This window comes from Parendozoicomonas sp. Alg238-R29, from assembly GCF_947331445.1.
Classification (GTDB): domain Bacteria; phylum Pseudomonadota; class Gammaproteobacteria; order Pseudomonadales; family Endozoicomonadaceae; genus Sansalvadorimonas.
On the sequence record NZ_CAMZOG010000008.1, the window covers coordinates 1 to 57671 of the forward strand.

Below are 57671 nucleotides of genomic sequence, written 5' to 3' on the forward strand. Positions count from 1 at the left end.
ACTATGCCACGTCACTGTTTGGTTCAATTTGACATTCCAAAACAGCTGTCCAGCTTTGATATTTTTGCCGCACTGGCCAAGGACGGGAATATTGTCACGAATACGCAATCTGCACAGAATGCCCTGTTCCTCCAGCCACTTGAACCAGTCGTGCCCAATAAATTCCCGGTCAGCCAGAAGCGCATTGATCTTACCTGCTGGAATCAGTTTCAGAACGCTTTCCATAATAGCTATGCGTTCGTCAGCATTAGAATTGCCACCACTCTTGTCCAAACAAGTCCAGGCAATAGGGATAGACGCTCCCTGCCAAGCAATAGCTACGACCAAATAGTTGATGTGCTTGCTGCCGAACTGCCAGTTTGTCCTATCCATACAGAGGGTATAACTGTCCAGTCTCAGCCAGTGAAGAATGAGCTTGCCAAGTTGTTCGTAGCAGTAGGTATACCCTGCAAAGAAACGCTTGATACGGCGATAACTGGAGTCGGCCTGTGCTTTGCACTGAAAGGCTTCTGCAACCCGGCAGAGGTTTGTAGAACGCCCTCTGATAAGGGCGAGAATAAACTGTGCGAGAAATACGATACGGGCTTGATGCCAAGGGAGATGAGCCTTAAGCTCTTTGGCCAGTGAGCTGACGTCTTCCATGTACGACTACGGTAACTGTACGGAGGTTAGAGACCATACAGATTACCCGACATGGGCGTCAGCTCCTACCCTTCAGCCCTTGGCATTTCTGGCCTCTGGTGGTTTTGTCCCGTACATAGGTCAAAACTGCATTGAGCCAGGATGCTTGAAATAAAAACGAACTTCATAAATTGATTTTTCAATTTATGAGGCTTCATCCGAAGGTAACCATTAAACTTCTCATTACAGACAAACACGAAAACATTGTTGAACAGCATATTGATGTAGCATTTCGCGCAGGAGATTCATTAGCAGACTCCAACTTGATAGCCCGCTCCTACGAAGAACTGCATATTGGTTATTATGCATCGCCCAAATATCTTGAAAAATACGGTACGCCAGAAAAGCCTGAGGACCTAAATCACCACATAATGGCCGGTTTTCGAACGCCTGATGGAGATGTAGAGCATGTGATTCCGATCGGCTCAAACGATTCATTTTTACAGACACCACCCAGAATCACTGTGAATAATATTACTATCATGCATTCCATTGCCCACAACGGCGAAGCCATAGCCGTGCTGGTCGATGAAACAGTAGAGCAGGAGGTTGCAGATGGAAGCCTGGTTCGCTTGTTTAAAAACACGCCTCCTCACAAAGCTTATATTTGGGTTGTCTATTCATCACGTCATCGCCTGAATGCAGTTACCCGGACATTTCTAGATTTTCTGTTTGAGAAACGCGAAGAAGGTGTATCACTGAAGGATTAAGAAGCTGGAGGACTGGAGCGCCGTTTATGGCGAACAATGTCGTAGATCCAATTAAAAACTACAGCATAAACCAGGAAAAACAGAACCACGCCAAGATCCATAATCAACACTGTCCAGAAGTCGAGTTGCAGAGCCCACATAATGACCGGGAATGAAAAGACGATCATACCGATTTCAAAAACAACACCGTGCCCAATTCGCAAAGCCAGAGTTCTCTCAATACGATTTGTGCCAAAGATACGGTCAAACACAATGTTATAAATATAATTCCATACCATGGCGATGAGGGAGAGTGTGAGAGCTAGCCCGGTCATCGACAATGCGTCGCCACCGGTAAAAATCATCGCCAGTACTGCCAGTAAAATAAGTGCTACGGCTTCAAACAGCACCATATGAAAAATGCGTTCTTTTGTTGTTTGCATGATGTTTTCTTCTTTTCTAATGAAAATATCATATCGAACTTTGTGCGAAGGCAAAGTTGTTTCTGATTGCCACCTAATCTCAGCCACGATTTGCAGGCCAAACTAACGACACTGGCTTTCTGCACAAGTGAGAGTGACGTCATGCCTGAGAATAAAGTCCAGTTCCGGAAAGGCTGCTTAAGCTAGCTGACTTACAGGGTAATCAGGAAGCTTTAATTGGCGAAATTATCGACCAGCTGATATGGATGTCAGGAAAAATACTCTTTAACTATTGTAATCAAACGTTCACTGGCGGGGCTTCTGGAACGCCCTGCCAACTCGGTAATACAAACCTCGTGTTTGATATCTAGTCCATTAATATCCAGGTAGTGAAAATCACCAGTTTCTCGAAGCATCTCCAGTTCTGGTTCCGGCGCTGCCAGCCAAGCATCACTCTTTGAGATTATTCTGAGTAAAGTCCGGTAATCACTGCACATAACCTGAGGTTTAATATCAACCTCTTCTTTGGTCAGCTGCCTGACATGCTGGGTGAATGGGTGAGTTGTAGAGAGGTAGGTTGCAGCGATAGCGGGATATTCCAACAGGCGAGACAGATTTACATTTTCTGCCGCTGTCAGCGGGTGCCCCTTGCGTATCGCAATCCGAACAGGAATATGTTTTAGCGGGGTGACAAGAAACTCCGGATCATCCTCATAGTTGCCACTTCCAGAAATCAGCAGATCTGCACGACAACTGCCAATCAGTTCTATGGCTTCAACAGGTGTTACTTCATCAACAATAACCCTGACACCGGGATACTGGGAAAAGAACTCAGCCAGTGGTTCCTGCAACGCATACGTTTTAATGCCACGGCCAACCAGAATATAGAGCTCTCCCTCGTCTAGATTCTGGTAAATATGCGCTTCACGTTCCAGCTCCTGAACATCCTGCAGAATCTTTTCACTGGTAGAGAGAATGCTCTCGCAGAATTCCGTGGCAATCATTCCGGATTTCGTGCGATCAAATAACCTTACACCCAACCCATCCTCGAGATTCCGCAAGCTACGGGTTAACGCCGAATGGGTAAGATGCAAAGCATCAGAAGCACTGTGCAGCGAACCATAACGTACAATAGCCTGCATATGCTGGAGCTGTTTCAGTGTGATCATAGTATGCGAAATCAAACGGGTAAGGTTATTTTTCAGACCGTACCAGCTTGTTTGTATTCTCGCCAGATTCTATTAACGGAAGCTATATAGATCATGTGTTCACAGGTTCAGTGCTTCTAGAACGTTAGCCTGCCATTAACCCCCTGTACGAACCAGTTCATGCCTCATCAATGTTTGTCGGTGTGTGAATACCTATTTGTTTTTTGGTCAATTCGGATGGGTTGAGTTGATCGCAACAGACAGCCAACATGAATAGGGTAAGCACACATTTTAACCCTGAACTTTATGCAGAGATGCTTTGATCAAAAAGAGCACACGTATATAAGAAAGTTGATAGGCATAGTCGGTTCGTTAGATCAGTCACCTATCAAAGAGCCTGTTATTAAAAGTGACTTATAAAACAAGACAATTAATTCATATTGTGCCCCCTCCTGCACTCAACATATTTAAGAGCAGGAGGAATTTCTATCCTAAACAGAACGAGCGCACCACACTATTCTCCCAACAACAGGATTATCATCCCGCTCATGAGCAGCAAGTGTCCAGCTTGGATACTCCGGATTATCACTGGTGATCTGCAGCTCATTGTTACGCAGTGACTTCAGGCGTTTTGCCATCAGGCCATCATCCGTTCGCAGAAGATAAAGCCCTTCGCCCTGAATCGTTTTCCGGGAAATATCCACCAATACACGATCACCATCGTGCAATGTTGGATACATACTGTTTCCGCGAATATTAACAAACGCAAGGTTGTCTCCAGACACTCCCAGCTGGCTGGAAAGGAATGATTTGGTAAAAGCCACATAATCACTGATATCTTCTGCCTGAACCTCGGCTCCGACTCCTGCACTGGCCTGAACATCAAACATTGGCGCATAAACCAGATCTTTGCTGGGAGCTGAACCCGCAGGCTGGGCTCCGTCGTTTTGTTCACCAGTGAGAAGCCAGGTGAGATCAACCCGAAACTCTTCATAAAGAGATTCCAGGTAAGCCATGGAGGGGCGGCTGACTCCACGGCAGATTTTATAAATGTGGGACGCGGACTTGCCAGTCAACTGGGCGAACTGCTTTTTATTGCCCTGGGCAAGCTGATCGACGACTAGCTGAAAACGGTGGGCAAAAGCACTGGCCATAAAACGCTCTTAGTTACTTCAAAAGCAGAATTATATCCCGCTTTTGAAGTCGCTGTTTTAAGAAAAGTGCACATTAGCTATTAGTTTCTGCATAACGATTGCGAATCGCTACCTTGTCGATCTTCCCAACCGCTGTAACCGGAATTTCACTTACAAACTTCATACTGCGGGCAATCTTGTAACCACCAAGATATTTACGACAATGGCTGGTTAACTCACTTTCGTTAATTTCGATTCCAGGCTTTAAAACAATTTCCGCATGAACCACTTCGCCCCATTTCTTATCGGGCAAACCAACGACAGCGCATTGGGCAACGGCCGTATGCAGACAAATCACATTTTCCACTTCCAGTGAGTAAATGTTTTCCCCTCCGGAAATGATCATGTCTTTAACCCGGTCAACAATATGAAGGTAACCATCTTCAGAGAGATAACCTGCATCACCGGTTAACAGCCACTCTCCCTTCATAGCTTCAGAGGTTTGTTCAGGATTATTCCAATATTTCACCATGCGGTGCTCACTGCGAAGTGCTATCTCACCAATCTCTCCAGCTGGCAGAGGCTCTCCATCCTGATTGCGAATTTCAATATCAACACCAAGACATGCACGCCCAGCTGAACGTGTTCGTCCTAAAGAGCGCCCTTTTTCTGTGTGATCGCAATTGTGAAGGAACGCTGCGGGTACACATTCTGTTTGCCCATAAATCTGCATAAAGCTGGCCCAAGGCATTTTTTCTTGCAGGTTCTGTAGCAAGGTTTCATCAATGGGTGATGCACCATAGGCAATATGTCGAAGGCAGGTCATATCCTGATCATGAAATGTTGGCTGTTCAATCAACATTTTAAGCATAGTGGGCACCATAAACATGTGTTCAACATAGTGCCGGGTAATAAGCTGGAGTATCACATCTGGCTCAAAGCGAGCAGAAACGACAATGGTATTACCAGCCAGCAGGTTTGCGCTGCAAACACTGATTCCGCCAATATGAAATAAAGGCACTGCCAGACAAGTCGTTCCCCGCAGAAATAACCTTTCAGCCATAACAACGGTCATACCCGAGATATGAGCTCTGTGGGAATGAGCAACACCTTTGCCTTTTCCGGTTGTACCACCGGTATAGTTGAGAAAGGCAATGTCAGAGCCACCACCGGATTGATCTTCAATCGCTTCCGCTTTTTCAATCAGCTCATTGAAAGACAGAACGTCTGCATCAATGTCATTACTCTCTCCCACATAAATCAGAGCCTTGATGGATGGACACAGTTTTTTCAGCGCAATCCCCATTGGCAGAAAAATGTCATCCACAACCAGCACCGAAGCACTGCAATCTTCTATAGAAGCCGCCAACTCATGGGCAGACCAACGCATATTCAGATAATTGGGAATAAAGCCGCCCCAGGAAGCCCCATAAAAACAGCTAATGGCCCGATCGCAGTTAAGAGTAAGAATGCCGATGCGGCTCTCACGCTCTAACCCGAGGTTAGTCAGCGCTCCGGCAAATTTTGAAACTATGTGGTGGAGTTCTGTATAGGTTGTTGTGCGATCTTCAAAAACAAGTGCTTTTTTTTCACCGTACATGGACACGCCACGGTGCAAGCATTCCGTGAGAGACATAGGTTTTCCTTTTTCTTATTTTTATTTTTGCGGCTGTCCCGGAAGCATATTCCCAAAACACCGATCCTTTCATACAAAAATATAAAGGGATGATTAAGAAAGGTAATAACCAAAACACACAAAAAGCTTATCCAATTGTATTCAGCCTTTATGACTTGGCTCCATGTTCACTCAGCTCTATGCTGTTAAAGTTGTAGCTTTACGACTGTCAGACAAAGGATGATGTATGAACACCGCTGTGAGCACCCGACCCTTTCGAAGCATGAAAGTTCTTTTGGGTTTCAGCCTGCTTTCGGCATTACTGACAGGCTGTTCACTGCTGCCGGAAAGAGAATCTCATCTCAATGTTTATGCTAACGGACGGCCTTCCGGCCATGTATGGGCAACAGCTCTCTATCCGGATTCTGATCAAAAGGTTGTTGGCGGCGAGGTGGTGATGAAAGATGATATGGGCACCATTCGAGAGCGAGCCGTACTGGACAGTAGAGGAACGGTTATATTTCGTTTCCCCAGCAATGCCGGCCATGTGGATATTATTGTTACCGCTCCCGACGGTATGACCGGTGATGATAGAGTTAACCGCCACGAGGTTTATCGTGAGAGTAACTGCAAGCTTATTCCCGGCTGCTGAATCCTTACATCGGCTGTGGGTTAATCAGTGCTGTTAGTACATGATCTTCCCACTCACCGGCAATTTTCAGGTAATCCCGGGCATAGCCTTCCTTTTCAAACCCCAACCTTTCTAACAGTACTCCGCTGCGCTCATTCGCTGGCATATAATTGGCCATCACCCGGTGCATACCCATATCGTTAAACATGAACTCAATACCGGCTTTGGCAGCTTCGTACATATAGCCCTGCCCCTGATACCTCCCGGCAATGGCATAACCCAAGTGGCAGGCTTGAAAAACACCCCGGGTAATATTATTGAAATTACAGGTACCGACCACTTTTGTGCGTTCTTTATTAAACACTACAAACTTCACGGCACTGCCTTCTAATAAAAGCAGTCGGTTTTCCTGCAGTGTCTTCTGCCAGTGTTCAATGGTATAGAACTCAGCGCTACGCTCTGGCTCCCATCGAGATAAATGATCGAGGTTGTCCACATAAAATTTGAGAACAAGTTCAGCATCGTTCTCTGTGCAAACCTCCAGAATCAATCGTTCCGTGAAAATTACCGGACGTTTTGCGATGCGTGTGGATTGCGTTTTTCTATCTGCAGAAACCGTAGACACCTGAGAGTTCCATATGCTTTATAACCAGCGTGGAACCTGCTTACGATAGGTTTCAAAGTCAATACCGAAAAGCTCAGCCATAACTCTCTCTTCTGGAATAATCTGAAAACGAGTCATATACAGAACAAACCCAAGCACTATGGCCAGAGAATAAACATTGGCCAGAAACAGCCCCCAGCCAATAAGCGCAAGCGCCATTCCGACATACATCGGATTACGGGTACGCTGAAAAATACCTGAAGACACCAGCGAAGAACTGGATTCTGGTTTCATGGGGTTAACTGTGGTCTGTGCACTCTTGAAAGATTTCACACCGGCCACCGCAATGCTTATCCCTGCTAACAGGAAAAGCCCCAAAAGAAACATACGAACAGGTTCGGAGAGAAGAAAGCCATTAGAAGCCAATGAAACTCCCCACATAGCTATACCAGAAACAATAACCAGTGCGACTGGGGGAATTTTCAGTTCAAGTGAATTCATTATTTTTCTTTTTATTTAAATACAAATCAAAGCCTGATAACTATCTTACTTGCCTCTTGCTCAAAACAAAAACAGAAGCCCTTTCTGCTCTAACAACGGCGACACTCTTCACCAGAGATAACAAGCTTAAAGATAGATATTTAGTCCACCGGGGCTGCCTGTGGCTTATGCCCTGCTGTATCGCATTCGGTTTGATGACAAAGAGATATCTGCTTAATTCAGCTCTTTACTGAAAACAGCATGACAATAACGGTCACGATAATGACAGATGTTTTATAAGGGAGTTGTGCCATCACAGAAAATGCAACAGATGACGCAATCATCTGCACAGCGGTCAAACCAATCATTGGTGGCAGCAAGCATATAAAGAGTCCGTGTAAACCTATAAAATTTGTGGCTGATCACTTCCTGCATCTTTCCGGTGTAATGGCCATGCTGACCGCAGGCATTATCGGGACTTCTATGCGACTGAAAAGTTCAAGACTCCAGCTGTCGATATCCTTTTGAAAGACAGGGTCATCACTACGCATATCATCCCCTACAAGAGGAATCACGTCACAAGGAAAATAGATAAAGAGATCTATACAGGAGCACAAATATTTCGCCATCTGAAAGATATAATCCTGAGCTTCCATTTCACGATTCTGTTCCCGAGACAATCGCTCTACCCAGTAATAGTAATAAGCAACAAGTGGGATAGGGCTACCATCAATAATCCGAAAGTGCTCATGACACCCTGCGCTGCTTTTAATACAGAATTGCGAACCAAGAGCAGAGCCGACCATAGCTGTTACAGCCCCCAAATAGTCTGTTGTTCCCTCAATAACCTGCCGGGGGTTTTTATAGCCAAGAACAGGAAGAACCCAACGGTAAGGCTCTTCAACATGCTCTGCATTTCCTGATATATGGCGAAATAGTCCCTGAGATAGCGTTGTTTTGCCACTACCAAAAGAACCCGCTATCGCAATATTCATAGAACGCCCAAAAATTAAAATGCAGGAGTATAGCCAATCTCTTTCAGTAACAACGCAAGATAAAGTCCGTAACAAAAATCCACACAATACTTCAGGAAATACAAGACAGTAGTCTGATGATCTTCTATTTTTACTATCTCACTTTTTTCGCCAAACCCTGAAATGAACAAGTCATTACTGGTCAGCGCCGCTCTTATTCCAGCTTTCTGCCAAACTGCATGGTCTGCCTCAAACAACCCTGTAGACAAGTTAATTGATTGCACCATTGAGATTGTTCAAAACCGTCGGGGGTCTGAGAGGGATCTTCAGTCTTTGGCTTCCATGGTACAAACAGCAGTTCAGGATGAAGACGAGGGCGTAGAAATACAGGCAAAAAACTTTCACACCCAGTGCCTTGTAATGAAAGAATCTCTGGAAGGGGCATTACAGATTAAGAAAAACTTGTATTTGTCATGGATAGAAAATCTACAAGCCACGAAGGGAACAAAGAAGCTTTTAGCCGGCTTTGTGAAACCCACTTACTCTTGCTATAGCCTTGGCTTTCATAACGGCTTTGGATTTGTACCACACGGTATCGTAGGTACAAACTTGGGAATAGATTTCTTGGATTGTTACAGTAGTCTTGGCCATGCCTGGCTGGAAACTCGCCCCTATGGAGAGCTGACAACAGGTCTTGGTGGAGCTTACAGAGCAGGGTTCCATGGAGGATGGAGTGAACAGGAGTTCTCCCTTAAAAGACTGAATCCAATACAGCCTCACAGCAGGCTCTCTAGCGATCTACTGCCCTTTGTGGGATTACACCTGACTCCTTATGCCATTGGCGGAACATTTTCGACATCTGCCGCCATATCTATTGGATTTGGTCTGGATGTAGGTATTATTCTTAATGTGAACTCAAACAGCTATTCTCATTTGAAAGAAATGCTGTCTATTTAACAAATATAAGCTCTCTATCCGTATTAGATCTTATAGATCTAGTTCTTCGAACGTATATCCAAATATAAAAAAACGTGGCTATAAATTATTCGAAAGTGATGAGATTCAAATTGAAAAATCTTGACGAAAAATAACAAAATCAAACCAAGCAGGCTTACTTGATATACTTATCCGCTTCACGGAAGAACGAAGACATATCATCCCACTTGTTGACACCCTGAACGTTGGCATAATTTAGGATGCGTCGGCTTTGCATGATAGTTTCGAAATGGCGGGTATTCTTCTTCAGTTCAACCCAGCGGGCTACTGCTGCATTTTTCATGGTTTTAATCCTGCGGAAGAACCGGGAATACGGTTCTTTTATCAACAGAGTTATTCTATAAATCTCACCTCCCCTTTAGAAATCGATAAAATTTCTGCCCCTTATCAACTTGCCTTATACCCCTGTAATTACCGACATTCTTTCACCTGCTTGCATAACGAAACCAATAATCGCTGTTACAATCACCTAAACCATACAAGGCAGTAATCGTATGCATATAACCCTGCGCCAGTTTGAAATATTCCGAGCTGTTGCTCGTACAGGAAAGGTGACAGCGGCCGCAAAAACCCTTCATATATCCCAACCTGCAGCCAGCATGGCGCTGTCAGAACTGGAAAAACAGCTTGGGCAACTCTTTGATCGCCACCATCGACTGGGGCTGACACTGAACGACGCAGGACGCGCATTGCTTCCCAAAGCCAGCGAGATTATTGACCGAGCCCGTGAAATAGAGCTTCAGTTCAGCGAAGGTGGTCATCAAGCTCAGGGGGAGTTAAAAATCAGTGCCAGCTCCACTGTAGGAAACAACCTTTTGCCAGGATTGGTTTCTTCTTTCAAAGAGGAGCACTCTGGCATCCAGGTATCACTGACCATCAGCAATAGTCGAGATATAGAAAAACAACTGCTGAATTTCGAAACCGATCTCGCCGTAGTTGAAGGTGCATGCCTCAACCCGGATATCCGGGTTGAGGCATGGCGGGAAGATGAATTGGTGATTATCTGCCACCCTGGTCACCCTTTTGCAGGGAAACCCAATGTCACTTTAAACCTTCTATCCGATGAACCCTGGGTCATCCGAGAGTCTGGCTCAAGCACACGCGAGCTTTTTGATGAAATGATTGCCACCCGCTTAAAAACACCGGCAATTAGTATGGTTTTGAACCGTGCCGAAGCTATTAAACATGCGGTTGCCAGCGAGCTTGGTATTGCGTGTATGTCGTCTATAGCGGCAAGTAAAAGTCTGGCCAGCGGCAGTATTAAAACAATAGAGGTTGAAGACTTACTTCTTAAGCGACATTTCTATGTGCTCACCCACCATCAGAAATATCACACAGATGCCCTGCAAGCCTTCCATGACTTTTTGATGTCATCTACAGAGCATGTATAAGTTAAATGACCTCCGGCTCCGCCGGAGGCTTATTTGGGGACCCTCAAAGGGCTTCAGTTTAAAAACAAAGGCCCGCAACCAAACATGCAGGCTTTTTCGTTAAACGAGGAGCAATTATTTAACAATCATTTCCTGGCCACTTTTTACAACAGCTGCTGCATCTGGTCGCACAGGAATCTTGATACCTTTTGCACAGGCAGGCCGTTCATAAATTTGATCGATCCAACGCTTCAGGTTACCCAAACCATCAATATTTAGGCCAGACCAGTTCCAGGTCCGTGCCCAGCACCAGTTAGCAATGTCAGCAATACTGAAATCACCAGCCAGAAATTCATTATCTTTCAGGTGTCCATCCAACACTTCCATCAACCGCCGACCTTCATTCTGGTAACGATCAATAGCGGGCTGGATTTTTTCAGGAAAATAGCGATAGAAGACATTGGCCTGCCCCATCATGGGCCCAACTCCACCCATCTGGAACATCAACCATTGCATCACCTGGCTGCGGCCTTTGACATCTTCTGGCATTAACAAACCGGTTTTCTCAGCCAGATAAACCATAATCGCGCCAGATTCGAAGACCAAAAAGTCATCAGCATCACGGTCAACGATAACAGGAATCCGTCCATTGGGGTTCATTGCCAGAAAGTCAGGTTTTTTCTGTTCACCAGACATAAGATTTACAGGCTTCACCTCATAGGAAATGCCCATCTCTTCCAGCGTTACAGAAACCTTATGACCATTTGGTGTGGGGGACGTATAAAGGCTGATCATGCCTGAGCACTCGCCCGGGCAGACACAAGCTCATGCCAGCGACGCAGGTTCGGATGCTCATCAGTGATTCTCAGTTGCACAACTCGGGCAAAATCAACAGCGCAAAGAAGGGTGACATCTGCGATAGAAAAACTCTCACCAGCAACATAAACATTGTCCGCCAGGTGAGCATCAATCCTGGACATAAACTTCGCTGCATTTTTGCCCGCTTCAACACCGTACTCTTTAACCGGAGTCATACGGTCTTTAAAATAGCCGGTCGTATGCTGGAAGCACATTCCCACCTGATTCATAAAATAGATTTCACACTGCCGCTGCCACATTTCAATCTGGGCCTTTTGCAGAGGCGTGTCTCCCATGAGCGCTGGCTCCGGGAACATCTCTTCAAAATAACGACAGATAGCTACCGTTTCAGAAATACAGGTGCCATCCTCCAATTCTAACCAGGGCACTTTGCCAAAAGGGTTGCGAGCCAGATACTCAGGTTTCAGGTTGTCACCACCTGCCAGATCCAGCTGAATAAATTCAATATCCGTTATACCCTTTTCGGCCAGAAACATGCGTACACGACGAGGGTTAGGGGCTGTACGGGACTCATAAATTTTCATATTTCTGGCTCATTATTTGAATTGTTAGACAACCAATACTATGTCCGCCTTAGCAGACATACAACCGGAGAAAATTGTTGCTTACATGGTTGTGCAGAACACATCAATCCCGGCTTCGCTCAACGCTTCATGGGCTGGAGAACTTAAACGGTCATCAGTAATAATCAGGTCAAACTTCTTAAGGTCACAGATTTTGTGGAAAGAGTAACGGCTGTACTTTTCGCTGTCTGCCACCAAAATGGAAGTATCAGAACGTTCAATCATCTTGTTCTTCATGGCACAACGGCGCTCTGTTGGCGTTGTCACACCACGACGAAGATCCCAAGAGGTGCAGCCGACAAAAGCGATATCCACATGAACGTTATCCAGAAATGCATCGGCCTTACTGCCCAGGCAGGACTGAGTGCAGTCATCAACCCGGCCACCAGGGATAAACACTTCAATATTCTGGTAGCGGCACAGGAACTGAGCCTGAGCCAGATCTGAAGTAATTACCCGGATATTTCTATCGGTAATCTCGCGCGCAATATCCATGCAGGTAGTACCCGCATCCAACAGAATGGAGTGACCATCGTGCACCATGGATGCTGCATACCGGGCAATAGAAGCCTTTTCTGCCGGGCTCTGGGTACGGCGCTCTTCGGTATGAGGCTGGGTATTAATGTACTGACCAATCGTGGCTCCACCGTGGGTACGGCGAACTAATCCCTGCTCTTCCAGCTTGTTAAGGTCTCGACGGATGGTCATGCTGGAAACTGTCAGATTATCAGCCAGTGTCTCAACATTGGCATATTCGTGCTGGCGCAGAAAACTGAGAATATGCTCACGACGCTCGATTGCTAACAAAGGGATTCCCTCCTGAATGCTGTATATAGCCCACTGTCTTTCGGCCCATAAATGAGCTCTGGAGTGGCAAATGAACAAAACAGCACAATTTTATAGGGAAATGAGAGTTTTCACCCCTTGGGATATTCCCATATAGGATAGTTTTTCCTCTGAGCAGCTCTCTATTACGAACTTTTCCCCAACAGCACAGTCAATATTGGTAACTGCCTGCTCTTATGGAAAAGAGCTGGTACGACTTAGGTCGAATTGTCAATCCAACTCAAGACATGGAGGTCTTTGATATGTCACCAACTCAACGTGCCAAGCTTGTCACAAATGCTGCTTTAAATGCAGTTTCTGGTCAGGCTATCTCCAAAGTACAATCTATTATTGACCTCGTGAAAGACGATGCTAGCACTACGTGGAACGGTATTAGGAGCGTTTGCACAACTCACGTCGCACCCTTTCTTTCCACAGCGTCTGCAGCTACAGCTAATGCCATTGTGGCAGGCCAAAATGCTACAACTGCCCTGCTTGGTGATTATATTCCTGCCGCAATGGGCTTTGTTCAACAAAAAATCACCAGCGTACCAGGCGTTGCCAATGTTGGTTCTGCTATTGGTTTGGGCGCAGTAGCGTCCACTCTTGTCAGCCCTCACCTTGCTTCAGGTTTGTGGATTTGTACCCGCACTCTGCGCTCTATTTTCCAGAAGCGTACTAATAACTCTGTTATGAAGAAATTTGCGGCTACAAATAACCTTGATGAAAAGAAGAGCATTCTCGAAGCTCGCGCCAAACAGCTGGAAGACAGAAGTATCGCTCAAAAGTCTCTGGCAGACAGAAGCATTGGTCTTTGGGGAGCTGCTAAGTACCTGATGACCTTTGCGACTCCTGCACTGGCTATGCCGCAAATTGGCGCATTGATTTCAGTGTTTTGCCCTGTGTCTGCTCCTGCAGTACTGCCTATTTGTTTGAGTATTGGTGCTGGCGCCTGTGCTCTTAAGTTCCTCACTACTCGCTTTGACTCTTGGAGAGAGCGTAAGGCAGCTGAAGAAACTATGAAGCAGGCTGCAATCTTCCGTGGAATTCTCGCCCATGTAGAAGATGGTATTGAACTCGTTGATGCCGAGAAAGACCTGCAAGCAGCCGCCAATAAGGAAAAGCAGCACGAGTTGCTTACAGAGACCCATCGGGCTGTTATAGAAGAGCTTCATCACGAGAAGGCTGCTCACAAGACAATTGTAGACATCATGACTTGTAAAAATGAATCCCTGACCAAAAAGATTGCTCAGGCAGACGAGAATACCAACGCTCTAACACTCGCGAATATTGAGCTTGCCTCCAGAGAAGAAGCCCTTGCCAAAGAAGTGAAAAAGCTGGAGGAAATGCTGGAGGAAATGCTACGTGCGAAGCCCGAAACTCGCCATCCGCGGCTTCAGCGCTCTCACTCTCAAGTGTTCTCTATAGAGGAAATAGGGGGTGTTGCCCCTGAAGGAATAATTCCGACCGATAGCCTTTACCTCTCCCTAGATGAAGATACTGTGAGTGGTGTTAACAACTCAGTAACCAGGCAGGTGTCCCAGGACTCTGGCAAAGGTGATGAAGATAATGATACTGAATACTTAACCAAGCAGAGAGCCTGGTGGAACCCCGGGCGAATGTTTTATGGCCCCACTTATCAGGTACCCGTAACAGTATCAAGTTAATTGACCCAGATGATTTGAGCTGGCTTGCCGGCTCTTTTTATCACGGCTGTATTTTTTGGCAAAAGAATACTCTACCTCTCTGATAGAGCGAACTTTTTACCAACCTGAAAGTCAATATTAGTAACCATCTGTTCTTAGGGAAAAGAACTGTGTTATTTGGGTCAAACCGAAAAATCTATTTAAAACATGGAGGTTCGATATGTCACTCATCGCCAGAAACAGAATTGCTGCAGATTTGCTTGCTGGAACTGCCGCTGCAGGCGCAATCTATGCTACAGAGCAATTGAGAGCAGGAGCCTCAATAGTATGGAACGGTATGAAAACTTTTGGCACAAATCACGGTTTGCCATTTCTGTCTGCTGCATCCGCTAAAACCTCTGATGCTATTATCGCTGGGCACAACGCCACCTCTACATACGTTGGTGAGAAAATCCCTGAGCTGCTGACGCTTGCACAGAAAAATATTGTTCCCGTACCTGGTGTTGCAAACCTTGGCTCAGCGGTTGGTCTGGGCTTTGTCGCTGCAACTATGGTCAGCCCTTATATTGGATCAGGCTTATGGGTATGTACCCGTACTCTGCACTCTATTTTCCAGAGACGTACTAACAACACAGTACTTAAGAAAGCAATGAAAACAGATGGCCTTCAAGAAAAGAAATCCATCCTTGAAGCACGTGCCAAAATATTAGAAGACAGAAGTGTTGCTCAGAAGTCCTTGACGAACTGCCGCATTGGCCTCTGGGGTGCTGTTAAATACTTGGCTACTTTTGCTGCTCCAGCGTTGGCTATGCCGCAAATCGGCGCACTGATTTCTGCGTTCTGCCCGATCTCCGCTCCTGCTGTACTGCCGATCTGTTTAGGTATTGGCGCTACTTCCTGTGTATTTAAGTTTGCCGCGACTCGCTTTGATTCCTGGAGAGAGCGTAAGGCAGCTGATGAAACTATGAAGCAGGCTGGTTTCTTCCGTAACATGGCTAGTCAAATAGGTGGAAGTGCTAAGCTGATCAAGGCTCGGGAAAATTTGAGAACGATTCCTGAGCGTGAAGAGATTCATACCAAACTTCAAAAGGACCATGAAGTTGCAGCTGAGCGCTTGAAAAAGGAAAAGCAAACACATACGAAAACCAGGGAAACACTTTTTCAAAGAAATACTGAACAATCTACGGAGCTGGCAGCAAAAGAGGCAAATATTGAGACTCTTGCGGGTCAGAAAGAGCAACTCACCTCAAACATTAAAAGTCTTACTGAAAAAGCAGAGCACCTTCAAAAACTGCTTGGTTTGAAGGAAGCATCAAACAGGCCAGTCCTGAGGCGTGTACACAGCTTGAGTTCACTACCTGTGGATACAACAGACATAATTGCTCCCACGATTAAACAGTTAAAAGCGAAAACACCTGCTATAAAAGCACTATCACGCCAAAGCTTCAGGGACTCTGGTATAGGTGAAGGAACTGCTTCAGAGGGAGATAATTCTTCAAGGTTTATAACCGCTCTCCACAATCTTAAAAGCTGGTTTCGTTACAGGACTGACCAAGTCCCAGCCCCAGCCCCAGCCCCAGCCCCAGCCCCAGCCCCAGTAACAGTAACAGTTTCTGATAGCTAAAAAATCCATGTTATTTGAGCCGGTTCGCCGGCTCTTTTTTATTCCCCTTCAAAAATCATGGAAAAGATGACACCTTTTCCATCCCTTCTATTCTCAGCCTTAACTGTTCCACTATGAGCATCCATCACCAGCCGAACAATATAAAGCCCCAAGCCAAGGTGCGGCTTTTCACCTCTGGTTGTACGAACAGATACCATGGAATCAAACAATCTTCCTTCCATAGTCCCCGGTAACAATGGCCCATCGTTTTCAACAGAAACAACAATATGGTGGTCACTCTTTGCCAGGTGCAAGGTCACAGAACCATCGACAGGACAGAAATCCACTGCATTAGAAACCAGTTTATCCATCGCCTGTACAACAAGCTCCGGTTGAATACTGGTTTCACAAGCTTCAGAACTGTTCACAAGGTTGAAATGAGTTTTGGGATAAACCCCGGAATAAGCCTGAAACAAATCCTCAAGCATCAACCGCAGATCAATCCGCTCCCACTCACTGGACATGGCCGAATCAGCAATAATGTTCTCCAGCCGAGTGGCTTCACTGATGCTGTTTAACAGCCCCCCAAGCCTGTCTGCTCCAGCAAGGGCACGGGATACATAGACTCTTCCTTGTTCACCCACTTGTTCGTGAGCAAGGTTATCCAGAGAGGAACGCACAACGGCCAGAGGAGTACGCAGTTCATGGGAAAGTTTGCTGCCCAGTGAGCGAAGATATTCGGTATGGTTTTCCTGCCGTGTCACCATAGCGGCAATACTGCGGGACAATTCTCCCAACTCATCGGAAGACTTGCTGGCAGGAAAGCTTGTACGCAGTCGCCCATCCCTGCCAATACATTGCTCAGTTGCCCGATGAAGCTTGCGTATTCGGAATGAAAGCCATGAGGCATAACCCAATAACCCGGCTGACACTAAAATAATCGCCAGAAAGCTAAGGGAGAACAAACGATTGAAAGAACGGCTGGCCAGAGACATAACGGCCTGGCTGCCTTGCTCCGCGATAAGTGCGCCAACAACATTTCCATCCTTTACCAGCGGCCATGACGCCAGTAAGCGATAACGGTCGTTTTTCCGTTGCCACAAAGTTACCGGTTGACCATCCAGAGCAGAAGACAATGGACTGCTTTGCCAGCCACCACTGCGCCAGAAGTTCTGATAATCCGGCAATTGATTCCAACTCAAAATAGCCCGGTAAAACCAACTGATTAACCAGAAAGGTTCTTCCTGTTTCGCTGAATGGGTAAATCCTGAGCTGTTTGTACTGGCAATTTGCCAGCCTGCCGAATCAAGAATCCCCAGTCGCATATCGTCTTCAAGGAAGACTTCCAGGGTCCGACTGAGGTGTCGGTCAGGCAAAATAAGTGCACCGGGTTCTTCGCCAGGTCCAACGGAACCGGCCCAGTACTCTGTAGCGCCAGAGATGACAGTAAAACCAAGCTGTTCCCCCGCCATTGCCAACGGCATCACCAGCTCTAACTGGTAACCGCCGTGAATATCCCGCCAGACTCCACGGATGCGATTTTCCCGCACAATGCGGTTGATGCTATTCCAGGGGCGTACAGTTCTGGCTACAACCTGACCGGGAGCTTCTGTAACAATGGTATAACGCTCCATACGGTTATCTTCCCTAACAAATAACTGAACCCTGTCCCCGTTTTTTAGCGGCACACCGACTGGGTTGTAGTGAACAGTTTTATCTTCAGTAACCTTAAAAGCCAAATACAGGTTGGCACTATCCGTCGCTGCCGAAAACTGCACTGCAGGGTTCATATTGCCTGCTTCACTGCCATCTTCAATGTAGATTCGGCTAGTCAGGTTCTGCGCTTGCCAGTCTTCAAAGTAACCATCCATGACCAGATCAACCCCAACCGGTTGCACATACACTGCACCTTTGGCTTCAACAGGTTGTGGTAAAAGTTGTCTTTGAGAAAGGCTTGCAGTTGCTGCCCGCAGTGAAGCACTCAGAACATGAGCCTGTTGCTCCCGGAAAGTCAGTTCCATCTCCTGCACCCAGCGCACACCTGCAACTGGAAGCAACAGCACCAGAAGGCCAACAAGCAGTAACTGCCGGCTTAACCGCATTTACCGGCTACTCCAGCGGTAGCCCATGCCATAAGCGGTTTCGATACTGTTAAAGTCGGGAGACATGGCCTGAAACTTTTTGCGGATACGTTTGATATGGGAGGTAACGGTATTATTGTCGAGCACCGTTTGCGCCGCATCCATCAGCTGCTGCCGGTTACGCACCTGACCGGGATGGCGGGCAAGACAATGCACAATCCAGAACTCCGTAACCGTAAGATCAACCATCTGGCCGCTCCAGCTGACGGACATACGATCAAGGTTAATAACCAGCTCTCCACGTTCCAGAACGTCTTCTTTTTCTTTTGGTTGGCTGATCAAATCAACCCGGCGCAGTAATGCATGCACCCGCGCCATCATATGGGCGATGCTGATATCTTTGGTGAGATAGTCATCAGCGCCAAGGCGCAGACCGGAGATTACATCCAGTTCATCATCTCGGGCGGTTAGAAAAACAATTGGCAGTGTTGGTGCCTGACTTCGCAACTCCCGACATAAGTCAAAACCGCCTTCGACTTCGTCACCAAGCCCCACATCAATAACAGCAAGATCTGGCAAAGCAAGGCGAAAACCCGCCAGAGCCGAGGGTCTGTCTGAATAATGACTAACCGTGTAACCGTAACGCTGAAAAGCATCACGATAGTTGGCTGCGATATCTGGTTCATCTTCCACAATAGCGATATGGCGAGGCATCTTTATTAGACCGGCGTTCCCTGAGAGCCCGCACAGGTTAACACATGCCTGTAGTTTCCAGCAGGAGCAGGACAAACCACTCTTGCCGCAAATCATAAAAAGTTGATACTCTTGCCGTGCCTTGGGGGAGTAGTCTCCATATCTGTTTGCCATTCCTATTGACTGGATTCTGCAAACCCGGGCGGGATGATCAGCTGTGTTGCTGTGTATTTGTCATAATATCCCGTCCCCGGACATTTCATGGAAACCCTTTCTGTCTCTACCCTGATGGTATTTATTGCCGAGATTGGCGATAAAACCCATCTTCTTGTTCTCCTGCTTGCCTGTCGTTATCGCAAACCCTGGGTGGCCGGAATGCTCGCTCCAGAAATCCTTCAGTGGATTGTGGGGTGGTCATTTTCGGAACGACTCTTGGCATGTTGCTGTTGTTTTTATTGGTAATAACTTGGCTGATCGCCTGCCCCTGCAATGGATTCGCCGTATTGCCGCTGCATTGTTTGATGGCTTGGGCGTTGCGGCACTACTGAACTGAAAACACTGCTGAACTGAAAACATTGAACCCCTACCAGGCTTCAAAAGAAGCCTGGTATTGTTTCGCCTTGTTATTCACTGGCCACCAACTCTTCACTGTTTTCCTGAAGCTTCACCGTCACTACACGCTCCATGGCATAGGCATCCAGGTTATTGGTTGGCGCATCAGACTGACGGGCTCCGTAGGCAAACTTCTGAATGCGGTGCGCTTCAATGCCTTTGCTGATCAGGAAACCACGCACACTTGCTGCCCTGCGTTCAGAGAGTTTCAGGTTGTATTCGTCTGCACCACGCGGATCAGCAAACCCTGCCAATTGAATATTCAGCTGTGGCTGCTCTTTCAGTAGACGAACAAGTACATTCAAACGGTTTTCATCCCGCATATTCAGAGTGTCACCAGCCGTGCTGAACATCACATTCAATTGCAGTGAATCCAAGGCCAGATCCTGATAACGACCAGCTTCCTGCCGGGCAATCAGCAACTGTTCCTGAACACGAGCCAACTCAGCTAGAGCCTGATCTCTCTCGGAACTGAGTTCTGCGGTCAGCACACCTGATTCATTTGCCTTATTCACGCTATTACCGAGCCAATCACCAGCAGCCATTCCAAGCACAAAACCAACAGGGCCACCAAGCACTGCACCAGCCACACTGCTACCAGCCACAATGCCGCTCTTCTCTTTTGTCCATTCACCCTGTTGCGCCTGTGCAGGCGCTGCTGCCGCAAACATCAACCCTGTCGCCAAAACTATTGCTGTTAGACGAGAAGCGCCTTTTTTATCGAACATTTTTTCAGTTGTCATCAGGTTATCCCTTTTCATCATCAGTCTGTGGAACTCACGATCTATTACACAAAACAAAAAGGGCATTACGGTGGCGGAGCTGTGATGATTTACGGAGCAAAAATGGCGAATTATGGCAACTGTTCCATACTCGCATGCAGAACAATCAGGGGATCCCCATGAATTCTCTCAACCATATTGGTGTGCTCACATCCGGTGGTGATGCTCCGGGCATGAATGCAGCAGTCAGAGCTGTTGTTCGCAGTGCTATCTATCACGACATGAAAGTAACAGGTATTTCGGAAGGGTATACAGGCCTGCTGGAAGGCAAACTCAAATTGCTCAACTCCCGTTCTGTGTCCAACATCATTAACCAGGGTGGCACTTTTCTAAAATCCGCGCGGTGTATGGAGTTCTACAAACCGGAGGGGCGTGCCAAAGCGGCTGAACAACTCAAGAAGTCTGGTATTGATGCACTTGTAGTGATTGGTGGAGATGGCTCGTTTACCGGCGCCGTAACTCTGGCCCGGGAACATAAAATCCCCGTTGTAGGTATTCCTGGAACCATCGATAACGACATCTACGGCACAGATTTCACCATCGGCTTTGATACCGCCATTAATACGGTTCTGGATGCAGTTGATAAGATCCGCGACACCGCCACATCCCATAACCGTTTGTTCTTTATTGAAGTGATGGGGCGTGACGCCGGTTATATAGCTATCTATGCAGGTATTGGCTCGGGCAGTGAAGAAATACTGATTCCTGAAAAATCTCGGGGTATCGATTATCTTCTACATTCTCTTAATCGCAGTAACCGTGCCGGAAAGACCTCCAGCATTGTTGTTGTGGCAGAAGGTGATAAAAAAAGCGGTGGTGTTTACGATCTGGCCAAAACTGTGGAGGAAAAACTTCCCGGGTACAGCGCCAGAGTCACCATTCTCGGGCATTTACAGCGGGGTGGTAAGCCAACCTGTGCAGACAGGGTATTGGCCAGCCGCTTAGGTGTTGCGGCTGTAGATACTCTTAGAGATGGAACATCCGGCGTAATGGTGGGACTCAGGGATAACAGGATTACGCTTACCGGGCTTGAAAAGGCCTGCAAAGAGACGCCGGATATGGATGCAGAACTTATTCGAGTGGCGGATATTGTCTCTATATAGAGCCATGAGAGAGTACAACAGGTTGGACTGCTTACAGCATGATCCAACCTGTTATTTTAGAGTTAAGCGACAGCTGACTACTGATGTTCCAGTTCGGATTCCCAGACAACCGTACCGGAAAACTGACGGGTCAGGTATTCACCATAACGCTCTTCCAGCTTGTTGCGCTTGATCTTGAGAGTCGGGGTTAACATATCGTTTTCTATACCCCAAACTTCTTCAGAAACAACGATATGATCAAGCCGCTCATGGCTTTCCAGCTCACTGTTCACTTCCTGCAAAGTCTTTTGCAGCTTAGCGCGAACATCATCAGACCTGTGCCTGATTTGCTCATTCATAACAACAATCGCCAGCGGCTGTTTTCGGCCAATGCCCATGACACAAACCTGCTCGATATCAGCATTACGGGCCAGCAAACTTTCAATGGGAACGGGTGCCACATATTTACCTTTGGCGGTTTTAAACTGCTCTTTTACCCGACCAATAATTTTCCATACACCATTTTCGTAAACACCCCGGTCACCGGTACGGAACCAGCCATCAACAAACGCGTCCTCGGTCGCTTGCGAATTCTTATAGTATTCCTTGAATACAGCTGCGCCCCGTATAAGCACCTCGCCTTCATTGGAGAGTTTCATCTCAACGCACTCTTGGGCTGTACCAATTGTTCCCAGCGACTTTCTGTCAAATGGAAAGTTAGCGCAGGATAAACCTGCGGTTTCTGTCATGCCCCAGCCTTCACAAATGGATATTCCAAGACGGTCATACCATTCCAGGATTCCTGGTGAAATCGGTGCAGAACCAGAAGCACATAACCTGGATTGACTGAGCCCAAGTCCTTTACGTATTTTTTTGGAAACCAGCTTTCCTACCAGTGGAACCTTTAAAAGTTTCTGAAGTTTCTCATCCGGTAGCTGGGCAAGAATCTGTGCCTGAAACTTTGTCCACAGTCTTGGCACTGACACAAATGTTGTTGGCCGGGCATGGCGAACATCATCAATAAATGTGTCTAATGATTCCACAAAGAAAATTTCCTGCGGGGAGTAAATACTTAGAATTTCTACAACACTGCGCTCGGTGATATGAGCCAGAGGCAAGTAAGACATACTGCGATTCGGAATACTTTTGTCGTGCAAAGTAACAGCGCTGCCACTTGCTGCAGCAATATTTTCGTAAGTAAGAACAACCCCTTTAGGCAAGCCGGTGCTGCCTGAGGTATATACCAGAGTAAAAGTATCTCCGGCGGCTGGAGTATTCACTTTCAGAAGTGGCCCATACCTCTCAAGCCAATCTGTAAATTTATCTGTGCCTGATAAAGTAGGGTAAGGGAAAGTGATAATCTGGGTACCTTTCTCAAACGCCCGCTCTGCTGCCTCAGTGTTATCCAACTTACCAACGAAAACAGCTTTAGCCTCACTGTGACTCATCACATGCCGAATCATGGAAGTTCCAGCCGTTGCATAAATTGGCACACTGATCATGCCCGCCATCATTATGGCCAGGTCAGCGATAAACCACTCCGCGCTGTTCTTTGCAAAAATCGCGATTCGATCACCTTTCTCAAAACCCTGAGCAAGTAAACCAGCAGCTATACGACGAGCCTGATCATCAGCCTGAGCCCAGGTTAAAGTTCTCCATTCTCGATTATCTGGTTGGTGCAACCAAAGTTGATTAGGGTGACGAGCAACATTATTGGCGAATTCTGCCAACGGAAGGCGGTATTCCATAGAGCACCTTTTTATTATTTTTATTTTTTTATGGGAATTATCCTGCCTGCACGTGAAGGCTTTAACAACACGCTGTACAAAAAATACATTGATATAAATGAAAGGTGCAAACAGGCAATCAGGTCAACGAGAAATTGACCTGACTGTTCAGAGAAAGTGAGAGCTAGCTGGTAACCTCTTCCATCAAAATCGCGTGACGGCAGGTTGGGAATGTTTCACAGACCAAGGCTTTATGCCCGGCATGCCTACCTTTAGATATTGTGCGTGCAACCATACGTGCCCCGCACTTTTTACAGCTTCGACTCTCTGACTCTTCCGATTGTTCAACGAATTTCTCAACAGCAGAAGATTCTTCTTCCTGAGAGTCATCCTGTAGGTCGTCGCACCCACGGGAATCACCAACAACTGCACAGGTTCCCAGAACATTATTCAAGCCTGTCGCCTGATAAACATCACGGCGGAGACGGGTGACATCAAAAAAGCCACCTGTTTCGTAAACCAGAAGTGGTAATTCCACCCTTTCACAAAACTCCCGTAACTGTGAAGTTTTCTTTTCCAGATTCTCGCCTTTATCCACCAGCACAATACCGCACTTTGGCAGCATTTTTCGACGGTCGCACAGCAAAAGGTCAAAGTGGCGGTTGCGCACTTTACCAGGCAGAGGGCTCACCATACCTGAGGAACGAATCACATCAGCAATATCTACATTGCGGAACAGATTGAAGTGCTCACGCACAGCAACATCCAGCAATCCATAGATAGAGCGTGAAGGCCCATCAAACAAAGGATTCTGCAAATACATATTACTCTGAGAACGCTTACGTAACAGGTAATGGATAAGAAGCCCAAAGATACAAAGCCCGCCAATCAGAAGCAGGGGATAAACATAAAAAGGCAGTGCGCCTTCACTGACAATACCTGTCACTTTTTCTACCACTCAGAGAATACTCGCTAGACATTGTTCGGTTTGAGTGCTTCGAACGTCCGCTGTTAATGGTGTAGGGTCTATTCACTTAGAATTAAACGCAGCTGTAATAATAGATAATGTAGCGAACAGGCAATGAAATAACCATATCCCACATGCCGAAATTCATGAGACTGCAAAGACAATTACATGGTTATTCGATTCGATAGACCGCTTTCTTTAACGCCATGGTTTACAAAAAATCAATGGAGGTAAACCATACAGAAACCTGGAGCCTTAATCTATGAAGGTACAACTATACACAAACGCTCCGGAACTTTTTCAGGCTCAGAGATAGAAACTCTTTTCTCCCTGCTCAACTCACCACTGATAATAGATATATCCCGCTTGCTGACACCGAACTGTTTAGCCAGAAACTTGATCAGGTAATCATTGGCTTTGCCATCAACCGGTGGCGCTTTGATACGAATCTTCAGGCTGTCTCCGTGCAAGCCTGAGAATTCATCTTTACTGGCTCTCGGCTGCAAGTGGCAGGAGAGAATCAGGTTTTTATCCTGCCAGCGATAAAACGACATTGTCTTCCTCAAACGACTGAAATTGGAGGGTATCCAGACTGACTGCTAGGCTCACTGCCGCATTCAAAAGCCGGAGCATCCCTTACATGCTGCAGATATTAGCCAGATTAGTTATCGGAGAACAGAAAACGAACAGAGTTTCAGCACTTTTCTTGATGGCGTTCTGGCTTATAGCACAAGCATGTTTTGCCAATGAAAAGCAGAGCTCTGAACCAGTCCCTATTAAAGGCCTTGTTATTTTCGGAGACAGCCTCTCCGACAATGTGAATACCTGGCGACTCAGCCATTACTACATGGGTATGCCCGACCCTCTCAATGAGGATTACAAAACTAATTATTTTCAGGACATCTTTGCCGGGCTAGTCCCCCGGGCGGTGACGAATATCGGCCCGTCTATTGTTCCTTTCCCAACCTTTCCAGCCCCCCCCTATGACCGGGGATATTTCTCCAACGGCCCAGTTGCGGTTGAATATATTGCCCTCTATGCAGGTCTTGATCTTAACAACCTTGAGCAGTACCGGAATATGGCTTTTGGAGCCAGCTGGACAACAAACCTGTTCGACAATCTGGTGCAGTCCTGGAGTCAAAAACGATTACCCGGCTTACGATTGATGTTTCAGGGCAAGATTCTGCCACCCAGCTTTTCTGCGGTGACGGATGCATTCTTGAAACACAACCCGCAGCTTGATCCAGACGTAATCTATGCCGTGTACTTCAATGGCAATGACTATCTAAATGGTTTCAGTGACCCTGCGGTCGTTGTATCCCGCCAGTTCACCAATGTTCGCAAGCTTATCAATGCCGGTGCCCGCCATATTTTCTGGGGGCTGGTTCCTGACTATGCGATGGCTCCCTGTTTTCATAAAGGCCCCCGACGGGATGTGGTGGCACAATGGGGACATGAGCATAACAGTTATGTTCGAAAGCTTGCAGAAGGCACTGCCCACGCCTGGCCGCAAGTAAAACTGATTCTTGGAGATATTGGAGAAATTTTCCGAAATGTTGCCCACGACCTGAGCCATGAAGGTGGCGTTCTGGATCGCCCATGCGTCAATGTCTATATACCAGGCTGTGACCATGATCCGGGTATGGTTTCACTCTTTCAAACCCGGCAGGCAACGGTGTGTGACAACCCTGACAAGTATCTTTTCTGGGATCAGGTTCATGCAACAGCAAGAGTACACCGCATTGCTTCTGGCTATGTTTGCCAACAGTTGATGAATGAAGGTTATAAACTCGACTGCCCGGATTTGCAGGAATTAAAAAAGCTCTAACGACGAGCCCAGCCACTCTTAGCTTTTGAAATTTCATAAACGTTAGCCAGCCACCCCGGAGCATAGCGATTTAATATTTCCAATACTGCTTCCATTGAGTGCCTGGCCTCTGAAGTTGCATTATCAGCAGAGGGGGTAAGTGCGTTTACTAACGGAACGAAGATTCTTCCTCCAATAATATGGGGCATATAACGCAGCAAATAGTTAAGTTCGCTATTCAGTGCGAAACTTGTGGTTCGATCAAAACGATACTGCCAAAGTGGAGATTTCTGCGGGGAGCCATCCCTTAATTCTAAACCTGGCCCAGCATACGTGTCGGACCAAACCAAACGGGGAATATTGGCACCAGGCAGGCCAAAATAGAAAAAGCTGTTCTCATAACTGTCTTGCGCCCAGCTTAACGGTTTTGGCTCATGCTCATATAACCAGACCAGTGTTGAACACTCTTGAGTGTCAGTAAAGAAACTCATCTCATACTTATGCCGAACATGCATAACGCCCTGCACACATTCAGCATAGGATTCCGTATCAGCAAGTTCACTGTAACAGTTCAGGGCATCGTTAACATGCTGCAAAAACCGGGGATGTAAAATGCTGCGGAACGAAGGATCTTGGTTCTCTCTTTCAGCCCCTGCAACCAGCCTTTGTTCAAGCCACGGTAACGGGTTCTCTGAATTTTCATCTCCAACATCCAGCACAATTCGTTTCTGAAAACGATTACGGTAATCAGTAATATCAACCTGAAGCTCTGTTTCTTCTTCATGTTTACCTAGCGAAAAAATCAGGGTATCAATTCGTCCGCGATCCATGATTTTCATAAGATGATTCCACACCTGGCAACCTTCAGGTGTTTTCTCATGTCGCTTATTTCGAAGAACCAAAGGTATACGATGCAGCTTCAACTCAAACTTATTCTCACCCTTATCATAAAGAGTTATAAACAGCTTTTCTCGCAGACAGGGCGGAAGACTGATATCAAGGCTGTCCAACATTTTCTTGGCTCGCTTTTTCCAAAGATTTCTTACCGCCCATTTGGAAACTAATGCGAAACCTGCCAGAGGGGTGTGATAGCTATAGAAGCGATTAGAATGAAAACGACTCTCTACGCCACCAATCAGCTTGGCAGCCATATACAGATACCCAGAAGACTTTCCGTTATAAAAAGCATTCCTGCTTTGTCGATACAACATCGACACAATGGCCAGAACAGTCATATTATGTGAAACGGATCGAATGCGCGGAGAAATCTCTCCATGGGCCACTGCAATAATTCGCAAGTAAGAATACAAAACCACCATACCGGAGGCTGGTAAAAGCCCACCGTATATAAAATTCGGCCCTGTTGTGCTCTTGAAATCGTCAGACTGCAGCCTTTCAAAAAAAACAATGCGATCTCCATATCGCATAAAGGTTCCATTCTTGTTCGATGCCCAATCCGGTAGAGCCCCCTGCCCTGCCGTGCCATCAATTTCTATATTATGTCTAATCTGGATTGGCGCTTCGGGCTCTGGAGGAAACAGTTCCCGATCGGGTGAACCTCCCACAGCCAGACAGCTCTGAGCCAATGTAAAAAGACTCAGAGCAATCAATAAGATGCTTTTGAGAGGCACAGTGCCGACTTCAACCATAGCTTGGTCTGCATTCAAAACGTCTCGTGCAATATAGTCAGCAGGGAAAGCACCATGGTTTTGTTTTGTTAAGCCTTAGATAATCTCTGTAGCAACAGGTTGCTGATAGTTATTATCCGACTTTTTAAGGGCATTCTTATTCTGGTCGATGAACTGGCTGGCTGCTTTATGAAGTTCTACGAGTTCTGCCCCGTCAATAAAGACGACGTTGCGACCGATGTGAAGAACAGCCGTCTGCAACTATGCGCCCTGACTGCCCGCTCCCTCCATCTGCACACAATCCCCCCCTATCCTTATTGTTGGTATTGCTAACTGATCTTTACGGCTATGCATTGTCTAACCCTCGTTCACTAAACGGATAACTCCACAGGAGGGATAGACTCATGCAAACACCCGTTCTCACAAACACTCAACCGTTTCCACAAACCTCACCCCAACAACCAACGGGTGCAAAAATCGAAACAGGCCAATTCGCAGGACTGAGCACACATCAGATACAACCTGAAAGCCAACTCGGTGAACTGAACACTCCACACCAGGTTGAGTGCAAACTCCGTGGCGGTGGTAAAGAAAGAACAGTTGATGAAATGACACCTGAAGAACTTGGCCGGGAAATTTTAGCCCAGCTCAACCCCCAGTATCTCAAGGTCTTTCACTCTCAGTCGAACTGGGAAACACTCCTGGACAAGTGTATTGATCACGTCACAAACCAATATCATTTAGAAATATCTTCTTCCCTGGTTGCCACACTTAAAGAAACCATAAGAAATAGGGCTTCTGTTGGCCTGATTCGTTCTCACCTCACCGCTATATTGCTGTCTTCCTCGGGAGAAAATTACCAAAAATGTAATGCGGCCATGCATATAGGCCTTCGCTTATGCGTAGAATGGAATTGTGCAAGAATCGACGAAGCTATAGATCGATGCGACAAAGCTGCAGATTATTCTAATTCCTGTATATCCGGCTTGAATGCACTGCTCGCTGCATGTATAGAGAATATGCGCCCTTCCGGAACGTTTTATCCTGGTGGACGGGAAAATGTTCAGAAAAAACTCATTCAGCTTCAACAGGCGTTGCAGGATACCAGCGCACATTTCGCCAGCACGTCCAAGAATAGGGGTGAACAGGGAACGTCTCTGGATAGTATCCCATGGGTAACAGCCGATAAGTCATCCCTACCAGCCAATGTTCAAAACCAGCTTGCAGCTGAGTTTATACCTCAGCTTTTGGCAGCCACTGAAGAGCATCAGGACAATGTTTTGCAACGGTTGGAGGAGAGGGCTGCCGTGATGTTTGAAAATCTCGAACGGTGCAAAGCCCTGCAGGATGAGCGCTACCGAATGCGTTTCAGAACATGTCGGGAGCAGGCTGCCGAAACGACACGCTTCAATTAAATATTTCCAATAAGAAGTGACATTTAAGCAAAACGGAGGCCGTCAGAACCCCTTCCAACGGAGCCAACACCAATGTCTTCGCTTCGCCGGGGTAAGCATCTGTGCATTCCCTTCTCGGCGCAAACCATAAATCACCCGAAATGCCAGACCAGATGGGCTGTATCAATGGCAATATTTTTCCGGCGTATAAAGATCAGACACTTTTCGATATGGCGTTTTGCTTTGTCTGGCAGCCTGCTTGGCAGTTGTCGGCATCAGCATCAACTTCCACGTGGCGCATTGCCAAACACAGCTCCGTGGCGCTGCTGGAGTTCACGCAAATACTCTTCCAGCCTGTCCAGCTGGCGGCCGACAAATTTATCCCGCTGCTCACAAGCTGTTATATCTTCACTGCGTAATTCGCTGATGCGATTCAGCCAGTCTTCCCATACTGCTGTGGTTTCCACCTGCACCAGCCACGGTGGCAAATCATCCACCAGCGCCTCACCTTTTGGTGTACTTTCCAAACGTCCGCCTTTTCTTTCTACAAACTCTCTAGCCAATAGAGTTTCCAAAATGCTGGAACGGGTAGCTGGAGTGCCTATGCCGGCACTGTCCCGAAGTAGTTTCCTTAACTGCGGATCACGAACAAAACGGCCAACAGATTTCATCGCCTTAATGAGTGTACGATCCGTAAACCACGCAGGAGGTCTGGTTGTTCGGGTTAACAAACGTACTTCCTGAAGTGGCGAGGGCATATGTTTCTGCACAGGTATTGGCTGAACCAGTGATACTTCATCTTGGGATTTCTTGTCTTTCGGAAAAGCCTGTTGCCAGCCGGGGTCAAGTACGACGTTTAATGTTGTGGTGAAACGACTGTGACTGTTACCCAATAAATCTTCTGCAGGAACGGCAATAGTCAACTTCTGCTCACGTATTTGAGCGGCTGGCCACATCGCCTGAACATAACGACGGGCAACAATCTCGTAAGCCTGCTGCTCATGTCGGGCCATCCGTTCCAGATGAGCAGCTTTGCGGGTTGGAATTATTCCATAGTGCTCCATGGGTTTAGTGGTGAAACACGAAGGTCTGAACGGTGCATATCCAGTATCCTGCCCGTTGTGTATATCTCTGACTCGCCCCGCAGCCATTTCCAGAGAAGGGAGACGAGACAGGTGTTCCAACACCGGATTTCGTTCATTGGGCTCATACAACGAAACCGGTAGTTCCGCATGTTCTGTTCGGGGATAAGTTACTAACCCATCGTTGTACAGCTTTTCAAGGACCTGTTGTGCCTTGGATGCTGTTAGACCTGCTGCCTTGTGCATCTCAGCCTGAAACTCGGCAAGGTCACAAGGCATGGGTGGCTGACGTTTTAAATCACGGGTTTTGCTACCCACAACAATCGCCTGACTAGCGACTAATAAAAGCCTGTCCCGGAAGTTATTCACTTCCTGCTCACCCACAAATAACGGTGTATCCAAAGGTTCTGGAGAACCTTCTCTGACGATTTTCCTGGAGGGTTCCCACTCCACACCGACGGGCATGGATTCAATAATCTCTGCTGTGACTGGCGGATTGTAACGGGCAGAGATAATCTGCCCTGCCAGATCAAATAACCCATCAATTAAAAAATGGTCTTTAGGAACAAAGCTCCGAATCTCCCGACAACGTTGTACCACAAGAGAAAGTGTTGGTGTTTGTACACGACCAACTGAGACTACAGACTTACGCCCAGAGCCCTGTCCAAGATGGTTACCCATTTTTCCGTGGCGGGCATAACAGGTGAGTGCACGAACAACGAATTGGTAAGCCCAGTCTGATCTGGCCCGCGCTTCCGATGCACGAAACCAGGATTTCATTTCCTCTCCACTTTTCAGGCGATTAAAGGTTTTGCGAACTGCTGTTTTATCCAACCCATCCACCAACCAGGCATGGCGAACAGCCCCACGAAAGCGACAATGTTCCAATAAGTGCCAGGCTATGGCGGTTCCTTCCCGATCCGGGTCGGTACTGACAATCACTTCTCCCGCACCTTTCAGGTGCTGGCGAATAACCTTCAAATATTGTGTTGGCGATTTGCCTTTTCGGCCTTTCTGGGGCTGGGATACCCGAAGATCAAAACTTCTTGGAATAGGCAGAAGCGTGGCAGGATTACTCCAGCTAGCATCAGGCTTTAATTCCTGTGGCTCCATCAATTCAAGCAAGTGACCGGATGCCCAAACAATAGTTACCGGCTTACCGTTCAGCTTGCCAACGCCGGAATCACCCTGAATGCGCCACCCCATAGCTTCTGCGATTTGCCGGGCCTGATCCCGCTTTTCAGCCAACACGACAACAGGTTTGCCATTTCCCTGCGACTGTTTTCCTGTATTGGTGCTCGCCATAAATTCACTGCGGACACGCCGCCAAAGACCTGTATAAATTAACAGTCTTCTAAATTAATCTATTTTTGCAGATAAGGCCAAACTCTTAACTTAAAGAAGCTTATCGGTCTCAAATCATTAACAGCCTTTTAGAAGTATTGGCTTCAAGTAACGGAGTGTATTTCTGTCCTGATCTCTCGCCAAGCTGGTCTATGATTGTCTCGCCCGTTCAAGCAGTACAGGCAACGCGGCTATCAACTACCTGAAAAAAGGATGGAGCTGGATGTTTAGCTCGTAATCAGTCTGCAGAAATCTCAATGCTTTGGTTTTTCCAGATGCTTAAGTGGCAGCTCAGTTCTGCTGATTGGAGCACGCAGTACAAAACTGGAATGGGCACCGGTTACACCTTCCAGCGGTGTAATTTTGTTAAGCAGGAATTCCTGGTAGTACTCCATATCCGGCACCATCACTTTTAACATGTAATCTGCTGCCTGCCCGGTGATGAGGTGACATTCCACAACCTCAGGATAATCTCGCACATGGTTTTCAAAATTGGCGAACCGTTCTGGGGTGTGACGATCCATACTGATATGGATAAAGGCGGTGAGTTTGAGCCCTAAAGCACCTGGAGTTAACCGGGTAACGTGATCCTGAATAATCCCGCTTTCCTCCAAAGCCTTAACCCTGCGCAAACAGGGGGATGGAGACAGCCCGATGCGGTCAGCCAGCTCCTGATTGGTTATACGGGCATTCTTCTGGAGTTCTTCCAATATTCGAAGATCATATCGATCAAAGTTAACACTCATTGCAGTACCAGCCACACAATTAAAATTATATTTCAACATGGAATAAATTTAAGCCATATTATTGCCCAAAAAGGCACAATTGGCACCATATTAGCAATCATTCACCTCTTTATTTTATCTACTATATACCCGTCGCCAAAAGTGACTCCCCGCAAGATCCGGGAAGAACCTGACCACCACAAGTGCGATGGTTAGATAGCAGCCTTACCGAGGCCGCAAAAAACAGCCCAAAAGGTTGGAGAGAACACAAAATACTGAGAAGGCTGGTCAAGAATGGCCAGCCTTTCTACTTTCAGGGGGCAAGACAAAGAGGGGCAACTATGGCCAATACAGAAATACAGGGATCATCCCAAAAGACATTCAATCACAACAAATACCGGGCTTTCCCTCCAGTAAAGAAAGCAAACCGCCGCTGGCCCGATAACACCATAGAAACAGCCCCCCTATGGTGCAGTGTTGACCTCCGTGATGGCAACCAGGCTCTGATTGAGCCTATGTCCGTAGAACAAAAATGTCGTTTATTTCAACTACTTGTTGAGATTGGTTTTAAAGAGATTGAAGTTGGTTTCCCTGCAGCATCCGGCCCGGACTTTGATTTTGTTCGCAAACTGATAAACGACAAGATGATTCCCGATGATGTCACCATCCAGGTGCTGACTCAGGCTCGTGAGCATTTAATCACCCGTACTTATGAAGCTTTAAGCGGCTGCCGCCGTGCGGTTGTTCATGTGTACAACTCCACCTCAACTGTCCAGCGTGAACAGGTATTCCAGCGTGACCGAGCCGGTATTATTAAAATTGCCGAAGAAGGTGCACGCTTGGTGGCCGAAGAAGCGAAAAAGCATCCGGATACAGAGTGGGTGTTCCAATATTCTCCGGAAAGCTTTACTGGCACCGAGCTGGATTTCGCCGTTGATGTTTGCAATACCGTTTTGAATGTGTGGCAGCCAACCCAGGAAAAGCCGGTTATTTTGAATCTTCCTGCCACTGTGGAAATGTCTACTCCCAATATCTTTGCCGACCAGATTGAATGGTTCCTCGACAATATCAATAACCGTGAATCGGTGATCTGCAGTGTTCACACCCATAACGACCGTGGCTGTGCTGTTGCTGCCGCAGAATTAGCAGTAATGGCAGGAGCTGACCGGGTAGAAGGCACTCTGTTTGGTAATGGTGAACGCACCGGTAATATGGACATCATTACTATGGCAATGAACCTTTATAGCCAGGGTGTTGACCCAACTCTGGACTTGTCCCGTTCCGATGATGTGATTCGTGTGTACACCGAAACCACTAATCTTCCCGTTCACCCCCGCCACCCCTGGTTTGGTGAACTGGTTTATACCGCATTCTCCGGTAGCCATCAGGATGCCATTCGCAAGTGTCTGCATCGTCGCAAAGAGAATGAGCCTTGGGAGGTTGCATACCTACCAATAGACCCTGCGGATATTGGTCGCGACTATCAGGAAGTTATTCGCATAAACAGCCAATCCGGAAAGGGTGGGGTTGCGTTTGTTCTGGAGCAGGAAAAAGGTCTACAGGCACCTCGCTGGATGCAGATAGCGCTTTCCGCTGCGGTTCAGGCTGAAGCTGAGAATAATGCGGCGGAGATTTCTGGTGATCAAATCTGGCAGATTTTCCAGAAGCGTTTTATGGCTAAGGAAGGTGGCTGGAGTATCGGTAATTATCGACTGGAACATTCCAATCTGGAAGATACCGTTGAAGTTGAACTCCATTGCCAGACCGACACCATCACCATAAACAGGAGTGGTAAAGGTCCTCTGGACGCCTTCTCAAATGGTTTGGAAAAGCTGGGAATACACCTCGATATTCTCGATTACAGCGAGCATGCTCTCGACAATGGCTCTGATGCTCGTGCGGTCAGCTATGTACACGCCAGTATTAATGGTCAACGTTACTGCGGTGTGGGCATAGATCGGGATATTGTTCTTGCCTCCCTGAAAGCGATGCTTGCAGCCGCCAATCAGGCTTTAAAAACTGATCAAGCTATAGCCTGATAGCTCTCTCCTGCCAAATGCTGCCCTGTAACACAGGGCAGCTTGCCGCCAGAATGGTGATTCATTATCTGGGGCTATAGGGTCTTCGAATGCCGTGATAAACTGCAGTGAAAAGAGACAGATGTAAATTAATAATAAAAATGATCCAACGTATTTCTGCTTTCTGTTTTATAACAACCGTAATGATGCTGACAGGGTGTGCCACACCTCTTGATCATACTAACCTCGTTAGTCAGATATCCCAGCAGATACACGCTCGCCCGGAAGTTATATCCACCAGCCATTTTGCTTTGCAGACGTTTCAGGTTATGCCCGGCACAAGCCAAACATTACGGGTATATATTGAAGGCGACGGTAAAGCCTGGGCACGACGTTCGCGCCCTTCCATGGACCCGACGCCAGAGAGTCGTCTGGTTCTGAATTTATTGGCATCTGACCCGGCAACCGACAAAGCCTATATAGCCCGCCCCTGCCAGTTTTTTATGAATAGTTTATGCAATATCAGTGTTTGGACTGACCTGCGATTCAGTACCGAAGCCATTGATTCTGTGAATGAGGTTTTAAGCACTCTGAAAGCTCGCGGCAATTACAAGAAGATAGAATTAATTGGATTTTCCGGAGGAGCAGCCATTGCTCTTATTGCCGCCACCAAACGCAGGGATATTACATCCATCCGAACAGTCGCAGGCAATCTGGATCCGGCTTATATCAACAAGATGCACAATGTCTCTTTTCTGCCCAAAGCCCTCAGCCCGGTAAAGTTCACCCGTGAGCTGGATGATATTCCCCAGTTGCACTTTTCCGGTTCCGATGACTCCATTGTTCCTCCGATTGTTTATACCGCTTATCGCACCTGGTTTGGTAAGCAGGATTGTATAGCGGGGAAAACGATTCCGGGAGCCACTCACCACAAAGGCTGGGAAGATACCTGGCAATCTTTACTGAATGAGCCACTTCCAGTTTGTGTTTCACTCCCTCCCCCTCTGAAATAACAGGCAAGCCTGATATTCCTGAACTACCTTTTCTGGCGATATGAAAAGAGGGCAGTTTGAGAATGCACTACTTGAGAATAAATGGCAGGGGAAATCTCTCAAGGTTAACGGCTTATCTTTGCTTCACTGGCACATTCATTCTCAGCATATTCAGTCACTCCGCTTGCGGGGAAGGGTTTCGGTTATTTGACAGCAACTGGTCGCCGGTCTCAGTCAATAAAACAGAACTTGGGTGGCAACATGTGTATCTATGTCACGGATGCAAACTCACACCTTCCTTATCCATTACTACATCACAGGGAACTATTTCCAATGAACCTTTAATATCTGAGTTCAAACGGGTTTACCGGGATGTATCCACTGAGCCTGATCTTATTCAAGGGCATCAGCGTTTTCATAGAATTCGGGCATCTGACCCAGTAACAGAGGGAAGTCCCCAGAGAGTTACTTATTTGATAACACGCTATGTCTCGCCAGATACAGGGAAATGGCATTATGTTCAGGTGTTTATTGAAGCCTCGCTTCAGGAAGATGCTCTTGCAGCAGAGCAAAAGTGGCTTGATCTTTTAACCAACGCCTATGTTCAGTCCAACACTCTTGAGCTATACGAAGATAACCACTCAGTTCATATAGATATTGCCCAACCAAAAACATCTCTTATTAATAGCCTTGTTGAAAAACTTGGCACCAATAAAATTATTGCGGGAGGCGCTCTGGTCTCCACTACGGCAATTGTAGTTTTTGGCGTTCGTGTCAGCCTGGGAGCGATGGGTGTTAGGGGTCCTTGCGGGGGAAATATAGCAACCTGCAAATGTACAGATGTAATGCAGGCAACACTGGGAGTTCCGCCTATCCATTAGTGGTACTAGACGCCATATGATTATCCCAGTTGGTATCCGGATACCGAAGGCGAGACGCTTCCTTCATGTCATATCCTTCATAGGAGTAAGTAATTAATTCACCACCACCATTGCTTACTGTAACTTGATTAGAGCCGGTTAATGCAGCACCAGCCACATCCGAAACATGGAAGCTGGCAATCTGGCGGCGAGCATTCATATTCCAGAACACTACCCGATTTCCTCTGGGCGTTGTTGTGACTGCAATCTGACTGCCCGGCAGACAAACAACACTGGCAATGTACTGAGACAACCCCAGCCACTGATCATCTTCAGCCACCATGGGTTGAATAGCTTCACCCCGACGATGTAAAGCTACCAGAGGTTGGATATCTGTTTTATCCCCTTGATACTGCATCCCGATAACAGCGGTTCCATCGTCAGCAACATCAAGATGGCGAATGCTTAACTGATGATGCCCAAAGCTTCTTTCTTCCAGCAATTCACCAGTATGTCTGTTGATATAACTGAGCTTTGGAGTCATCGACTCTAGGTTCAGCTTTTTACGGGGTTGGTCCGGATGGGTCAGAATGCCTCCGTTTGCCACAACCAGCGTTTCACCATCGGGATGCAGGCGCAACTCATGACAACCAATCCCGCGGGAAGAAAATTCATCAATCCGACTCCAGTCACTGACTTGGTAGCCCCCGATAACGCCTTCACCCTTTTGGTAATTGTTTTCTGTCGTATACAGAAAGTTGCCATCAGGGCTGAAAACACCATGTCCGAAAAAATGTCTGTTTGGCGCTGCTTCAAGGGTGCGGCTTAAAGACTGATCCTCCAGATCAACAATATACATTCGCCGCCCTGGCCTACGGTCATGGCATACAGCTATTCGTCCAGAAGGATGCAGGCTCAACCCATGAGCACGGCCAGGAATATTCAGAATACGCTGCTGAACAGTTTCCGGAGAAAAGATGCGGATTGAATACTGCCCTTTTCGATCTCGAGCCACACTCAATAGTGGTGATACATTCTGGGAAAATGAACAACCAGCAAGCGAACCTGCTGCAATAGCAGCTCCGCTCATTAATAACTGGGAAAGGAATTCTCTACGCGACAACATACTGCTTTAACCGATTTTTCTGACTGTTGATCAGTCACCATCATTGGAATTAAAACCGAGAGGGATACCCAGTTTATCCGGCACTTGACTACCAACAAGGTTTTTCAGATTAGTGAGACTATCAATAAGCTGAGCTATCTTTTCCCGCTTGTCGCTGTCTTTAACAGACTCTGTAAGTGTGGTGTTTTTCAGGGTTTCACTATTCACTATGCTTTCTGCATTATGGAATGCAGTTTTTACTTCTTTTGCAATTGCTCGACCTTCGTCATCAACGCCGGAAAGTCGATCATCCAGCCCGTATTCTTCTCCAGCTAAATACAACTGGTAAGAAGATGACAATGTTGTTCTCAAATGGTCCAGTGACGTCTGGCTTCTCCAGGACTCTGCCAAGTAAGCATTACCGCTTTGGGCATCATCCTTGCCGTAAGGCATTTTCAGCTTGCGAATAGATGTTTCCAGAGAAGCATAGAGGCTGCTCACCAGTAGTCCGCTAACCTGATATAACTCTTCAGCACCTTCATACCCCTGCTGAGCCATTGCTTTTAACTCTTCAGGGTAACGCTGCTCCCCTTCCTGCCAACCACGACTAAGTCGTTTAGCATTGCGTTGCATATCACCAATAACCGCCAACAGATACTGACAACGCACAGGTTCGCCAGCTAGTGAGGACACTTCAGAATCAAACACCAGATATTCAACACCACCCAACCCACGCGCAACAACACTGGCCTTGGCGATATTGGCATCAGTCCACTGTTTCTTACCTTTGTTCGCTATCTCCACAGCCGATTCTATTTTTTTGCGAATCAGGTTTTTACGGTCTGGCCAGAACTGGAACTTCCAGGCCATGCTGCCGAGAGTCACTGGCCCAAAGTTGATAATACTTGCTGCCTGCCAGCTTCCCATAGCCGCTTTCCAGCTCTCCTGCACTTCCACTAAACCGAAGGAAGAAGGAGATTTGCAATAACTTTCTGCGTGATCACTTAACAGGCTGAGGTTTTGTGAAAGACTGTCATACAGAGGTTTGACGACATTCGCCGTACTGATTGCCAGCTTAACCTCAGGCTCCTGCTCCGCAGGCTGGCAGCCAGCCAGCATCAGCATTGTCGTAATTGTTGCGGCAATTTTTTTGGGAAAGCTACAGCGAATCATTATTTGTATCTTATACATTATTTTCTAAACCCAACTTACAGGGATTCAAGGAACTGAATCAAAGCCTTTCTGTCATTGGGTGCCATAGCCACAACTTTCCCTCTGGAAGATTGCGCTTCACCGCCATGCCAGAGCACAGCTTCAAGCAGCGTTCGTGCTCTGCCATCGTGAAGGAAAGTGGCCTCTTTACTTACAGTCTGCGCTAAGCCTATTCCCCAGAGTGGAGGTGTGCGCCATTCCTGTCCATTAGCTAGAAATTCAGGACGATTATCAGCCAGTTCCTTTCCCATATCGTGAAGAAGAAGATCTGTATAAGGCCAGATTTTCTGATCTGACAGTTGCCTGGTTACAGCCTGCTCAACTGTTTTATAAGACGGTGTATGACAAGCAGTACAACCCGTTTCAGCAAACAGTTGTTTGCCCTTCAGTACTTCCGGGTTATCAACAGTACGGCGGGCAGGAACAGCCAGATGCTGGGTATAAAAGGTCACATCATCAAGAATATTATCCGACACTTCGAACTCACCGCCATCAAGAGCCTTTAAACATTTCTGTTGAGCTTCGGTGCAGTCGTCACGGAATAATGTGGAAGTAAGCCCCATATCACCAGCAAAAGCTCCGGCATTCTGTTGCCGCAAAGATGGCTGGCCTGCTTTCCAGCCAAAGCGGCCAAGTGCCTGCTTATTTATCTTCTGATCTTTTACCCAATTAGCCCGGCCAGATATTCCATCTTGATTGCTATCGTTTTCATCAACCTGGGCAAGGATGTCTTGCTCAGAAATTGCTTCGAGCAAACCAAGACCAATCATTGGAGGTGCGACACGGGGAGACATTTCCATATCTTGCGCAAACTCTCCGTAACCGGGGTTCACTATTCGGAAAACCGGCTTGCGCAATTCTGCAGTTTCACCTCCAGCAAGGGCGACTGTTTGCAACGTGTATTCAACAGTAATCTTACCTTCCGGGGTGATTCCAGGGTTAGCAAAATCCTGCAATTGCCCGCCATAAACCGAATCTGGCAAGCCACCTTCTTTACGAATCTTCTCCCAATCCGCTTCTGTTTGTGCAGGGCGACTTAATCGAATCAATAACGAAACAGCATTGGGAGAATCTGGCATAGGCGCATGGCCACGACCATCTTTGATGTGGCAGTTCTGACAACCATTGGTATTCATCAATGGTCCGAGACCATCTCTTGCGGTTGTCGTCGCCGGAGCAGTCACCCATGGAGCTTTGAAGAAGCTGTTGCCGACTTTGAAATCCAGCTGTTCGGAAAAGCCGAGATTGGCAGCAGGAAGCGAATAAGCATTGCGACTCTGGTCGTACACTGTTGTGCCGCCGCCAGATAAAGCTTCACCGGGCTCAGGACCTGACGGTACAGATGTATCACTACAGCCAGCCAGTGCAACCGCACCAGCCAGCAAGATCACTTTTTTGTTCATGTGTTCTTTTAGTTAAAGGTATGATCAGCAGTATCCGGGCTCAGGTTACCAACACCTACAGCACGTGCCAGCTCTTCAATTCCAGAAGTTTCTGCAACCAGAGCACTGATGGCGTTTTTAACGATCATATTACCCTGTTCATTATCGGCAGCAATCATCTGGTCAAAGGCGACACCGTTATTGGCTGAGTCAACCATAGCCTGAAGTGCCTTTTCGCTGTTACCAAACAAGGCTTCAACTTTTAAAGCGGCTTCAGCATTCTGAGCGGCCAACATATCCTTCAGGGAAGGACCAGAAATCACTTCACCGGTAGATTGAGCAAAAGAGCCCGTGAACACATTCTGAATGCCTTTGGCATTGTAGTAATGGGAGTTATGAGTGTTATCACTGAAGCAGTCGTGTTCGTCTTCTGTAGAACCTGCTTCCAGAGCAACCTTCATACGCTCACCCGCCAGTTCACCAAGGGCAAGACTACCCATACCGAACAGCATACGACGCAGAGCTTCTTTTTCTTCCAGTGCCGCGAACTCAGCACGATAGTTATCGGCAACACCTTCTTTCCACTGATCAACCATGTAGGTCAGGTCGTTAATCAGCAAGTCTGCAGCAGTCAGCAGGTATTCCCCGCGACGCTCACAGTTACCGTTTGTGCATGCCTCACCTTTTGCATAATCAGAAGCTGCACGCTGACCAGCACCAGGGTTAGTGCCATTCAAATCCTGCCCCCACAGCAAGAACTCAACAGCATGGTAACCAGTGGCAACATTAGCTTCGCTACCGGCCAGTTCATTCAGGCTGGCCAGCAAATCTGGAGTCAGTACATTCAGGTCAAGAGTTTCGCTACCCAGCTGCAAGGAGGAGCTAGCAATAATGTTGGCTTTGGCACCTTCGTTGCCCAACTCACTGTCGTAGCTGCTGGAATCAACATAATCTATTAAACCTTCATCCAGCGGCCATGCATTCAACTGACCTTCCCAATCATCTACAACTGGATTACCAAAACGGAAAACTTCACTCTGCTGATAAGGAACACGGGCAGCTAACCAGGCTTCTTTGGCAGCTTCCAGGTTTTCATCAGTGGGCGTTTCAACCAGAGTTTTCAGTGCAATACGCAGTGCTTCAGCCGTTTTCAGAGAGTCGGCAAAAGTCGCGTGGGCGATATCGGCATAATGGTTAATAACAGAGGATGCAGCAACGGCAGAAGATGCCTGTGCAACGGTGGCTTCTGATGGTTGAGCTTGTTCAGTTGCAGCCTGTGTATCATCATCTTGACTACAGCCAGCAATAAAACCTGCAGCCGCAACAGCGATCAGCGTTTTGCGAAAGCCTCCCATAAATCCCCCGAATAGAATGCAATTGTTGTGTAATGTTGTATTTAGATTCGAGGATTATAATGAGAATGATTTTCATTACAATAAGTAGCAATCAATTGTCACACTTTTTGTAGGGTCTAAAAAGAAAAGGCTCTGCACACTGCAGAGCCTTATTGATTAGAGCAATCTCAGCTGGTTATCTCCACCAGCCCCACTGCCACTTACCATGGTTTTTTCTAGCTTTGGCGTAGTTCATAACATGGTAGATATAGCTTTGCTCATGAGTCTTTCTGAACAGATGCGCACCAGGACCATCTGCATAGATAGCCACCTCTTCACCGGAATGAGTTTCTGACCCCATAGGGATCAGTGAAGGCTGACGGAAATCCAGAGCTTGCGTGTCCATACTGCTCAGGTCTACACGGCGCGGACCATCTACCCCCATAGTGCCAGGGCCATTGGCATACCCCAGAGTTGTGTAAGGCATATCATCGGAGGCCAGAAGTGGTTGATCATCACCATTTTTGGCCAAGCCAAGAATAGGGTTACCTCGCTTGGGGTAGCCGGACATTGTCATTACATGACCATGGTCTGCAGTTACAATGATCAGCGTATCTTTGGATCTGGTTTTCTCCCGAGCTACTTTCACCGCATCAGACAGGGCAATAGCATCACGCAGCGCACGTTGTGCATTGCCACCATGGTGAGCGTGGTCCACCCGGCCGGCTTCCACAGTCAGGAAAAAGCCTTTCCGATTCTTTTTCAGAATATCGATGGCCTTACCAGTCATCTTTGCCAGTGAAGGCTCACCGCCCGTATCATTCAAACGGTCAGCTTCATATTCCATATGAGAACGCTCAAACAAGCCAAGAAGGTGATCTGTGGTGTATGTATTCACGTTATCCAAATCTGCTTCGTTCCATACATAGGCAGAGTTTTTGCGATCTGCCCACTCGGCTGTCAGGTCACGACCATCTTCACGCTCACCAGTTTTTCCGGCATCTTCCGGATCATCCATTGTGTTAGGAATAAAGTTACGGCGACCACCACCCAAGGCAACTTCAATACCATCACCATAGGGGAAATCGATTAACTGACTGGCAATATCTGTACAACCACCCGCAAGAGCTTCTTCCGGCATTTTGCTGTCCACTTCCCAACCTCTCTCTGGAGAGTGCGCGTAAGCTGCGGCTGGCGTTGCATGGGTCAGGCGAGCCGTTGAAACAACACCTGTAGACATGCCAACTTGTTCTGCCTGCTCAAGAAAACTGGTCAGCTCGTTGCCAAACATGCTGCTGCAGTCACCACGTTCAGCATTCTGGTTCACACCAATAAAACCGATTTTGGTTTTTACCCCAGTCATCATGGCAGTCATAGTGCCAGCAGAATCCGGAACCTGAGAGTTGGTGTTATAGGTTTTTGCCAGCCCGAGATAAGGCATCTTTTCAAACTCGAGCAGGTTTTCTTCACCGTTACTACCATTAAGCTGACCCGCATAAATTCGGGCCGCCGTTACGGTAGAGATCCCCATACCATCCCCAACAAACAAGATGATGTTTTTCGCTTTTCGCAGACTGGGAATAGTTCTCAGCATATCCTGCAGGTCATCCTGACCTTGCTGATACCAGCCATTCGGAGTGTCTTCATAGGCTCGAACAGACACAGAAGACGCGGATAAAATTGAACCGATTAGAGCACCTGTAAAGACAGGTAGAATTTTGTTTTTCATAACCTTCCCTGATAACAGTCGTTTTAACCTGTTCAGATAATCGGCTACAAAAATGAACAGACTGTTTAAGGTAGATGAAAGTTTTGTGGCACTTAAAAGAAAAACGACAGAAGCTGTTATTCTTCTGTCGCTTTTTACTCAAACGTTAATCGACTTCGTAAACAGTTGTTGTTCCAGACACTTCATGACCAACAATAAGCAGAGCTCTACCGGTTGGGCTTTCTGATGCATCAACAAATGCCATGCCTTCCGGAGACAAGTCTCCTGCATTTGCCGTATCTTTTTTCGCATCAATATTAAAGTCCCGGTTATTGATATAGCGGACATACTCGGGCTGAGAAGGATTGCTTATATCGTACATAAAAATGCCGCCCGTCCGCTCCAGCCCAATGAAAGCGTAAGTTGTTCCGTCTACTTCTCCTACAGCTACAGCTTCAGGCTCTGGGCCTTTATCATCACTGCGGCTGTCACCTTTGGTTTTCTCATCGTTATTGTTGAAGTTATCACCCAACAACTCTGAAGTTATGCGCTCAAAATCTGATCCGGAATCAAAAACCAGATTACCGCTCTCATCCCAGATTGAAAACGAGCGGGCACCATAGGAATACAACTCTTCGTAATCCCCATTACCATTAAGATCGCCCATGGTTACAGTGACTTTTAAACGCCCAAGCTTTTTCTTGTCTGCTGCATCTTCAACATGAGGATGAGTTTCACTAATGGTCAGTTTGCCTACCCGCTTTTCTTCGGTAAAACCAAGGCAGCCATCTTCATCATCAAACTTTAAACCACCGGTGGCCAAACACTCAGATTCACCAGAAACCTTATACCAGTAATCTCTGGCATCACCTTCGTTCGCAGAGACTATGAAAGTTTTACCGTTCCGATCAAAAGAGGTAATTGTGTCTGGCTGGTACATACCATAAACACCAGACCATGGTTGAATATTTACAGCCTTGTCTTTATTGCTGGCATCAATAGGGGACTTCCCGTAATCCTTAAAGCCCAGAGGCTTGATAGCTTCGATCCTGGCTTCTTCAATATCCACAATAGCCAGCGCATTATTTTCCTGCAGGGAAACCCAGGCTTTGCGGGAATCTGATGACACGGTTATGTACTCAGGCTCGAGATCCTGAGCGACTGATGCATTTCGCCCAAATATGCGAACATCAGAAGACAGCTCAGAGGCGCGGCTGCCACCAACGTTAAAGTCGGTAAACCCAGCCGTTCTCACCGCAGTAGCTTTGTCTTCGACAATAGAAATGATGCTTACAGAGCCTTCTGGATCATTTTTATAGTCAGGGGATGGCTCGCCTTCGTTGGCAACCAAAGCAAAGCGACCATCCGGTGTAAAGGTCACCATATCTGGCAGTGAGCCAACAGTGACATAATCACTGAAGCGCGTATTGCCCTTCTCATCCAGCTTATAGAACGCCACCACACCCGATGCCTGCTTGTTAGCATTTTCAACAGCAACGGCCAGCAGATTACCTTTTACAGATACACTGTTGGCAGCACCAAGTTTCACGAAAGGAATATCTTTTTGTAGATCCAGAGAATTCTTTCTGGACATATTGGAATCGTGGAGAGAATTGGCAAGGGGAAGGCTTTGCAATCCGGAAGCATCAAGAATGTCTACAGTCCCGGAAGCAGAGTTCACAACAAAAACGGATTGGCTGCTGGCGTGCCAGGCAACAATTTCAGCCGCCCCTTTGTGATACTGCCCGGAAACATAACGGCCGATTGGCTTTAAATCTGCAGGAGAAGACTTTTCTGTAACCTTCTGATGTGCACTGCAACCTGCTACCAACAATGTAAGAGTCAGAGCACTGCCGGTAACAAGTTTTTTCCCGAGCGGCTGTTTCATAAGATTCCTGATAATTGTGATTGTGTCAGCAGCCTTTGTATAAAGATTTCATGAATGTTTTATGACAGGCAAAAAAAAGCCACCTGAACTTTGCAGTTCAGATGGCTATTTTTGTTGTTATTTTTCAAAGCATTTCTTGGTTCTTATGTAACCCTCCCCTCTCTGGAGATGGTTAGAATACAGAAACAGAATACTTCAGGTACAGACGGTTGGAACGGTCACGGTTCTTCAGGTTGTCATCTGAATCAGTTTTGTTCACACCATCAGCATTAGAGGTCACGTGCAGCCATGCTACAGACAGGCCTTCCAGCTGACCGTCGAACTTGTAGGAAACGTAGCTGCTGAATTCCTGACGACCAAAGTTGTCGTAGTTCTTAGCGTCTTTGCCTTCAGCGTACACCATGTCGATGTTCAGGCCAGACAGACCAAGATCAGCAAAGTTGTAACCTGCAGTTACGACGTAAGCTCTTTCACCTTCCTTGTTGTAGTCGGACCACTGGGACAGTGTAGTGTTGAAAGTGCCAGCATTACCTTGCTCTGAATCATCAGTTTCAAAGTCACCATCGCTTACTTTGTTATAGCCAAAGCCAACGTAGGCATTGTCGAAATTCAGGGTAGCATTCGCGTTGTAGTAGCTGGACTCGTACTTGTCGTCAGTACCGTTGTACAGGTCGCCGTTGTCTTCAGCTTCACCGTAACGAACGTCAGTGTCCAGGGTCATGCCATTGCCAAGATCAAAGGTGTAAGCGGCCTTTACGAAGTTTTTGGCAAGATAATCTTTTGATTCCAGGCGCTCTGCTGTGAAGTCAATACCAGCAATAGTGTAGTTAGCGCCAAGAATGCGGATGTGATCAACCTTATCTTGGCTGATGAGCGCATTGGTGTTCTCGTCACGCTTCGTGTTCACAGTGAGATCATTGGAGAATGAAGAATCTTCACGGCTACTGGCACCAGTAATTTGAGATGCATAAACAGTCAGATCTTTATAGGCTGCGGAAACATCAACACCATTAGAGCTTGCATTCAGAATACGAGAACCAGAGTTTCCATATAGTTCATAGCCACGCTTCTTAACACCAACTGTACCCTTTAGAGCAAGCTCACCAAAGTCGTACTTAGCTTTCAGATAAGCCTGCTGAAAACCAGAAATATCTGTAGCTTCACCATCGCTGTTCTTACCCAGGTTGGTGATGGAGGTATCATCTTTGGTTTTCAGATTATTAGCGAAGCCGGCCGTAACAACTACACCAACCATGTCGTTTACGTAGCCAGTATCGAAATCAGCTACAAGAGCTTGAACCCACTCATCACGGTAGTATTTCGGGCTGGAAGCATCATCTTTCTGCTTCCAGAAATAGTTCTTGTAGGTCAGTTTCAGGCTGGGATCAAAGGTAACAGCTTCCGCGGCTTGTGCAGATGCCGAAGCGGCGGCTGCTGTGGCCACAGCAATAGCGAGCGCTAATTTTTTCATTGTTAGCTCCAGATGTGTGTAGTGTGTGCTGCACTTAAATCCGCACTAACAGCAGAAAATCAGGGGCACTGTTACTGCAGGGTCGGTGTGTAACGACCACAAATAAGCGCTGACTGATTATCGGAAGACATGAGCAACAGGGTCACGGGAATAATAACGATCACCCTATCGCTTTTTTTCATACTTCAGAGGGTTCTACCAATGTTGTTTTTAGGAAAGAATGTTTCGCCTCAAAATAGCGCGTTTACCTGATGATTTACGCTGGCAACACTCCTCAAAGCTACGCTTAAGTCGTATTTAAGAAAAGCAATCCTGTTTTCTACCGATTACTTAAGAAAAGCTTCCTCTATAACATATTTAGAAATTGTCAGCATTGCATAAAACAAGGTCCTAAATATGTCGGCAGTCCAATTGCGCCAAAACCATATGGCCCAACTTTCAAGAATAAATCTTAACCTTCTGCCACATCTAAATGTTTTGCTGGAAACAGTGTCTGTTTCTGAGTCTGCCAGAGTGATGTGTGTGGCTCAGTCCACCATGAGTAAAATCCTTGCCCAGCTTCGTGACTTTTTTCACGACCCATTATTGGTAAGAAAAGGCAATCACTCTATTCTTACCGATAAAGCTCAGTCTCTGAAATCACCCATCAAAACGTTGATGGAAAGCATGAGCACACTCTTCGATAACCAGAACGAAGATCCCAGCACCAGTACCCGGACATTCCATATTGCACTGGGGCCGCAGATGATGGACATCATCATGCCGCCACTGGTCGCTGAACTGCACAAGAAAGCTCCCGGACTCAAACTGGACTGTCGCCCTGCCAGTAGTGCTGTTCAGGAAATGTTAACGGGAGGTGATCTGTGTCTTGCCATTTGTAATATGGAAGATCAGATGCTGCCCGGTCTGAAATTCCACGACTTTGCTCCAGCTTCAGAGTTATCTCTAATCATGGATAAAGATCACCCTCTCGCAAAGAAGCACGTTATCTCCAAGTCGGATATGCTGAGCTATTCCTATGTACAGGTGCGCAGCGGCTTTAACAATAGAAAGGGAATTATTGATTATTTCCAGAAGCTGGGCCTGGATAGTGAAGCCCATTATTCTTTCCCCAGCATTAAGGCAATGCTGCTGGCATTGGAAAACACAGAGTTACTGGCGTTCTTCCCTAATAATTTGCAGCTGGATGTCACCAGCAATAATCTGGTAATGCGCCCCATACAGGAACCTTCACCAAACCTGAACTTTCGTATGGCCTGGCCGGAACATTGGCAGTACAACCGTCTTCACCGCTGGTTCCGAGAGTTGGTCAGTGATGTGACCTGTCACTCCGCTAATGAGTATGCAAAAGCATCTCCCCTGCCAGCAAACTGTGGCTGCTAATACGCCTTCTTGGCAGCCAACGCCTAATAACTGAGCAGCCAAACGACCTGATAGGGCTGTAAGGTAATTTCTTTAAGTGGTTCATCTGTTTTTTTATGGATCACTTCGCCGGAAACCAGATCAACCAACGCCTCTTTGTTCGCAAATTCTTTTGAAAAGCTGGTCATATCAACGGTCTGCATACCGGTTGTCACATTATGAACAGCCAATAGAATCCGGTTGTTATCACCTCGTCGTAGAATCGAAAACAAACCATGCTGAATATCCACTATTTCCTGTGGGCTATCCGGGTGAAAGCAGACTTCCGCACGGCGAGTTCTTAACAGTTGCTTCATTTTGCCAAAAACAACGGCGGATGTTGTTGTTGGGTTATTCAACTGTTCTTTTAGTTCAGATTGTTGCCACTTCTTGCGGTTGATAGAACGGGTGCGACCGGTTTCTTCTACCAGATCAAGATCATTTTCAGTGGCAAACAAGCTGTGAATGTAAACAGCAGGAATTCCTTTCATGGCCAACATAATGGCCTGTGAGCAAATAAAGCGTTGAATTTGCCAAGTGTCCTCTCCTCGTCGGGTTCCTTTCATGGCATCAAACAACGAGATATTGATTTCATAAGGCGCCTGCGAACCATCAGGCAGTGCTCGCATACTGACAAACCCACCAAAACGGTGCATAGTTTCTACCAGATCATCCACCTCCCGTTTTGGCACAATACCTTCAAGAGCCCGCAAGCCGATACCGTCATGGGATGCGGTAAAGTTCAGGGCTGTGCAGCCTTTCGGATACTCAGGCAACTGTTTTGCCCATTTCACCAAATGTTCCGATGTTCCACGGTTTAAGGCGTGAAGAATAAGTGGTGGCAATGGGAACTGGTATACCATCTGGGCTTCATCACCATCCCCAAAATACGACAGATTCTCATCACTGGGCACATTGGTTTCTGTCAGCAGAATAGAGTCAGGGCGCATACATGACATAATCGCCCGCATGACTTTTACAACAGAATGAGTTTGCGGAAGATGTATACAGCTGGTGCCCGGTTCCTTCCATAAAAAAGCGATAGCATCCAGACGAATCAGTGATGCTCCCTGTTCCATGTAAAGAAGCAGTGTTCTGACCATCTCCAGCAACACTTCCGGGTTACGGAAGTTCAGGTCTATCTGATCCTTACTGAAAGTAGCCCAGACATGACGAATACCACGGCGAGTCCATACTGGTGCAAGCAGAGAGGAATTTCGTGGCCGAACAACCTGAGAAAGATCCTCCTCAGGTTCAGGTTCAACAAAGTAAGCGTTACCTGGTGGGTGGCCACTGACAAAATCAGCAAACCAGACACTATGTCGAGACACATGGTTGATCACCAAATCAGACATAAACCGGTACTCCCGACTTAAACGTCTAATGTCTTCCCAGTCGCCCAGCTCAGGGTCAACCATCCGGTAGTCAATCACGGAAAATCCATCGTCAGAGCTATAAGGGTAAAACGGCAAAATATGAAGGCTGCTGAAACAGTCACGCATGTGTTCTGCCATAAACTCAGACAATACACGCAAAGGCGGGGACGACGATTCCTGCATATTACACCGAACACTGTCTCCATAAGTGATCAGCATGATATCGGTTTCATCCCATATCTGGTCATGCCCGTGGGGCACCACAGCCAGATGATCACTCACCAGAGCCAGTAATTGCTCAAGCACTTCACCAGCCCGGCTTGGATAAAGATGGCGCAGAAGTGGTGTTAATGTACGGGCCAGTGCACCTTCATCGTGCGCCCGGCAAAACTCCTGATTGCACACATATGTGAAATCACCCATCGCCATAACCCTGAAATCTCTCTTTTACTCTGTATTCGCCAGTGTCAGCCAACGCAACTGGCACTTATTCTGCTTATAATACCCAGCAATTTAGACAAGGAAGCGAACCTGCAATGCTTAGTAAATGTCTTTTCCCTGTAGCTGGATACGGAACCCGATTCCTGCCTGCCACCAAATCCATGCCTAAGGAAATGATGCCTGTCGTTGACAAACCTCTTATCCAATACGCTGTTGAAGAGGCCATGAACGCAGGCATTCCGGATATGGGTTTTGTGACTGGTCGAACCAAACGCGCCATAGAAGATCACTTCGATATCAATTATGAGCTGGAAAAAGAAATTGCTGGCAGCGGTAAAGAACAACGCCTTTCCAGCATCCGCGAACTGATGGCAGCCTGTACTTTCAGTTACACCCGCCAGAAACAAATGCAAGGACTCGGCCATGCCATCCTTACCGGCAAGACATTGGTAGGCGATAACCCCTTTGGCGTAATCCTGGCTGACGACCTTTGCATCAACCCGGAAGGTCAGGGTGTGCTGGCACAGATGGCAACACTGTTTAACCAGTTCCGTTGTACAATTGTAGCTGTGGAAGAAGTTCCTGAAGATGAAATTCACAAGTACGGTGTTATTGCTGGTGAGGCCATCAGTGACGATATTATCCGGGTCACCGACATGGTTGAAAAACCCGCCAAGGAAGACGCTCCCAGCAATCTCGCGGTTATCGGTCGTTATATTCTGACTCCGGATATTTTCGATATTATTGAAAACACGCCTCCAGGCAAAAATGGCGAAGTACAAATTACCGATGCCATTCTCACTCAGGCCAAACAGGGCTGTGTGCTGGCTTATCGCTTCAAAGGCCACCGCTTCGATTGCGGCAGTGTTCCAGGTTTTATTAATGCCACAAACTATGCCTACGAAAATCTGTTCAAAGGTTAGGGGCGTTCTCAATTAAGCATACGACTCAGTATGACTGCCAGTCATTGCTTGCATAAAGCAATGACTCGCAACTCCCTCCTAAATTTTACAGTCGTTTAGCAAAACCCATCATCTCAGCCTACTTTGTAGACTCCCGCAGCTTGCTGCCCATTGATGGTTTGGATAATGCTTGCTCATCGTCGTTTTCTTGCCTCATCCCTTCTTGTCTTTGCACCATTTCTCAGCTCGCAACTGACCGCCCAAACAGCTCCCAGTATGAGTTGTGGCAGCTGCGCCACACTTATCAGTGAAATTCAGGGTAACGGTGGAACCAGCCCCTTGATCCCAGCCGGCGCAACGGAATCGCAGGAAGTTGTAATTGAAGCCGTTGTGACCGCAAACACGCCTGAAAGACTGAACGGCTTTTTCCTTCAAGAAGAAGTAGCCGATGAAGATGGTGATCCGGACACATCTGAAGGTCTCTTTATTTACGGGGAACGTTCAGAACTGAAAGTAGGAGACAAAGTGCGCGCCCGTGGAGTGATTCGGGAATTTTATGGCCAGACTCAGATGGTGCTGAGTGAGGTCGCCGTATGTGGTGTTAATGCCCTCGGAGAAGTTAAAGCGGCAACCCCCAGTAAAGGGTTGGTGCTGCAAGAAATGGAAAAGTATGAAGGCATGATGGTGAACTTCAGTGGTAGAAATACCCTGAGCGTTACCCGCAACTATAGCTTCGACTACAGCTCTTACCGAAACAATATGGAGGTGAGTCTGGGCGGGCCTCTCTTCAAACCAACACAGGTTCACCCTCCCCTTTCGGATGCGGCCATTGCTTTAGCGGAGGCAAACGACAAGAACCGGATGACTGTGATTACAGATGGAAGTCAGACCAACGGACAGATCAGCTACTATCCCGCTTTCGGCCCTTATATTCATTACATAAGAGTGGGTGATTTCATCAGTGATATGACCGGCGTTGTTGCCTACCGCTATGGTCGATACGAGTTGCTGCCAACCATGACTCTGGATACCTACGCCTTTCAACATAATTTTTCTCCCAGAGTTGCCTTTCCTTCTCCTCATACCCATGGAACTTTACGGGTAGCCAGTTTCAATGTGCTGAACTACTTCAACACTTTGATGCCGGATCACAAGGACAACCCTTTAGGAACAAACCGGGGAGCGACAACGGAGAGAGAATTTCAGTTGCAACGGGATAAAATCGTAGAGGCTATTACACGTATTGATGCTGACATTATTGGCTTGATGGAAATAGAAAATAACGGTTTCGGAACTGGCAGCGCTATTAATGATCTGCTTACAACTGTGAACAGCCGCCTTCCCGCTTCGGAGCATTACGCCGCCGTTCGCACCTATGAATCCGGCACGGTAGGAACAGATGCCATTACTGTTGGGCTGGTTTATAAACCAAACCGCATTGTCTTGCAGGACAGTCTGCAAATCATTGCCATGCCTGTACAGCAGTTCACCCTTACCAGCACAGATGATGAGGAAGTCAGTATTACGAAATCCATGCGCCCGACTCTGTTGCAAACGTTCAGAGATAAGTTTTCTGGTGATGCCGTGACTGTTGCAGTCAGCCACTTCAAATCCAAAGGTTCTATGTGTTACGAAGACTACATGGAATATGCCGACCCCGATGGCAAAATCCCTCTCGATGGCACCCGTATCAAAAGGGGCAGCAAACCCACCGTTCCTGGATATCAGGATGACTTGCAGGGGAGCTGTAATGAATTTCGGGTTGCGGCATCCAAACATCTGGGAGATCACCTGCAACGTATGAATTACCTGCTGACAGATAATGTGCTGTTAATTGGCGACTTTAACGCTTATGGGCAGGAAGACCCTGTTCGACTTCTGACTGGCGGAAAGTCTATGAAACAGCCAGTTACAACCTCATCAAACACAACAGTCAATTGCCGGGAAACTACACCTCAGACCCTTGATAAAGGTTTTGGCATGGTAAATCTCGCCACCAAAGAGCACGGCAGAAAAATATATTCCTATAGCTATGATGGTGAACTGGGTGCACTGGATCACGCTCTTGCCAACAAGACACTGGCAACCAAAGTGATAAATGTACAGGACTGGCATATCAATTCCGTAGAGAACACGCTGTTTGAGTATCCCGATAAATACTCAGGCGATCTGCCAAAAGATCTCGGCCCTTTCAGCGCATCAGATCATGATCCTATATTGATCGATATCGACTTTTATTTTTGAACCGGAAAAGAAATACAGCCCTGAAGAGTTCAAAAAATCTCCACCTGTGATTACTTTTTGCCTTAAACATCAGAAAAGCGGCTTATGAGCCGCTTTTCTGCATTTTGCGTGACAGTTATCCACAACCACTGTAATTTATGCTGCGAGTCCTTTTCCGCATTATAAAAACCAACAAGACTCGGTTCAGGGAGTGAAATGGCTTTATCAAGACAGCAAATAAGAGATGCCGCTACAGAGCTGGCTATTAATGCTGGAGTACACGATCAGTTTCCTGTACCTCTGGAGCGTATTGCTGAATATCTTGATTACCAGTGCCTGCAATTTCTCCCCGACGATACCACCAACAAAATCTCCGGTGCGGTGAACCACCAGCAAAGAAAAATCTATGTAAATGGCGATGATCCCGCCAGACGTCAAATGTTTACCCTTGCCCACGAAATTGGTCATGTTGCATTGCATGGTGAGGTAGAAGGCAATTTTATCGATCACCGCAGCCCCGGCCCAAAAACACCAAAGGAGTTAGAGGCCGATATGTTCGCCAGCGAACTTTTAATGCCTGAATTCCACTTCCGTTCCAGCTGGTCGGAATGGGATGGCGTACCTTCCTTGATTGCCACAGTCTACGGCGTAAGCGAACAGGCAGTGAAAGTGCGTGCCAAGATTCTCAAGCTGAGATAAATAGCCCTGAACTAAAAGAATAAAAATAGGGAGCAAGGAGTGGCAACCACCAGCACAGCCCAGAGGGATATAAGCAGCCAGCGGAATACAAGCAGCCAGTGGGATACAAGCAACAGTCCTGTGGATAACTCTGGTGAGGATATCTTCTCCACCCTTGAGAATCGTGTGCAACAGGTTCCTGTGGACTCTTTGAGCCTTCGAGCACAACAGGAAGCAATTGCTGACCTCCAAAAAGAGCAGTTAGCCTGGTCGAAATCCCGCCGCAGACATCGCAAGGAATTTGATAATAAAACCTTTAACCTATTGCGCTGGCAGGTTGGTTTTTTATCCTTGTTTGTGCTGCTTCAGGGTTTTGGTTTATGGGGCTTCAAACTGGATAACTGGGTATTTGGTATTTTTGTGAATGGCAGCCTGATTTATACATACGCCATTATAAAATACATCGCATCCGATCTATTTAGTGGTCATGGCGATGTTTTGAAGTCGGATAAAGCAAGAGCGGATCAAGAATAATCAAAACATCCCCAGCTCAGATATCTTCCGGGTTCCCCTTGTCACTGAAATAGCGTTGGATACCTGCCAATTCGGTTTGATTAGCAGGTATTAGTAAAGGCAAGATCAGTCTTTATTGTGCTTAGTGATATGCAGGGTCATACCTTCGGAACCTGTAACAATAACAGTTGTTCCTGCGTCTAATGTTCTCTCAGCCTGAACTTTCCATTTGGTATCACCGATCTGGACGCGGCCATGACCTCCGGGCAGATTCTGATCCAGCACAACAATACGCCCAACCATTTGGGCAGCCCGGTTATTTAATAAAGGCTCTTCACTGTTGTACCCGGGCTTACGGAAAAGCACCCACCAGCCCAAGGTAAAGATAATTGTCGCAACACCAAAACAACCAAACTGCCAGGCCCATGACATATCAGGTAATAACCACAGAATCAGAGCCTGAAGTATCGCAGCAACAGCCGCACCGAGTAAAAAGCCACCAGCCCCCAGAGCTTCCAGCCCAAGAAGCAGAAAACACAGCACTACCCAGTGCCATGGCTGAAGCTCTGTGAAAAGTTCCATATCAGTTAGCCTTTCCTTTAGTTGTGGCTTCTCCCACTAACTCTTTAATACCTGCCAGTGATCCAATAACATTCCCTGCTTCCAAGGGCATCATGATTACTTTGCTATTTTCAGCACCACCAATATCTTTCAACGCTTCAACATACTTTTGCGCCACAAAGTAATTGATTGCTCTTGGGTCACCTTCAGCGATCGCCTTGGATACAACATCTGTCGCTTTACCTTCCGCTTCAGCCAATCGTTCACGAGCTTCGGCTTCACGCTTGGCAGCTTCAAGCTCACCTTCAGCTTTTAGAATTTGTGCTTGCTTCTCACCCTCGGCCACTTTAATTGCAGCTTCTCTGGAACCTTCGGCTTCCAGAATCTGAGCACGCTTTTCACGTTCTGCTTTCATCTGGCGGGCCATGGCATCAACAAGATCCTGAGGCGGTGAAATATCCCTGATTTCTATACGGGTTACTTTAATGCCCCACGGGTCAGTAGCCTCGTCAACCTTATCCAAAAGGCTTGCATTAATACGATCCCGGTTGGAAAGCATTTCATCCAATTCCATGGAACCGAGAACAGCACGAATATTAGTCATGACCAGGTTTTGCATAGCGCGCATCAGGTCATTCACTTCGTAGGACGCTTTTACTGAATCCTGAACCTGAAAAAAACACACAGCATCTGTGGTGACCTGCGCATTGTCGGAAGAGATCACTTCCTGAGGAGGGATATCCAGAACCTGCTCCATCATATTCTGCTTTCGGCCAACTCGGTCCACCATGGGTATCAATATATTAACGCCAGGGTGAAGAACACGGGTAAATCGTCCTAAACGCTCAACCGTATAATTAAACCCCTGAGGTACGATCCTTACACCGGTTAGCACCAGTACAGCTACCAGCACAACAAATACTATCGCTGTTACTTCCATTTTTCTCCTCCCCTCATCTCTTCTGATATCAATCCTAAACACGACTGTAGCGCAGGGGGCGCCAACTGTTAATGGTTTCCCCGTACTCACAGAATCACGGAAGAGTTTACTACCATGCCACGATGAGAGCCCCTGATACTACTCAAAACGATCCGTTAGAAAGTACATCAATAGAGACGTATACCGGTGATAGTAGTATGTATGATTTCCAGGATGCCGAACACGACCTGAAGCTGGCAGACGATCAGATTCTGTATTCATAAGCAACAATAAGCTAGCCTGAAGGGATGTTTTTATTTTTCAGGGAAGCTCATGCCACTTCAGCCTGCCGTTTCTGCTAACTGTGATAGTTTATTTGCAATTAAAAACCAGCTTTCAGAACTCCCTGCCTCTCTTTACACCAAGAAACCAACGCTGACTGAAAGTTCAATTGGCGTTCATACCCGCCATATTCTTGAACATTACCAAATGCTGTTCACTGGGTTACCAGAAGGAATTATCTGTTACGACAACCGAGTGCGTAATGAGGTCATTGAGCGGTCTATATCATCAGCTTTATCAACACTGGATGGTATAACCAGCCACCTGCAAACCCTTACTAAAGTTGAGGACCAACACTTGGTACTGAAAACTGCAGTTGCAGGATATACAAATGATCGATTATCTATAAATACGTCTCTGGTGCGAGAGTTAGCATTTATACACAGCCATACAATCCACCATCAGGCGATTATCTCTATGTTACTGAAGGCAGAATCTATTCACGTTGCCAAAGACTTTGGTGTAGCCCCGGCAACATTACAGTTTCAAAGACAAACATTATCCAGTAACAGTTGAAGTTTCCTTTGAGTGATATTTATGGAAAGCCTTGTAACCATCTTCCCCCAGATAGCGAACAATTGCTTTTTTCTCGCTCTTTAGAAGGTCAACAATAATCAAGCCATCCAGTGCATCGTTAAACTCTCGATCCACATTAAAACCTACAAATGATCCATTCAACTTCAGATACTGCCTTAGCAGGATAGGAACTCCCCTGTCTTTCTCCACAAGCTGAACAAGTTTGGAAAGCTGCTCGATGTCTCCCATCCCAGCCAGCATTTCCCGGCTCCATGGTAACCCTTTCATATCTGGCAGCGGTTGGATGGGTTGAACAAGGTTGGCTAACTCTTTATCAAAATTATTTTCTTCCAGACTCATAGCCATCAGGTATCTGGACAGGTTCCGGTAATCATTACTGATACTCACAGGACCAAACAAAACCCGGTACTGTGGATGACGAACAATCCAGCGACCAATACCTTTCCATAGCAACTGAAGGGGCATAAGGCTTTTTTGGTATTCTGGCCGAATGAAAGAGCGCCCCATCTCCAGACAAGAGCCAAGCTTACTTAGAAACCGCTGGTCATACTGGAACAGGTTTCTGGAATAGAGCCGATCAACCCCTCCCGCACTCACCAGTTTATCAACCTGGCCAATTCGATAAGCGCCAATAATTTCCTGACTTTCCCGGTTCCACAAAAACAGATGTAGATAGTGGCGATCAAAACGATCTATATCTGTTTCAAAGCCAGTACCTTCACCGACTTTACGGAAGGCTATTTCCCGGAGTCGTCCGATTTCCTGTAAAATATTGGGAACTCCACTCGCCTCGGCACACCAGACCTCAAGGCTTCCTTTCTCTAGCAGAAGCGCCTCTGTCGGCAGTTGTTGGATATCCTGTGCCAGCATTTCCACAGACACTGGTTTTGAAACAGGAGTACTCGCTCCCGTTTCTTTTATATCGCTCTTTTCACTTTGTGTTTCTGGGGCCAGTAGAAGAGTTCTTATTCTTAGGGTATTTGTAAGAGCTTCACCAGCAGGGATATTCCTTAAACTGGAAAAAGGCTCAATACTTCCACCATATAACTGTAATATTTGCCCTCTTTTATTGAGAAGCTCACGAACAAGCCTTGTCGTTCTTAATAAGGGGTGAATCCGCCCAAGCAAATAGAATAGCCAGCTGTTTCTGCCATCAACATAAACAGGGAGAACAGATGTCTGGGTTTGCTTGAGGATTTTTCCGGCAGTGTCCCGCCAGGGAGCTTCTCTTATCGTTTGTTTTTCCCAGTCCCAATCTGCAACTTCTCCAGAAGGAAACACAATAAGCAGGCCTCCATTTTCAACCCATTGTGTGGCCTCCTCTACTGCTGCGTGATTGGCTTTTTTTCTTTCTTCCCGAGAAGACCCAGTAAGAATATCCACACCGATAAAAAGCTCTCTTAAACCCGGTAAGGCATTAAGGAGTTGATTAGAAAGAACCTTTACATCGGGGCGAATTTTGAGACAAGCATCCAACAATGCAATCCCTTCAGCTCCACCAAAGGGGTGGTTGGCGATAACAAGTAGCGAGCCCTTTTCCGGTATACGAGAAAAGCTTTGCCCATGGGTTTTGTACTGGAAGCCTAGCGCCTTCATAGCTGCTTCCAGAAAGTCCTTACCTTGAT

52 protein-coding genes and 1 pseudogene (1 of these 53 running past the window's edge) are annotated in these 57671 nt (G+C 46.9%); 20 read left to right on the plus strand and 33 right to left on the minus strand.

Annotated features, from left to right (window positions below; all coding sequences use genetic code 11):
* Nucleotides 1-642: pseudogene (locus tag QMA35_RS03320) on the minus strand (hypothetical protein); the annotation flags it as partial.
* 170 nt (nt 643-812) lie between these two features.
* On the opposite strand from QMA35_RS03320, the gene QMA35_RS03325 reads away from it, so the two are divergent.
* Nucleotides 813-1391: a substrate binding domain-containing protein gene (locus QMA35_RS03325; protein WP_281645711.1), complete on the plus strand. Its 579-nt coding sequence runs from the start codon at nt 813-815 to the stop codon at nt 1389-1391.
* Here the strand turns inward: QMA35_RS03325 and QMA35_RS03330 are convergent.
* From QMA35_RS03330 to QMA35_RS03345, 4 genes are all read right to left on the minus strand, one after another.
* Nucleotides 1388-1813, minus strand: coding sequence for a PACE efflux transporter (locus tag QMA35_RS03330; protein ID WP_281645712.1), 426 nt, complete (start codon nt 1811-1813; stop codon nt 1388-1390). The two genes, QMA35_RS03325 and QMA35_RS03330, sit on opposite strands and share 4 nt — an antisense overlap.
* 248 nt (nt 1814-2061) lie before the next feature.
* Nucleotides 2062-2961: a LysR family transcriptional regulator gene (locus tag QMA35_RS03335; protein ID WP_281645713.1), complete on the minus strand. Its 900-nt coding sequence runs from the start codon at nt 2959-2961 to the stop codon at nt 2062-2064.
* Between the two features lie 470 nt (nt 2962-3431).
* Nucleotides 3432-4094, minus strand: a complete 663-nt coding sequence (locus QMA35_RS03340; protein WP_281645714.1) for a helix-turn-helix transcriptional regulator — start codon at nt 4092-4094, stop codon at nt 3432-3434.
* Nucleotides 4095-4167: 73 nt separating this feature from the next.
* The gene (locus tag QMA35_RS03345; RefSeq protein ID WP_281645715.1) at nt 4168-5709 is read right to left on the minus strand and encodes an AMP-binding protein; all 1542 of its coding nucleotides are present in this window, start codon (nt 5707-5709) and stop codon (nt 4168-4170) included.
* A gap of 226 nt (nt 5710-5935) precedes the next feature.
* On the opposite strand from QMA35_RS03345, the gene QMA35_RS03350 reads away from it, so the two are divergent.
* The gene (locus QMA35_RS03350; protein WP_281645716.1) at nt 5936-6340 is read left to right on the plus strand and encodes a hypothetical protein; all 405 of its coding nucleotides are present in this window, start codon (nt 5936-5938) and stop codon (nt 6338-6340) included.
* Between the two features lie 4 nt (nt 6341-6344).
* Here QMA35_RS03350 and rimJ read toward each other — a convergent pair whose 3' ends face one another.
* The 3 genes from rimJ to QMA35_RS03365 form a co-directional block, all read right to left on the minus strand.
* Nucleotides 6345-6944, minus strand: coding sequence for a ribosomal protein S5-alanine N-acetyltransferase (gene rimJ / locus QMA35_RS03355; RefSeq protein WP_281645717.1), 600 nt, complete (start codon nt 6942-6944; stop codon nt 6345-6347).
* An 18-nt stretch (nt 6945-6962) separates the two neighbouring features.
* On the minus strand, nt 6963-7424 hold the full coding sequence (locus tag QMA35_RS03360; protein ID WP_281645718.1) for an isoprenylcysteine carboxylmethyltransferase family protein: 462 nt from the start codon (nt 7422-7424) through the stop codon (nt 6963-6965).
* A gap of 401 nt (nt 7425-7825) precedes the next feature.
* Nucleotides 7826-8398, minus strand: coding sequence for an AAA family ATPase (locus QMA35_RS03365; protein ID WP_281645719.1), 573 nt, complete (start codon nt 8396-8398; stop codon nt 7826-7828).
* 162 nt (nt 8399-8560) lie between these two features.
* Here QMA35_RS03365 and QMA35_RS03370 point away from each other — a divergent pair, with 162 nt between their 5' ends.
* Complete coding sequence (locus QMA35_RS03370) at nt 8561-9334, plus strand: hypothetical protein (RefSeq protein WP_281645720.1); 774 nt, start codon at nt 8561-8563, stop codon at nt 9332-9334.
* A 154-nt stretch (nt 9335-9488) separates the two neighbouring features.
* Here the strand turns inward: QMA35_RS03370 and QMA35_RS03375 are convergent, their stop codons facing one another.
* Complete coding sequence (locus QMA35_RS03375; protein WP_281645721.1) at nt 9489-9656, minus strand: hypothetical protein; 168 nt, start codon at nt 9654-9656, stop codon at nt 9489-9491.
* 211 nt (nt 9657-9867) lie between these two features.
* Between QMA35_RS03375 and QMA35_RS03380 the strand changes: the two genes are divergently transcribed.
* Entirely contained in the window at nt 9868-10764 is an 897-nt protein-coding gene (locus tag QMA35_RS03380) for a LysR substrate-binding domain-containing protein (RefSeq protein ID WP_281645722.1), read from the plus strand.
* 114 nt (nt 10765-10878) lie between these two features.
* Here QMA35_RS03380 and QMA35_RS03385 read toward each other — a convergent pair whose 3' ends face one another.
* The 3 genes from QMA35_RS03385 to QMA35_RS03395 all read right to left on the minus strand — a co-directional run bounded on the left by QMA35_RS03385 (nt 10879) and on the right by QMA35_RS03395 (nt 12992).
* On the minus strand, nt 10879-11538 hold the full coding sequence (locus QMA35_RS03385) for a glutathione S-transferase N-terminal domain-containing protein (RefSeq protein WP_281645723.1): 660 nt from the start codon (nt 11536-11538) through the stop codon (nt 10879-10881).
* Nucleotides 11535-12146 (minus strand): glutathione S-transferase family protein, encoded by a 612-nt coding sequence (locus tag QMA35_RS03390; protein ID WP_281645724.1) that lies wholly within the window; start codon nt 12144-12146, stop codon nt 11535-11537. The genes QMA35_RS03385 and QMA35_RS03390 overlap by 4 nt, the downstream gene beginning before the upstream one ends.
* An 81-nt stretch (nt 12147-12227) precedes the next feature.
* Nucleotides 12228-12992 carry a DeoR/GlpR family DNA-binding transcription regulator gene (locus tag QMA35_RS03395; protein WP_281645725.1) on the minus strand — a complete coding sequence of 255 codons (765 nt, stop codon included), beginning with the start codon at nt 12990-12992 and terminating at the stop codon, nt 12228-12230.
* A 281-nt stretch (nt 12993-13273) separates the two neighbouring features.
* Here QMA35_RS03395 and QMA35_RS03400 point away from each other — a divergent pair, with 281 nt between their 5' ends.
* Nucleotides 13274-14677: a hypothetical protein gene (locus QMA35_RS03400; RefSeq protein WP_281645726.1), complete on the plus strand. Its 1404-nt coding sequence runs from the start codon at nt 13274-13276 to the stop codon at nt 14675-14677.
* Between the two features lie 199 nt (nt 14678-14876).
* Nucleotides 14877-16280 carry a hypothetical protein gene (locus tag QMA35_RS03405; RefSeq protein ID WP_281645727.1) on the plus strand — a complete coding sequence of 468 codons (1404 nt, stop codon included), beginning with the start codon at nt 14877-14879 and terminating at the stop codon, nt 16278-16280.
* Nucleotides 16281-16318: 38 nt separating this feature from the next.
* Here the strand turns inward: QMA35_RS03405 and QMA35_RS03410 are convergent, their stop codons facing one another.
* Both QMA35_RS03410 and pdsR read right to left on the minus strand, forming a co-directional pair.
* The gene (locus tag QMA35_RS03410; protein ID WP_281645728.1) at nt 16319-18361 is read right to left on the minus strand and encodes an ATP-binding protein; all 2043 of its coding nucleotides are present in this window, start codon (nt 18359-18361) and stop codon (nt 16319-16321) included.
* Nucleotides 18362-19207 carry a proteobacterial dedicated sortase system response regulator gene (gene pdsR, locus QMA35_RS03415; RefSeq protein ID WP_281645729.1) on the minus strand — a complete coding sequence of 282 codons (846 nt, stop codon included), beginning with the start codon at nt 19205-19207 and terminating at the stop codon, nt 18362-18364. It lies immediately after the preceding gene.
* A 114-nt stretch (nt 19208-19321) separates the two neighbouring features.
* Between pdsR and QMA35_RS03420 the strand changes: the two genes are divergently transcribed.
* Nucleotides 19322-19495, plus strand: a complete 174-nt coding sequence (locus QMA35_RS03420; protein ID WP_281645787.1) for a TMEM165/GDT1 family protein — start codon at nt 19322-19324, stop codon at nt 19493-19495.
* 161 nt (nt 19496-19656) lie between these two features.
* Here the strand turns inward: QMA35_RS03420 and QMA35_RS03425 are convergent, their stop codons facing one another.
* Nucleotides 19657-20388, minus strand: coding sequence for an OmpA family protein (locus QMA35_RS03425; RefSeq protein WP_281645730.1), 732 nt, complete (start codon nt 20386-20388; stop codon nt 19657-19659).
* 158 nt (nt 20389-20546) lie between these two features.
* Between QMA35_RS03425 and pfkA the strand changes: the two genes are divergently transcribed.
* The gene (pfkA, locus tag QMA35_RS03430) at nt 20547-21530 is read left to right on the plus strand and encodes a 6-phosphofructokinase (RefSeq protein ID WP_281645731.1); all 984 of its coding nucleotides are present in this window, start codon (nt 20547-20549) and stop codon (nt 21528-21530) included.
* A 77-nt stretch (nt 21531-21607) separates the two neighbouring features.
* Here the strand turns inward: pfkA and QMA35_RS03435 are convergent, their stop codons facing one another.
* The 3 genes from QMA35_RS03435 to QMA35_RS03445 all read right to left on the minus strand — a co-directional run bounded on the left by QMA35_RS03435 (nt 21608) and on the right by QMA35_RS03445 (nt 24757).
* Nucleotides 21608-23257 (minus strand): AMP-binding protein, encoded by a 1650-nt coding sequence (locus QMA35_RS03435; RefSeq protein WP_281645732.1) that lies wholly within the window; start codon nt 23255-23257, stop codon nt 21608-21610.
* 163 nt (nt 23258-23420) lie between these two features.
* A complete protein-coding gene (locus QMA35_RS03440) occupies nt 23421-24182 on the minus strand; it encodes a DUF2726 domain-containing protein (RefSeq protein ID WP_281645733.1) in 762 nt (253 codons plus the stop codon).
* A 281-nt stretch (nt 24183-24463) separates the two neighbouring features.
* On the minus strand, nt 24464-24757 hold the full coding sequence (locus QMA35_RS03445; protein WP_281645734.1) for a DUF167 family protein: 294 nt from the start codon (nt 24755-24757) through the stop codon (nt 24464-24466).
* Between the two features lie 86 nt (nt 24758-24843).
* On the opposite strand from QMA35_RS03445, the gene QMA35_RS03450 reads away from it, so the two are divergent.
* Nucleotides 24844-26031: an SGNH/GDSL hydrolase family protein gene (locus tag QMA35_RS03450; protein WP_281645735.1), complete on the plus strand. Its 1188-nt coding sequence runs from the start codon at nt 24844-24846 to the stop codon at nt 26029-26031.
* Here QMA35_RS03450 and QMA35_RS03455 read toward each other — a convergent pair.
* Together QMA35_RS03455 and QMA35_RS03460 are read right to left on the minus strand one after the other, a co-directional pair.
* Nucleotides 26028-27677: a hypothetical protein gene (locus tag QMA35_RS03455; RefSeq protein ID WP_281645736.1), complete on the minus strand. Its 1650-nt coding sequence runs from the start codon at nt 27675-27677 to the stop codon at nt 26028-26030. The two genes, QMA35_RS03450 and QMA35_RS03455, sit on opposite strands and share 4 nt — an antisense overlap.
* A 57-nt stretch (nt 27678-27734) precedes the next feature.
* The gene (locus tag QMA35_RS03460) at nt 27735-27899 is read right to left on the minus strand and encodes a hypothetical protein (protein WP_281645791.1); all 165 of its coding nucleotides are present in this window, start codon (nt 27897-27899) and stop codon (nt 27735-27737) included.
* Here QMA35_RS03460 and QMA35_RS03465 point away from each other — a divergent pair.
* Both QMA35_RS03465 and QMA35_RS03470 read left to right on the plus strand, forming a co-directional pair.
* Nucleotides 27828-27971: a hypothetical protein gene (locus tag QMA35_RS03465; RefSeq protein ID WP_281645788.1), complete on the plus strand. Its 144-nt coding sequence runs from the start codon at nt 27828-27830 to the stop codon at nt 27969-27971. The two genes, QMA35_RS03460 and QMA35_RS03465, sit on opposite strands and share 72 nt — an antisense overlap.
* Before the next feature lie 71 nt (nt 27972-28042).
* Complete coding sequence (locus QMA35_RS03470; protein ID WP_281645737.1) at nt 28043-29053, plus strand: hypothetical protein; 1011 nt, start codon at nt 28043-28045, stop codon at nt 29051-29053.
* Nucleotides 29054-29313: 260 nt separating this feature from the next.
* On the opposite strand, the gene QMA35_RS03475 is transcribed toward QMA35_RS03470, so the two are convergent.
* Both QMA35_RS03475 and QMA35_RS03480 read right to left on the minus strand, forming a co-directional pair.
* Nucleotides 29314-31419, minus strand: a complete 2106-nt coding sequence (locus tag QMA35_RS03475; RefSeq protein WP_281645738.1) for a DNA topoisomerase — start codon at nt 31417-31419, stop codon at nt 29314-29316.
* A gap of 293 nt (nt 31420-31712) precedes the next feature.
* Entirely contained in the window at nt 31713-32204 is a 492-nt protein-coding gene (locus tag QMA35_RS03480) for an Lrp/AsnC family transcriptional regulator (protein ID WP_281645739.1), read from the minus strand.
* A gap of 320 nt (nt 32205-32524) precedes the next feature.
* Between QMA35_RS03480 and leuA the strand changes: the two genes are divergently transcribed.
* The 3 genes from leuA to QMA35_RS03495 all read left to right on the plus strand — a co-directional run bounded on the left by leuA (nt 32525) and on the right by QMA35_RS03495 (nt 36074).
* Nucleotides 32525-34222: a 2-isopropylmalate synthase gene (leuA, locus tag QMA35_RS03485; RefSeq protein WP_281645740.1), complete on the plus strand. Its 1698-nt coding sequence runs from the start codon at nt 32525-32527 to the stop codon at nt 34220-34222.
* Between the two features lie 140 nt (nt 34223-34362).
* A complete protein-coding gene (locus QMA35_RS03490; RefSeq protein ID WP_281645741.1) occupies nt 34363-35214 on the plus strand; it encodes a hypothetical protein in 852 nt (283 codons plus the stop codon).
* Nucleotides 35215-35456: 242 nt separating this feature from the next.
* A complete protein-coding gene (locus QMA35_RS03495; protein ID WP_281645742.1) occupies nt 35457-36074 on the plus strand; it encodes a hypothetical protein in 618 nt (205 codons plus the stop codon).
* Here the strand turns inward: QMA35_RS03495 and QMA35_RS03500 are convergent.
* The 7 genes from QMA35_RS03500 to QMA35_RS03530 all read right to left on the minus strand — a co-directional run bounded on the left by QMA35_RS03500 (nt 36064) and on the right by QMA35_RS03530 (nt 46153).
* Complete coding sequence (locus QMA35_RS03500) at nt 36064-37179, minus strand: DUF1513 domain-containing protein (protein ID WP_281645743.1); 1116 nt, start codon at nt 37177-37179, stop codon at nt 36064-36066. The genes QMA35_RS03495 and QMA35_RS03500 overlap by 11 nt on opposite strands.
* A 30-nt stretch (nt 37180-37209) precedes the next feature.
* The gene (locus QMA35_RS03505) at nt 37210-38331 is read right to left on the minus strand and encodes an imelysin family protein (RefSeq protein ID WP_281645744.1); all 1122 of its coding nucleotides are present in this window, start codon (nt 38329-38331) and stop codon (nt 37210-37212) included.
* Nucleotides 38332-38366: 35 nt separating this feature from the next.
* Nucleotides 38367-39773, minus strand: coding sequence for a di-heme oxidoredictase family protein (locus QMA35_RS03510; protein WP_281645745.1), 1407 nt, complete (start codon nt 39771-39773; stop codon nt 38367-38369).
* A gap of 8 nt (nt 39774-39781) precedes the next feature.
* Nucleotides 39782-41107 (minus strand): imelysin family protein, encoded by a 1326-nt coding sequence (locus tag QMA35_RS03515; RefSeq protein WP_281645746.1) that lies wholly within the window; start codon nt 41105-41107, stop codon nt 39782-39784.
* 175 nt (nt 41108-41282) lie between these two features.
* The gene (locus QMA35_RS03520) at nt 41283-42815 is read right to left on the minus strand and encodes an alkaline phosphatase (protein ID WP_281645747.1); all 1533 of its coding nucleotides are present in this window, start codon (nt 42813-42815) and stop codon (nt 41283-41285) included.
* 145 nt (nt 42816-42960) lie between these two features.
* Nucleotides 42961-44682 carry a choice-of-anchor I family protein gene (locus QMA35_RS03525; RefSeq protein WP_281645748.1) on the minus strand — a complete coding sequence of 574 codons (1722 nt, stop codon included), beginning with the start codon at nt 44680-44682 and terminating at the stop codon, nt 42961-42963.
* Between the two features lie 172 nt (nt 44683-44854).
* A complete protein-coding gene (locus QMA35_RS03530; protein WP_281645749.1) occupies nt 44855-46153 on the minus strand; it encodes an OprD family outer membrane porin in 1299 nt (432 codons plus the stop codon).
* Between the two features lie 396 nt (nt 46154-46549).
* Between QMA35_RS03530 and QMA35_RS03535 the strand changes: the two genes are divergently transcribed.
* Nucleotides 46550-47536, plus strand: a complete 987-nt coding sequence (locus QMA35_RS03535) for a LysR family transcriptional regulator (protein WP_281645750.1) — start codon at nt 46550-46552, stop codon at nt 47534-47536.
* A 23-nt stretch (nt 47537-47559) separates the two neighbouring features.
* Here QMA35_RS03535 and QMA35_RS03540 read toward each other — a convergent pair whose 3' ends face one another.
* Nucleotides 47560-49353, minus strand: coding sequence for a sugar phosphorylase (locus tag QMA35_RS03540; RefSeq protein WP_281645751.1), 1794 nt, complete (start codon nt 49351-49353; stop codon nt 47560-47562).
* Nucleotides 49354-49466: 113 nt separating this feature from the next.
* On the opposite strand from QMA35_RS03540, the gene galU reads away from it, so the two are divergent.
* The 4 genes from galU (at nt 49467) to QMA35_RS03560 (ending at nt 53708) form a co-directional block, all read left to right on the plus strand.
* Entirely contained in the window at nt 49467-50294 is an 828-nt protein-coding gene (gene galU / locus QMA35_RS03545) for a UTP--glucose-1-phosphate uridylyltransferase GalU (RefSeq protein WP_281645752.1), read from the plus strand.
* Between the two features lie 165 nt (nt 50295-50459).
* Nucleotides 50460-52517 (plus strand): ExeM/NucH family extracellular endonuclease, encoded by a 2058-nt coding sequence (locus QMA35_RS03550; RefSeq protein WP_281645753.1) that lies wholly within the window; start codon nt 50460-50462, stop codon nt 52515-52517.
* Between the two features lie 195 nt (nt 52518-52712).
* Complete coding sequence (locus tag QMA35_RS03555) at nt 52713-53195, plus strand: ImmA/IrrE family metallo-endopeptidase (protein ID WP_281645754.1); 483 nt, start codon at nt 52713-52715, stop codon at nt 53193-53195.
* A 39-nt stretch (nt 53196-53234) separates the two neighbouring features.
* A complete protein-coding gene (locus tag QMA35_RS03560; protein ID WP_281645755.1) occupies nt 53235-53708 on the plus strand; it encodes a hypothetical protein in 474 nt (157 codons plus the stop codon).
* 105 nt (nt 53709-53813) lie between these two features.
* Here the strand turns inward: QMA35_RS03560 and QMA35_RS03565 are convergent, their stop codons facing one another.
* Both QMA35_RS03565 and QMA35_RS03570 read right to left on the minus strand, forming a co-directional pair.
* A complete protein-coding gene (locus QMA35_RS03565; protein ID WP_281645756.1) occupies nt 53814-54269 on the minus strand; it encodes an NfeD family protein in 456 nt (151 codons plus the stop codon).
* 1 nt (nt 54270) lies between these two features.
* Complete coding sequence (locus QMA35_RS03570) at nt 54271-55188, minus strand: SPFH domain-containing protein (RefSeq protein ID WP_281645757.1); 918 nt, start codon at nt 55186-55188, stop codon at nt 54271-54273.
* A gap of 312 nt (nt 55189-55500) precedes the next feature.
* On the opposite strand from QMA35_RS03570, the gene QMA35_RS03575 reads away from it, so the two are divergent.
* On the plus strand, nt 55501-56025 hold the full coding sequence (locus QMA35_RS03575) for a hypothetical protein (RefSeq protein WP_281645758.1): 525 nt from the start codon (nt 55501-55503) through the stop codon (nt 56023-56025).
* Here the strand turns inward: QMA35_RS03575 and QMA35_RS03580 are convergent.
* Nucleotides 56008-57671: the 3' portion of a GNAT family N-acyltransferase gene (locus QMA35_RS03580; RefSeq protein ID WP_281645759.1), read on the minus strand. The gene runs 124 nt beyond the window's last position; only the last 1664 of its 1788 coding nucleotides appear in the window; its start codon lies off the right edge, out of view; it ends in the stop codon at nt 56008-56010. The two genes, QMA35_RS03575 and QMA35_RS03580, sit on opposite strands and share 18 nt — an antisense overlap.

What these genes read in the sequence shown, in the direction of transcription:
- QMA35_RS03330 (WP_281645712.1), bottom strand. Translation starts at nt 1,813, where the DNA reads ATGCAAACAACAAAAGAACGCATTTTTCATATGGTGCTGTTTGAAGCC.
- QMA35_RS03335 (WP_281645713.1), bottom strand. Translation starts at nt 2,961, where the DNA reads ATGATCACACTGAAACAGCTCCAGCATATGCAGGCTATTGTACGTTAT.
- QMA35_RS03340 (WP_281645714.1), bottom strand. Translation starts at nt 4,094, where the DNA reads ATGGCCAGTGCTTTTGCCCACCGTTTTCAGCTAGTCGTCGATCAGCTT.
- QMA35_RS03345 (WP_281645715.1), bottom strand. Translation starts at nt 5,709, where the DNA reads ATGTCTCTCACGGAATGCTTGCACCGTGGCGTGTCCATGTACGGTGAA.
- QMA35_RS03350 (WP_281645716.1), top strand. Translation starts at nt 5,936, where the DNA reads ATGAACACCGCTGTGAGCACCCGACCCTTTCGAAGCATGAAAGTTCTT.
- QMA35_RS03360 (WP_281645718.1), bottom strand. Translation starts at nt 7,424, where the DNA reads ATGAATTCACTTGAACTGAAAATTCCCCCAGTCGCACTGGTTATTGTT.
- QMA35_RS03365 (WP_281645719.1), bottom strand. Translation starts at nt 8,398, where the DNA reads ATGAATATTGCGATAGCGGGTTCTTTTGGTAGTGGCAAAACAACGCTA.
- QMA35_RS03370 (WP_281645720.1), top strand. Translation starts at nt 8,561, where the DNA reads ATGAACAAGTCATTACTGGTCAGCGCCGCTCTTATTCCAGCTTTCTGC.
- QMA35_RS03375 (WP_281645721.1), bottom strand. Translation starts at nt 9,656, where the DNA reads ATGAAAAATGCAGCAGTAGCCCGCTGGGTTGAACTGAAGAAGAATACC.
- QMA35_RS03380 (WP_281645722.1), top strand. Translation starts at nt 9,868, where the DNA reads ATGCATATAACCCTGCGCCAGTTTGAAATATTCCGAGCTGTTGCTCGT.
- QMA35_RS03385 (WP_281645723.1), bottom strand. Translation starts at nt 11,538, where the DNA reads ATGATCAGCCTTTATACGTCCCCCACACCAAATGGTCATAAGGTTTCT.
- QMA35_RS03390 (WP_281645724.1), bottom strand. Translation starts at nt 12,146, where the DNA reads ATGAAAATTTATGAGTCCCGTACAGCCCCTAACCCTCGTCGTGTACGC.
- QMA35_RS03400 (WP_281645726.1), top strand. Translation starts at nt 13,274, where the DNA reads ATGTCACCAACTCAACGTGCCAAGCTTGTCACAAATGCTGCTTTAAAT.
- QMA35_RS03405 (WP_281645727.1), top strand. Translation starts at nt 14,877, where the DNA reads ATGTCACTCATCGCCAGAAACAGAATTGCTGCAGATTTGCTTGCTGGA.
- QMA35_RS03410 (WP_281645728.1), bottom strand. Translation starts at nt 18,361, where the DNA reads ATGCGGTTAAGCCGGCAGTTACTGCTTGTTGGCCTTCTGGTGCTGTTG.
- pdsR (WP_281645729.1), bottom strand. Translation starts at nt 19,207, where the DNA reads ATGGCAAACAGATATGGAGACTACTCCCCCAAGGCACGGCAAGAGTAT.
- QMA35_RS03420 (WP_281645787.1), top strand. Translation starts at nt 19,322, where the DNA reads ATGGTATTTATTGCCGAGATTGGCGATAAAACCCATCTTCTTGTTCTC.
- QMA35_RS03425 (WP_281645730.1), bottom strand. Translation starts at nt 20,388, where the DNA reads ATGACAACTGAAAAAATGTTCGATAAAAAAGGCGCTTCTCGTCTAACA.
- pfkA (WP_281645731.1), top strand. Translation starts at nt 20,547, where the DNA reads ATGAATTCTCTCAACCATATTGGTGTGCTCACATCCGGTGGTGATGCT.
- QMA35_RS03435 (WP_281645732.1), bottom strand. Translation starts at nt 23,257, where the DNA reads ATGGAATACCGCCTTCCGTTGGCAGAATTCGCCAATAATGTTGCTCGT.
- QMA35_RS03445 (WP_281645734.1), bottom strand. Translation starts at nt 24,757, where the DNA reads ATGTCGTTTTATCGCTGGCAGGATAAAAACCTGATTCTCTCCTGCCAC.
- QMA35_RS03450 (WP_281645735.1), top strand. Translation starts at nt 24,844, where the DNA reads ATGCTGCAGATATTAGCCAGATTAGTTATCGGAGAACAGAAAACGAAC.
- QMA35_RS03465 (WP_281645788.1), top strand. Translation starts at nt 27,828, where the DNA reads ATGAAGTTCTACGAGTTCTGCCCCGTCAATAAAGACGACGTTGCGACC.
- QMA35_RS03470 (WP_281645737.1), top strand. Translation starts at nt 28,043, where the DNA reads ATGCAAACACCCGTTCTCACAAACACTCAACCGTTTCCACAAACCTCA.
- QMA35_RS03475 (WP_281645738.1), bottom strand. Translation starts at nt 31,419, where the DNA reads ATGGCGAGCACCAATACAGGAAAACAGTCGCAGGGAAATGGCAAACCT.
- QMA35_RS03480 (WP_281645739.1), bottom strand. Translation starts at nt 32,204, where the DNA reads ATGAGTGTTAACTTTGATCGATATGATCTTCGAATATTGGAAGAACTC.
- leuA (WP_281645740.1), top strand. Translation starts at nt 32,525, where the DNA reads ATGGCCAATACAGAAATACAGGGATCATCCCAAAAGACATTCAATCAC.
- QMA35_RS03490 (WP_281645741.1), top strand. Translation starts at nt 34,363, where the DNA reads ATGATCCAACGTATTTCTGCTTTCTGTTTTATAACAACCGTAATGATG.
- QMA35_RS03500 (WP_281645743.1), bottom strand. Translation starts at nt 37,179, where the DNA reads ATGTTGTCGCGTAGAGAATTCCTTTCCCAGTTATTAATGAGCGGAGCT.
- QMA35_RS03505 (WP_281645744.1), bottom strand. Translation starts at nt 38,331, where the DNA reads ATGATTCGCTGTAGCTTTCCCAAAAAAATTGCCGCAACAATTACGACA.
- QMA35_RS03510 (WP_281645745.1), bottom strand. Translation starts at nt 39,773, where the DNA reads ATGAACAAAAAAGTGATCTTGCTGGCTGGTGCGGTTGCACTGGCTGGC.
- QMA35_RS03515 (WP_281645746.1), bottom strand. Translation starts at nt 41,107, where the DNA reads ATGGGAGGCTTTCGCAAAACGCTGATCGCTGTTGCGGCTGCAGGTTTT.
- QMA35_RS03520 (WP_281645747.1), bottom strand. Translation starts at nt 42,815, where the DNA reads ATGAAAAACAAAATTCTACCTGTCTTTACAGGTGCTCTAATCGGTTCA.
- QMA35_RS03525 (WP_281645748.1), bottom strand. Translation starts at nt 44,682, where the DNA reads ATGAAACAGCCGCTCGGGAAAAAACTTGTTACCGGCAGTGCTCTGACT.
- QMA35_RS03530 (WP_281645749.1), bottom strand. Translation starts at nt 46,153, where the DNA reads ATGAAAAAATTAGCGCTCGCTATTGCTGTGGCCACAGCAGCCGCCGCT.
- QMA35_RS03535 (WP_281645750.1), top strand. Translation starts at nt 46,550, where the DNA reads ATGTCGGCAGTCCAATTGCGCCAAAACCATATGGCCCAACTTTCAAGA.
- QMA35_RS03540 (WP_281645751.1), bottom strand. Translation starts at nt 49,353, where the DNA reads ATGGGTGATTTCACATATGTGTGCAATCAGGAGTTTTGCCGGGCGCAC.
- galU (WP_281645752.1), top strand. Translation starts at nt 49,467, where the DNA reads ATGCTTAGTAAATGTCTTTTCCCTGTAGCTGGATACGGAACCCGATTC.
- QMA35_RS03550 (WP_281645753.1), top strand. Translation starts at nt 50,460, where the DNA reads ATGCTTGCTCATCGTCGTTTTCTTGCCTCATCCCTTCTTGTCTTTGCA.
- QMA35_RS03555 (WP_281645754.1), top strand. Translation starts at nt 52,713, where the DNA reads ATGGCTTTATCAAGACAGCAAATAAGAGATGCCGCTACAGAGCTGGCT.
- QMA35_RS03565 (WP_281645756.1), bottom strand. Translation starts at nt 54,269, where the DNA reads ATGGAACTTTTCACAGAGCTTCAGCCATGGCACTGGGTAGTGCTGTGT.
- QMA35_RS03570 (WP_281645757.1), bottom strand. Translation starts at nt 55,188, where the DNA reads ATGGAAGTAACAGCGATAGTATTTGTTGTGCTGGTAGCTGTACTGGTG.
- QMA35_RS03575 (WP_281645758.1), top strand. Translation starts at nt 55,501, where the DNA reads ATGCCACTTCAGCCTGCCGTTTCTGCTAACTGTGATAGTTTATTTGCA.